General features: G+C 54.6%; 54 protein-coding genes (2 of these 54 only partly in view). 27 read left to right on the forward strand and 27 right to left on the reverse strand.

All coding sequences use genetic code 11. The annotated features are described in order from the left end of the window. Positions 1–14, forward strand: partial view of an AAA family ATPase gene (locus LAO76_10300; protein MBZ5491310.1) — the 3' end only. It extends 1,135 nt beyond the left edge of the window; the window shows 14 of its 1,149 coding nt (coding positions 1,136–1,149); its start codon lies off the left edge, out of view; it ends in the stop codon at positions 12–14. A gap of 5 nt (positions 15–19) precedes the next feature. Here the strand turns inward: LAO76_10300 and LAO76_10305 are convergent, their stop codons facing one another. After that, on the reverse strand, positions 20–1,558 hold the full coding sequence (locus LAO76_10305) for a radical SAM protein (protein ID MBZ5491311.1): 1,539 nt from the start codon (positions 1,556–1,558) through the stop codon (positions 20–22). Positions 1,559–1,722: 164 nt separating this feature from the next. Further along, positions 1,723–2,316, reverse strand: coding sequence for a hydrolase (locus LAO76_10310; GenBank protein ID MBZ5491312.1), 594 nt, complete (start codon positions 2,314–2,316; stop codon positions 1,723–1,725). Between the two features lie 347 nt (positions 2,317–2,663). Between LAO76_10310 and LAO76_10315 the strand changes: the two genes are divergently transcribed. After that, positions 2,664–3,065, forward strand: coding sequence for a hypothetical protein (locus LAO76_10315; GenBank protein MBZ5491313.1), 402 nt, complete (start codon positions 2,664–2,666; stop codon positions 3,063–3,065). Positions 3,066–3,303: 238 nt separating this feature from the next. Here LAO76_10315 and LAO76_10320 read toward each other — a convergent pair whose 3' ends face one another. Continuing rightward, positions 3,304–5,244: an alpha-amylase gene (locus tag LAO76_10320; GenBank protein ID MBZ5491314.1), complete on the reverse strand. Its 1,941-nt coding sequence runs from the start codon at positions 5,242–5,244 to the stop codon at positions 3,304–3,306. 259 nt (positions 5,245–5,503) lie between these two features. Here LAO76_10320 and LAO76_10325 point away from each other — a divergent pair, with 259 nt between their 5' ends. Next, positions 5,504–6,169 (forward strand): class I SAM-dependent methyltransferase, encoded by a 666-nt coding sequence (locus LAO76_10325; GenBank protein ID MBZ5491315.1) that lies wholly within the window; start codon positions 5,504–5,506, stop codon positions 6,167–6,169. Here LAO76_10325 and LAO76_10330 read toward each other — a convergent pair. Both LAO76_10330 and LAO76_10335 read right to left on the reverse strand, forming a co-directional pair. Then, positions 6,159–8,528, reverse strand: coding sequence for a metallophosphoesterase (locus tag LAO76_10330; GenBank protein MBZ5491316.1), 2,370 nt, complete (start codon positions 8,526–8,528; stop codon positions 6,159–6,161). The two genes, LAO76_10325 and LAO76_10330, sit on opposite strands and share 11 nt — an antisense overlap. Before the next feature lie 301 nt (positions 8,529–8,829). Continuing rightward, a complete protein-coding gene (locus tag LAO76_10335; GenBank protein MBZ5491317.1) occupies positions 8,830–9,966 on the reverse strand; it encodes a potassium channel family protein in 1,137 nt (378 codons plus the stop codon). A 92-nt stretch (positions 9,967–10,058) separates the two neighbouring features. Between LAO76_10335 and LAO76_10340 the strand changes: the two genes are divergently transcribed. Beyond that, positions 10,059–10,853 (forward strand): VTT domain-containing protein, encoded by a 795-nt coding sequence (locus tag LAO76_10340; GenBank protein MBZ5491318.1) that lies wholly within the window; start codon positions 10,059–10,061, stop codon positions 10,851–10,853. A gap of 173 nt (positions 10,854–11,026) precedes the next feature. On the opposite strand, the gene LAO76_10345 is transcribed toward LAO76_10340, so the two are convergent. The 3 genes from LAO76_10345 to LAO76_10355 form a co-directional block, all read right to left on the reverse strand. Further along, the gene (locus tag LAO76_10345) at positions 11,027–11,764 is read right to left on the reverse strand and encodes a nucleotidyltransferase family protein (GenBank protein ID MBZ5491319.1); all 738 of its coding nucleotides are present in this window, start codon (positions 11,762–11,764) and stop codon (positions 11,027–11,029) included. Further along, the gene (locus LAO76_10350) at positions 11,761–13,251 is read right to left on the reverse strand and encodes a phosphotransferase (GenBank protein MBZ5491320.1); all 1,491 of its coding nucleotides are present in this window, start codon (positions 13,249–13,251) and stop codon (positions 11,761–11,763) included. The genes LAO76_10345 and LAO76_10350 overlap by 4 nt, the downstream gene beginning before the upstream one ends. Positions 13,252–13,473: 222 nt before the next feature. Further along, on the reverse strand, positions 13,474–14,343 hold the full coding sequence (locus LAO76_10355; GenBank protein MBZ5491321.1) for a universal stress protein: 870 nt from the start codon (positions 14,341–14,343) through the stop codon (positions 13,474–13,476). 933 nt (positions 14,344–15,276) lie between these two features. On the opposite strand from LAO76_10355, the gene LAO76_10360 reads away from it, so the two are divergent. After that, the gene (locus LAO76_10360; GenBank protein MBZ5491322.1) at positions 15,277–15,735 is read left to right on the forward strand and encodes a UPF0158 family protein; all 459 of its coding nucleotides are present in this window, start codon (positions 15,277–15,279) and stop codon (positions 15,733–15,735) included. A 472-nt stretch (positions 15,736–16,207) separates the two neighbouring features. Here the strand turns inward: LAO76_10360 and LAO76_10365 are convergent, their stop codons facing one another. After that, positions 16,208–16,714, reverse strand: coding sequence for a DUF4440 domain-containing protein (locus LAO76_10365; GenBank protein ID MBZ5491323.1), 507 nt, complete (start codon positions 16,712–16,714; stop codon positions 16,208–16,210). Between the two features lie 515 nt (positions 16,715–17,229). On the opposite strand from LAO76_10365, the gene LAO76_10370 reads away from it, so the two are divergent. From LAO76_10370 to LAO76_10390, 5 genes are all read left to right on the forward strand, one after another. Continuing rightward, a complete protein-coding gene (locus LAO76_10370) occupies positions 17,230–17,697 on the forward strand; it encodes a hydrogenase (protein MBZ5491324.1) in 468 nt (155 codons plus the stop codon). Between the two features lie 169 nt (positions 17,698–17,866). After that, the gene (locus LAO76_10375) at positions 17,867–18,142 is read left to right on the forward strand and encodes a hypothetical protein (protein MBZ5491325.1); all 276 of its coding nucleotides are present in this window, start codon (positions 17,867–17,869) and stop codon (positions 18,140–18,142) included. A 256-nt stretch (positions 18,143–18,398) separates the two neighbouring features. Then, on the forward strand, positions 18,399–18,746 hold the full coding sequence (locus tag LAO76_10380; GenBank protein MBZ5491326.1) for a hypothetical protein: 348 nt from the start codon (positions 18,399–18,401) through the stop codon (positions 18,744–18,746). Next, positions 18,743–19,198: a hypothetical protein gene (locus LAO76_10385; protein ID MBZ5491327.1), complete on the forward strand. Its 456-nt coding sequence runs from the start codon at positions 18,743–18,745 to the stop codon at positions 19,196–19,198. Before LAO76_10380 ends, LAO76_10385 begins: the two co-directional genes overlap by 4 nt. Before the next feature lie 202 nt (positions 19,199–19,400). Next, positions 19,401–19,679: a hypothetical protein gene (locus tag LAO76_10390; protein ID MBZ5491328.1), complete on the forward strand. Its 279-nt coding sequence runs from the start codon at positions 19,401–19,403 to the stop codon at positions 19,677–19,679. A 42-nt stretch (positions 19,680–19,721) separates the two neighbouring features. Here LAO76_10390 and LAO76_10395 read toward each other — a convergent pair whose 3' ends face one another. Next, a complete protein-coding gene (locus tag LAO76_10395) occupies positions 19,722–21,320 on the reverse strand; it encodes a hypothetical protein (protein MBZ5491329.1) in 1,599 nt (532 codons plus the stop codon). A 184-nt stretch (positions 21,321–21,504) separates the two neighbouring features. Next, positions 21,505–22,686: an acyl-CoA dehydrogenase gene (locus tag LAO76_10400; protein ID MBZ5491330.1), complete on the reverse strand. Its 1,182-nt coding sequence runs from the start codon at positions 22,684–22,686 to the stop codon at positions 21,505–21,507. A gap of 264 nt (positions 22,687–22,950) precedes the next feature. Between LAO76_10400 and LAO76_10405 the strand changes: the two genes are divergently transcribed. From LAO76_10405 to LAO76_10415, 3 genes are all read left to right on the forward strand, one after another. After that, positions 22,951–24,810, forward strand: coding sequence for a hypothetical protein (locus LAO76_10405; GenBank protein MBZ5491331.1), 1,860 nt, complete (start codon positions 22,951–22,953; stop codon positions 24,808–24,810). Positions 24,811–24,926: 116 nt separating this feature from the next. Beyond that, positions 24,927–25,763: an NAD(P)-dependent oxidoreductase gene (locus tag LAO76_10410; protein ID MBZ5491332.1), complete on the forward strand. Its 837-nt coding sequence runs from the start codon at positions 24,927–24,929 to the stop codon at positions 25,761–25,763. Positions 25,764–25,956: 193 nt separating this feature from the next. After that, positions 25,957–26,100, forward strand: a complete 144-nt coding sequence (locus LAO76_10415) for a hypothetical protein (protein ID MBZ5491333.1) — start codon at positions 25,957–25,959, stop codon at positions 26,098–26,100. Between the two features lie 9 nt (positions 26,101–26,109). Here the strand turns inward: LAO76_10415 and LAO76_10420 are convergent, their stop codons facing one another. The 5 genes from LAO76_10420 to LAO76_10440 form a co-directional block, all read right to left on the reverse strand. Continuing rightward, on the reverse strand, positions 26,110–27,600 hold the full coding sequence (locus LAO76_10420; protein MBZ5491334.1) for a thiol oxidoreductase: 1,491 nt from the start codon (positions 27,598–27,600) through the stop codon (positions 26,110–26,112). A gap of 383 nt (positions 27,601–27,983) precedes the next feature. Continuing rightward, positions 27,984–28,265: a hypothetical protein gene (locus tag LAO76_10425; protein ID MBZ5491335.1), complete on the reverse strand. Its 282-nt coding sequence runs from the start codon at positions 28,263–28,265 to the stop codon at positions 27,984–27,986. 31 nt (positions 28,266–28,296) lie between these two features. Next, the gene (locus LAO76_10430) at positions 28,297–29,013 is read right to left on the reverse strand and encodes a response regulator transcription factor (protein ID MBZ5491336.1); all 717 of its coding nucleotides are present in this window, start codon (positions 29,011–29,013) and stop codon (positions 28,297–28,299) included. Then, positions 29,010–29,915, reverse strand: coding sequence for a HAMP domain-containing histidine kinase (locus tag LAO76_10435; protein ID MBZ5491337.1), 906 nt, complete (start codon positions 29,913–29,915; stop codon positions 29,010–29,012). The genes LAO76_10430 and LAO76_10435 overlap by 4 nt, the downstream gene beginning before the upstream one ends. A 170-nt stretch (positions 29,916–30,085) precedes the next feature. Further along, a complete protein-coding gene (locus LAO76_10440; GenBank protein MBZ5491338.1) occupies positions 30,086–30,919 on the reverse strand; it encodes a fatty acid desaturase in 834 nt (277 codons plus the stop codon). A gap of 484 nt (positions 30,920–31,403) precedes the next feature. On the opposite strand from LAO76_10440, the gene LAO76_10445 reads away from it, so the two are divergent. From LAO76_10445 to LAO76_10470, 6 genes are all read left to right on the forward strand, one after another. Further along, complete coding sequence (locus LAO76_10445) at positions 31,404–31,985, forward strand: redoxin domain-containing protein (protein ID MBZ5491339.1); 582 nt, start codon at positions 31,404–31,406, stop codon at positions 31,983–31,985. 17 nt (positions 31,986–32,002) lie between these two features. Then, positions 32,003–32,239, forward strand: coding sequence for a hypothetical protein (locus LAO76_10450; GenBank protein ID MBZ5491340.1), 237 nt, complete (start codon positions 32,003–32,005; stop codon positions 32,237–32,239). A 321-nt stretch (positions 32,240–32,560) separates the two neighbouring features. Further along, positions 32,561–32,797, forward strand: a complete 237-nt coding sequence (locus LAO76_10455; protein MBZ5491341.1) for a hypothetical protein — start codon at positions 32,561–32,563, stop codon at positions 32,795–32,797. 47 nt (positions 32,798–32,844) lie between these two features. After that, positions 32,845–33,069, forward strand: a complete 225-nt coding sequence (locus LAO76_10460; GenBank protein MBZ5491342.1) for a hypothetical protein — start codon at positions 32,845–32,847, stop codon at positions 33,067–33,069. Positions 33,070–33,881: 812 nt separating this feature from the next. Beyond that, positions 33,882–34,037, forward strand: coding sequence for a hypothetical protein (locus LAO76_10465; GenBank protein MBZ5491343.1), 156 nt, complete (start codon positions 33,882–33,884; stop codon positions 34,035–34,037). A 183-nt stretch (positions 34,038–34,220) separates the two neighbouring features. Beyond that, positions 34,221–34,460: a hypothetical protein gene (locus LAO76_10470; protein ID MBZ5491344.1), complete on the forward strand. Its 240-nt coding sequence runs from the start codon at positions 34,221–34,223 to the stop codon at positions 34,458–34,460. A gap of 399 nt (positions 34,461–34,859) precedes the next feature. On the opposite strand, the gene LAO76_10475 is transcribed toward LAO76_10470, so the two are convergent. The 4 genes from LAO76_10475 to LAO76_10490 form a co-directional block, all read right to left on the reverse strand. Continuing rightward, positions 34,860–35,531 carry a hypothetical protein gene (locus LAO76_10475; protein ID MBZ5491345.1) on the reverse strand — a complete coding sequence of 224 codons (672 nt, stop codon included), beginning with the start codon at positions 35,529–35,531 and terminating at the stop codon, positions 34,860–34,862. Between the two features lie 87 nt (positions 35,532–35,618). After that, the gene (locus LAO76_10480) at positions 35,619–36,407 is read right to left on the reverse strand and encodes an SDR family oxidoreductase (GenBank protein ID MBZ5491346.1); all 789 of its coding nucleotides are present in this window, start codon (positions 36,405–36,407) and stop codon (positions 35,619–35,621) included. Between the two features lie 191 nt (positions 36,408–36,598). Continuing rightward, positions 36,599–37,684 carry a DUF4157 domain-containing protein gene (locus LAO76_10485; GenBank protein MBZ5491347.1) on the reverse strand — a complete coding sequence of 362 codons (1,086 nt, stop codon included), beginning with the start codon at positions 37,682–37,684 and terminating at the stop codon, positions 36,599–36,601. Between the two features lie 55 nt (positions 37,685–37,739). Further along, a complete protein-coding gene (locus LAO76_10490) occupies positions 37,740–38,606 on the reverse strand; it encodes a mechanosensitive ion channel family protein (GenBank protein MBZ5491348.1) in 867 nt (288 codons plus the stop codon). A gap of 73 nt (positions 38,607–38,679) precedes the next feature. On the opposite strand from LAO76_10490, the gene LAO76_10495 reads away from it, so the two are divergent. Further along, the gene (locus LAO76_10495; GenBank protein ID MBZ5491349.1) at positions 38,680–39,042 is read left to right on the forward strand and encodes a hypothetical protein; all 363 of its coding nucleotides are present in this window, start codon (positions 38,680–38,682) and stop codon (positions 39,040–39,042) included. Between the two features lie 82 nt (positions 39,043–39,124). After that, on the forward strand, positions 39,125–39,511 hold the full coding sequence (locus LAO76_10500; GenBank protein ID MBZ5491350.1) for a hypothetical protein: 387 nt from the start codon (positions 39,125–39,127) through the stop codon (positions 39,509–39,511). Positions 39,512–39,576: 65 nt separating this feature from the next. Here LAO76_10500 and LAO76_10505 read toward each other — a convergent pair whose 3' ends face one another. After that, a complete protein-coding gene (locus tag LAO76_10505; protein ID MBZ5491351.1) occupies positions 39,577–42,060 on the reverse strand; it encodes a sodium-translocating pyrophosphatase in 2,484 nt (827 codons plus the stop codon). A 442-nt stretch (positions 42,061–42,502) separates the two neighbouring features. On the opposite strand from LAO76_10505, the gene LAO76_10510 reads away from it, so the two are divergent. Then, positions 42,503–43,888, forward strand: a complete 1,386-nt coding sequence (locus tag LAO76_10510; GenBank protein ID MBZ5491352.1) for a GGDEF domain-containing protein — start codon at positions 42,503–42,505, stop codon at positions 43,886–43,888. 81 nt (positions 43,889–43,969) lie between these two features. Here LAO76_10510 and LAO76_10515 read toward each other — a convergent pair whose 3' ends face one another. The 3 genes from LAO76_10515 to LAO76_10525 all read right to left on the reverse strand — a co-directional run bounded on the left by LAO76_10515 (position 43,970) and on the right by LAO76_10525 (position 47,782). Next, positions 43,970–44,932, reverse strand: coding sequence for a hypothetical protein (locus tag LAO76_10515; GenBank protein ID MBZ5491353.1), 963 nt, complete (start codon positions 44,930–44,932; stop codon positions 43,970–43,972). Between the two features lie 633 nt (positions 44,933–45,565). Then, on the reverse strand, positions 45,566–46,552 hold the full coding sequence (locus LAO76_10520; GenBank protein MBZ5491354.1) for a DUF4097 domain-containing protein: 987 nt from the start codon (positions 46,550–46,552) through the stop codon (positions 45,566–45,568). A gap of 27 nt (positions 46,553–46,579) precedes the next feature. Then, a complete protein-coding gene (locus LAO76_10525; protein MBZ5491355.1) occupies positions 46,580–47,782 on the reverse strand; it encodes an efflux RND transporter periplasmic adaptor subunit in 1,203 nt (400 codons plus the stop codon). Positions 47,783–48,182: 400 nt separating this feature from the next. Between LAO76_10525 and LAO76_10530 the strand changes: the two genes are divergently transcribed. After that, positions 48,183–49,544, forward strand: coding sequence for a hemolysin family protein (locus tag LAO76_10530; protein MBZ5491356.1), 1,362 nt, complete (start codon positions 48,183–48,185; stop codon positions 49,542–49,544). 288 nt (positions 49,545–49,832) lie between these two features. Here the strand turns inward: LAO76_10530 and LAO76_10535 are convergent, their stop codons facing one another. Then, positions 49,833–50,651 (reverse strand): hypothetical protein, encoded by an 819-nt coding sequence (locus LAO76_10535; protein MBZ5491357.1) that lies wholly within the window; start codon positions 50,649–50,651, stop codon positions 49,833–49,835. A gap of 626 nt (positions 50,652–51,277) precedes the next feature. Here LAO76_10535 and LAO76_10540 point away from each other — a divergent pair. From LAO76_10540 to LAO76_10555, 4 genes are all read left to right on the forward strand, one after another. Further along, the gene (locus tag LAO76_10540; GenBank protein ID MBZ5491358.1) at positions 51,278–52,387 is read left to right on the forward strand and encodes a DUF262 domain-containing protein; all 1,110 of its coding nucleotides are present in this window, start codon (positions 51,278–51,280) and stop codon (positions 52,385–52,387) included. Positions 52,388–52,676: 289 nt separating this feature from the next. Further along, positions 52,677–53,507: a DUF3696 domain-containing protein gene (locus LAO76_10545; protein MBZ5491359.1), complete on the forward strand. Its 831-nt coding sequence runs from the start codon at positions 52,677–52,679 to the stop codon at positions 53,505–53,507. 79 nt (positions 53,508–53,586) lie between these two features. Further along, complete coding sequence (locus LAO76_10550; protein MBZ5491360.1) at positions 53,587–54,462, forward strand: hypothetical protein; 876 nt, start codon at positions 53,587–53,589, stop codon at positions 54,460–54,462. 144 nt (positions 54,463–54,606) lie between these two features. Next, positions 54,607–55,524 carry an ABC transporter permease gene (locus LAO76_10555; GenBank protein ID MBZ5491361.1) on the forward strand — a complete coding sequence of 306 codons (918 nt, stop codon included), beginning with the start codon at positions 54,607–54,609 and terminating at the stop codon, positions 55,522–55,524. A 287-nt stretch (positions 55,525–55,811) separates the two neighbouring features. Here the strand turns inward: LAO76_10555 and LAO76_10560 are convergent, their stop codons facing one another. Together LAO76_10560 and LAO76_10565 are read right to left on the reverse strand one after the other, a co-directional pair. Continuing rightward, the gene (locus LAO76_10560; protein ID MBZ5491362.1) at positions 55,812–56,264 is read right to left on the reverse strand and encodes a metallophosphatase family protein; all 453 of its coding nucleotides are present in this window, start codon (positions 56,262–56,264) and stop codon (positions 55,812–55,814) included. A 330-nt stretch (positions 56,265–56,594) separates the two neighbouring features. Further along, a protein-coding gene (locus LAO76_10565; GenBank protein MBZ5491363.1) for an ABC transporter permease crosses the window boundary here: on the reverse strand, positions 56,595–57,214 show its 3' portion. The gene runs 244 nt beyond the window's last position; 620 of the gene's 864 nt are visible here — the last part of the coding sequence; its start codon lies beyond the right edge, outside the window — the gene reads right to left on this strand; it ends in the stop codon at positions 56,595–56,597.

A 57,214-nucleotide genomic window follows, 5' to 3' on the forward strand; every position in this document is an offset into this window, starting at 1 on the left:
AAGAGGCGGGATAGGCCTCTTACGCTATTGCCTCAACTTTTGGCAGTGACACCGCAGCCGGTGGAACCTGTAACTCCGGCATGGGCCTGGAACTGAAAAGCCTGCGACAAGGTTTTGCTAGCAATCGGGCACAGAAGCTTGACCTGTTGCGCCGCGCACTGTCCGTTGAGATGCCCGTTCCCGCATACATCTGCCGGTACAGCTTGGAAACAAAAACGAACGCCAGCCGTGATTTGAAGTTAGGCGTACAGCTGGACCTCTTCCAGATGGATTGGAAGCTGTAAAACCTGTCCCATACGCCCTGTGTCCGCGTGCGGATTTCATCGCAGCTCATCACTGGATGCTCCATGAACATTTTCGGGCGAAATTGGGAGGGAATTAGCCAGAACCGGCTGAGAGGGATGTCCAGCACACGCGCGCTGTCTGGCTGCGTTTTTTCCCATTTCTCAAAGTCCACCGTTCCGGGAAAAGGCGTGAGCATGACAAATTGCGCAAAAGTCACGCCTGCACGTTGCGCCAGATTCAGAGTGGCTTCAAATGTGATCTGCCGGTCAGAGGGAAGTCCAAAAATGAACGAGCCGAGAATATGTATGTTGTGGTTCTTGAACTCTTGCAGCCGTCGGACCAACTCTTCTCCGGAGAAGTTAAAATCTTTGTACACGTCTTTAAGGCCTTCCGGAGTCACAGCCTCCACGCCCACCAGAGCGCCTTTGATATGGGCGGCGTGCATCGCGTCAAGAAACTGCGGATCTTCGGCGGCTTCCATGGTGATCTGAGTAAAAAAGACCATGTCTTGGGGTAGCTGGGCCAGCCGTGACATCAACTCAAACCGCTCACTGCGGATTGCCTTGAGCTCAGCTACACGATGTTGGTTGTTCTGCCGTTCTGCCAGGCGGATATCCGTAAGCGATACCGGATAAAAATTGTCATCGGCCAGTGCGATGTAACGGTAGCCCAGCCGGCGCAGCTCCACGATTTCCTGAATCACTGTGTCAGAGGCGCGCTGCCGGGGCTTTTGCCCATCCGTGCGCCAGACGGAGCAGAAGGAGCAATGTTTGGGGCAGCCGCGCACCGTTTGCACGGAGGCCCACATGTAACGGCCCTGCGGCAGCAGGTCCCAGCGGGCAGATTTGAACTGTTCGGCTCCGACCCTTCCGCCTTCATAAATCTTTTTAAGAGCGTCGTTGTCGGAGTCCCTCAAAGCGTTTGGCCAGGCCTGATCACCATCGCCTTTTACCACCGCGTGAGCGCCCCCTCTTTCAAAGGGCTCTTCTGAGTAAAGCGTGGGATGGATGCCCCCGAAGATAACAGTAGCGCCGCGCTCACGGGCTATGCGCCCCAGTTCATAGCCACGCAAGGCGTTTCCTGTGTGAACGCCAATGCCAACCACGTCGCCGGGGGCGATGGTGAGAGGATCAAGCCGATCCAGTGTTTCGTCGCAAATGACCGGGTCACCGTAAGAAGATGGGGTAGCTGCTGCCAGGACGTACAGCCAGCGGGGGGTAATCACTGCTGTTCCGAACGAAGTATCGCTCGGATTCACTAAATGCACTCTCATTGCGCCTCATCTCGAAAATCATGTTGTCGATCCTGGTAGATATGCAAACTTGAGTATAGCTGTTTAAAGACGTACTTATGTTCGATATCGAGCGAGTGGCAGGGGTTGGATGTTCCGAGCCAACAGCCCGAAATGAAGGGGTTCCATCCGGCGCACTGAAAGCCTTACTTTAAGTGCTTCAGCATCTCTTTAAATGCGGGAGTGCCGGACTTGCCCAGCAATTCGTAGATCATCATCTCTGTCGACGACAGCACCGCGCCGGCGGCCTGCATGCGGTTCAGGCCCAGCTTCCAGTTCAATTCAGTGCGAGAACTCACCGCGTCTGCTGCGACATGAACGTTCAAGCCCTGGTTTAAGGCCCCAATCGCGGTCTGAGTGACGCAAATGTGCGATTCCATGCCGCACAGTAGCAGCGTGGTGCGGTTCCCCAGCTTGCCCACTTGCGAGCAGTATTCGCCATTGCCAAAGCAGCCGAACTCGAGCTTGTCGACAGGCCTCATGTCGGGCAGCAGCGAACTGATCTCGTCCACGGTCTTGCCCAAACCTTTTTCATACTGCGTACTCACCACGATGGGCAGAGACAGGATGTCCGCCAGACGGACGAGCAATTGCGCGTTGCGAACCAACCGTTCTTTTTCAAAGATGGGCGGCAGCAGCTTTTCCTGAATGTCGATGACGGCAAGCGCGCAATCTTCCGGCCGCAGCATGCGCCGCGCAGCCTCAGAGTATGGAGCGGTATCGATGGGAGCGGTGACCATGGAGAAATTGTATATCGATTGCCCTCGGATTTGCCGTGACCTTCTTTCGGGCGCCAGGAGTCAGTTTCCATGCGGCCGACTAATCACCCCGAGAGCCCAAGGATCGGCAGAAGTGTTCACCGGACATATATGCGTGTTCTGGGCAACTGTTAACCATCAACGACTTAAAGAATTTGTGTCGGGCGAAGTTTAAAGGAAGCTTTTTGTGGCTTTTTTATTAATAGTCAGCAGCGGAAAGTTCCTATAATTTGGCAGTATATGGCTGAGCAATGCGCGCTCGCGCTAGTACAGAAGGATGCCCGGTAGATTCCGAAACCGAAACAGATCATTCACTAGAGGTGGAACTCATGGACGAACAGGAACTGAGGAAACAAGGATACATTCGCATCGACCAATTCTGCCGCGCGATGGACACCTGGGCGCAAGTTTGTCAGCAGGAGTTGGAAAGCGACTACAACCTTCGCCGGAACTGGCGCAAAGAGTTCAGGGAACATTGGGCCTTCATCAGGCTGGCCATCGGCAAGAGCTGCCTGCTTGACCGGCTTATCTACGGTGGTGAGACACTTCGTGAAAGGATGTGTCCGGTTCACAAAGGGCACTGGAGCGGATGCAATCTTGAGGGCAAAAATTGTGATTGCGCGCACGACAGTTGCATCACCGGCTGGCTTCAGAATCCAGGCGACCCCAAGTCGGACGCGTCATTCAAAGTGATGCTGTTGAAGGATTTCGAACAAGACATCAAGGGCTAGGGGAGCATTGACCAAAAATCCCATTCGCCTGGGCTTGGCTGCGGACATTTCACCTATCTTGAACGCCCTGTGGCCGTTCGTGAACAGATTGACGCTTTCTTTGCCCCTAAGAAGAAGCCTGCTCGGGCCGCGGTGAGCAGCGCAGCCGCAGAAATAAAGTCGCGTAAAAAAACCGGCGGAGCTGCTTGCGGCAGCCCCTCGCCGGTCAGAGATAAAGATCAATGGATCGTTCTCTTGATCAGGATAATGTCCAGATTCGCCCGTAATTGCTGGGCAAAACCAACGTTTGCTCCGTACCTGCCTTCACGTTGTTTTTGTTGTCCTGGCCATGCAGTTCTTCCACATAATTTCCGTCTTTGGGGAACCAGAAAGGCACGTTCTGGTACTGGTCAGAGAAATTCAGCGCGATCAGGCTAAAGCTGTCTCCATTGGAGCGGGAAAACAGCATGAGCCCTTTCGACTGATACTTGTCCCAATCGTTATAGAAAAAATGGTCGCCTGACCGGAAGTGCTCGCTCTTGTTGCGTAGCGCCAGCACCTTGCGGAACAGCCTGATCAACGACTGGCCGTGATCGTCATAGAAGTAGTCCCAGCGAACGGGGCGGAAGAGCAGCACGCGGCCAACGCCGTCCGTGGGAATTTTGTGGTCTTCTCCAAACTCCTGTCCCTGCCAGAGCAGAGGTATGCCTTTGCACGCCGCCTGCCCAATAATGTAGGGCTGGAGCTTGTACCACAGTTCGCGATTTCCCTCAGCAAACAGGTCATCACCGTGGTTCGGGTCAAGGCCAAAGTTACAGATGAATCGTGAGTGATCATGGTTCTCAATGTGCTGGAAGGCCGTCTTCGGAATCGTGTCGCCGTTCACGGTCACACTTGTGGGAAATCCCTGCAGGCCCCACGCCATGCCCAGTCTTGTGATGTTGTCCCAGTTTGGCGGATTGGCTACGGAGCCCTTCGCCAGATCGCTGGCGGCGCCAAAGGTCCCGTCCTGCCATGTGCAAGTGCTGTATGACTGATTCAGTACCTCTACCGGCGCATCCAACTGCTCGGCACACTGGATGAGGTTGATGGAATCATTATTGGCGAATCGCTGCCAGTAACCTGGGCCCGCCGCGAGCTTTGCTTTAGCGCTTTGATATGTGAAGTAGGTCAGAGCGGCGTAACCGTTTCCCATTGGGCCGTCCCAGTAGTTGGGCACACAGTCATAGCGGAAGCCATCGGCGTGGTAGACATCCAGCCAGTGGTTGTTCACTGTGAAGAAGAAATCCTGCGTGATCTTGCGATTGAAATCCGTGCTGGCGCCGAACATGTCCTTGGCGAAAGGGCCCATGAACGGGTTCTCACGAAACTTGAGCTGGTCATAAAGATACTTGTATGGGAAATCGTCTCCGGTGTGGCCATAGACTGAATCCAGGATCACGGCGATTCCGTTCTGGTGCGCGACGTCTACCAGTTTCTGGAAATCTTTCCGGTTACCGAAGCGATCATCCACGCCGAAGTAGCCGATCGGCATGTATCCCCATTGCACCGTCTCCGCGACGTTGGCCACAGGCATGACCTCAATGCAGTTGACGCCCAGGTCCGCGAGGTAGCGCAGATGTGAAATAGCTCCATCAATGCTGCCTCCAAACTCGTTGATCATCAGTTCATAGACCACCAGGTCATTGAGCTTGGGCGTTTTCCATTTGGCTTCATCCGCGCTCCAGACATAGTCCTCATATCCAAGAGTAAAGGCGGACATCTTGCCCACTCCAAACTCACGAGCGTAGGGATCAATGATCCAATCGATGGGATTGGGATCGTTACCGCGGAAGATCTGGTAGCGATAAACGTAGGTTCCCTTGTTGCCCCAGGATGACTGAAAATGCGTTCTTCCGGATGGATCAATGGAGATCGGGGAGGGAGTTGACCAGAAATCTCCGTAATCAGGATCGAGAGAATGACTGAGCGTAAACTCTTTTGATCTTATGTCCTGAAGGAACTGATCATTCTCATGCAGGATTTTCAGGACCACTCGGTAGCCGTCGGCGGCGGAGACCCATGGCAGAAACATGCCAAATGTCATCATTCCGGGGGAAACTTCACGAGGTCCAAGTTTGCTAAGGGGTAGTAGCTGGGGAGCGTTGGCGGGTGCTGCTTCGTCCCGCCGCAGAACGGGTGCTGATACTGCTAACGACATTTCAAACTCCTTACATAAGCGGCCAATGGTATACGGACTTTGCGCCGTGGTTAATGATTGTGGTGACACCTCCAGGAGCAATTCTACTGCCGATCAGATACCGATTGATACTGGCGGGCTTAGTCAATGATAATGCGTGGCAAACGCGACAACGTACGGTCCAAGGAATCTATGCATTGATCGAAAAGATCCAGGACCGACAAATTTTTCCCGGTAACCAATCCGTTCACGCAACGTAGATAGTCTAGAGGAGACCACCATGGCCAGCAGAAGAACACGGGGGAATCAGTGTCAAAGGCCGGCAGGATTGCTGGGCAGATTCGTCTTGTGGAACATGAATTCTCGGCACTCCAAAGTAACGGACTGGGGCTTGTCTCACATTTCGATCGACAAGCACTCAACCATACTCGACGTGGGCTGCGGTGGAGGCAGAACGGTAAATAAGTTAGCCGCCATCGCATCTCAGGGAAAGGTCTATGGAGTCGATTTTTCCAAAGAGAGCGTCGCCTTTGCCAGCAGAATAAATAAACAGTGGATCGATTCAGGCCGTGTCGAGATTCGGGAAGCGTCTGTTTCTCAATTGCCCTTTTCAGCGGACGTGTTCAATGTGGTAACGGCGGTGGAAACGCACTTCTGGTGGCCTGACTTGGTGTCTGACATGCGCGAAGTTTTAAGAGTTCTGAAGACCGGTGGCGCGCTCATCATTATCGCGGAAGTCTACAAAGGAGCGAACACCGTGACGGCAAAGCTTGCCGAGAAATACGCTCTATTGTCAGGTATGAAACTGCTGACCGCGAATGAACATCGCGAACTCTTCACAAATGCCGGTTACTCAGACGTTCAGATCATTGAGGAACCTAACAAAGGATGGATTTGCGGGATTGGCAAAAAAACCTTCCGCCGGCAGCAGAATCCTAGCCCGTGAGAGTCCACATGTGCGAAGTGGCCCAATCTGCTCCAGGGGCTACATCAAGGGTTCGCCACTCCACTCGTAAAAAATCAGCTCCCCGGACTCTTGGCACATTAACTAATTCGAGTACTTCGTATTGATTTGGAACATTGTGTTCCAGTTCGCGAGACTCGACGCCACAACTGCCTCCTCCTAGAACAATTAAAGGACGGGTGGCCATAGAGAAACTTGGATCCCTAACGAGGGTTTCTCTAAGCTGAGGCTTGTGCTTATGACCGTGGAGGACAATGTCAAATCCATGCTTCTCAAGGTATTTTTCTACCAAGGCGGAATCGCGAATCGTAGATTGATCTTGCCAGTGTTCCCCCGATACTTCAAGCTTCACGGGTTCCGGGAATGGATGGAGGTGGTGATGCACAACCGCAATGCGCACTAAGTTGTTATCGATGTCTTCTCGTTCCAGTAGTTCCTCGAAGTTTCGTAGTTGCCGCCCGCTGACATAACCGTAATGGTGTTCCTCGGTCTCATAGACGCAAGAGTTAAGTGACAAGATGAGGAGGTGATCTTTGGGTAAAACTTGAAGAGAAAGCAAATCTGTAGCTCGCGGGCGTGCGCCATCGACAGTAAGGTCCCATTTTATTAAGGGATAGCGGGTTCTGAACGTATCCCCATAGAACTTGGCCAAAAAAGAGATGTACTGATCGAAGCGATGTGTCTTGTCTATTTTTGAATGGGCCCAATTTACGTCGTGATTGCCAGGACACACTATCACTCGATCTTTCGATATCGACAACCCGGAACACAATTTTTCCAAGAATTGCAGAGCTTCCGTAAACTCACCCGATGTGGCGGTATATGTGAAGTCACCCGAGACGACGAGGACGGCAGGTCGGCCATCCAGGAAGAAATGACGTTTTGTGGATTTGAACTCACGCAGCAGATGGTCTTCGAGGGTCTGGGAATCGTCTCCATCAAAAAACCGGTGCATTCTTATTGGCTTACCATCCATACCTGGCTTCGATCCAAAATGCACGTCTGTCAGATGAATGATTACAGGACTGGAAGGTGACACTGACGTTTTCGCTGTTGGATTGACTTGAGGGGGTAGCGGCGGAACAAGCGACTCTTTGATGAGCGACCGAACCCACGAAGAAAGCTGTTTAGCGGACTCAGTTCTGAAACCGTGTGCACCGAATAGCTCAATCTGATCGGCAGGAGATCGCAAAACCGTAGGTGAACCGGCGGTTCGCGCTGCAGCCTCAAAGTGGCGGCGTGACGCCTCATCGTCTCCGAGTACAAAGTATGCCTCAGCGCACAAGACTTCAGTCCACGCATCTCTTTCATCTGGTGCTACAGTCAACAATTCTTGGAGCATGGAGCGGTACAAAGAGTCTGCCCCTTTTGGCGACTGCGGATTAGCCAGAAGTTCCATCGCAGCGCCATTTATTTTCATGTAATGGTTAGCCGGTGCTAGCAACGCGCCTTGCCGGTACAGTTCGGAAGCCTCGGCAAATCTTCCTTGCCGCTTAAGAAGGCCTGCAAGCATTCCGATGGTTTCCGGGTCTGACGCGTTAAGCCGTAGCGCTTCCCGAAACGCTGCCTCGGCTTCCGCATAATAGGCTTCGCCAAGATTCCGCAAATACCACCCGTGGTAACGATGCAGCTCAAAATCCGTAGGCCTTACTTTGAGTGCGTGCCGGATCACGTCTTTCGCTATCGCCCACTCTTTTTCGTCGGCTAAGCGGTTTGCAAGGAATGTGAGCGTGAATGCTGGCAGAGATTTATATTGTTGAGCCCAACTCCAAACAGCGATGAGTTGATTCGCATTTCGCGCTCGCTCGATCCGGCCACGGAAATCTTGGTCAAACGCTGCCTTGTCCTCCGCAGGATTTGTAGAGGCCCCGATTGAATAAAGAAATCGTTGAATCGGATTCTTGCCAGTGCTCTCAGTTGCTTCTCGGAGTACTCTGGAGAGATCCGCGCGAACCCGTAGCAACTTCGTTGGTGCCGTGAGGTTGTAGAAGAGAACTCGTTGCTCCCGAATGTCAAATGGCAAGTTATGTGGTCTGTCGGCTATCAAAACAGTCGGACCTGTCCCCATGGCTTGACGAATTCCAAGCTCGTAGAAAACGTTCGGGTTTGGAAGAGATACGTCGGCAACTACGACATCCGCCGTGAACAGTTCTTGCAGATACTGGTCGCTGATCCTTCCGGGGGTTGCCACCTCGTCAATGCGGAGAACAGAAAAATCTGCGGCGAGACCAGCCGGTTTGATTACCGTTTCATAGACAGCATCAAAATCGATTGGCGATCGGTCTGGGTCCGACACGTCAGAGTGTATTCCGAAGGGCATGATAACAAACAGTTTTCGCATGTTTATACCTGTCCGGCCAACGTTCTATCCTACGGTGCTCGATGTTGCAAGCAAAAAGCACTTTGCCAATTAAGGCACCGACACTTCAATAGAACTGCCCACAATCGAAAGCGCAGCCAGCGACCGCGCATCGACGAATGACTCAAGACTTACCACAACGGTTCCAGTTCTTTACAGGCAAGCTGCGCGGTTATGCCTGCGAAGGCACCTTTCAGGTAGTGCTGTAGTCTGTTGGGCCTTTCCGAGTCTCGTCGAACCACGGCTATTAAGAAAAACCTGCAACTGAGCCGCCTTCTGCTCTTCACGTATGCTCATCGTGCGCCGGAATTGCCTCCTGTTTTGTCTGGCTCAACTGCCATGCCGTGGTCTGCCAGTTGTCTTTGGCGACGACGCCCTTGATCCAGGGCGGCAGATCAAGCCGCAAATAATTAGCAAGGGAAAGAGCATAAGGCTCATACAGGCGGCGCAGGCGGCGCAGCTCTTCCATCGCGTGGTCGCCATCGGCCAGAACAAAACCTTCGGCGTGCAGTCGCTTGCGGAGTTCATCCAGGGCTTCCGCGGGAAGGCGGTTGATTTTTTCTTCTTTTGCCGGGGGAGCGCTGAAGACCTGGCTCAGATCGACGAGCGCATGCCGAGCAATGGCGAAAGTCATCCGCGCTTGGTACTGGCACATGCCTTCAAGGCCGACCATGGCCAGAGAGCAAACGTCGAGAATGGCGGTGAGCGAAGCGATCCATGACTGGTTGTCATGCTGGGAGCGGAAGTACGCCAGCACAGGATAAGAAAGATGGCTTTCCATCAGATCGGCTGACCACATTTCCCAGTCTTGCAGTAATTCGGTAAGCGCTTCCATGCCGTGGACGCCGCTTTGCCGGCGCAGCAGTTCATACGCTGTGGGTGGCGAGCCGGCACGCGCATCGAGCAATGAGATGGTGACTTCGCGACGGGAAAACGCCTGATACAGCACCGGCAAATATCCGATGACGAGAGCCAAGTATCCGAAGCCGATTCCGGCCTCAAGAACGGTAATAAAACGTCCTAAACCAGAAGCGGGCAACACGTCGCCGAGGCCGAGGGTGAACAGGGTGGTGCCGCTCAGGTACATGGCATTGCCGAGATCGCTGGCGAAGAGCGCGCCAGAAAGCTTATCGTGAAGGCCATAATGCAGCAGCCCAAATCCCGCAACGAGCGTAAGCGCCCACAGAGCGAGCAGCAGAAGCAGGGAAAGCGGTCCATAATAGCTGAGCAGGGAATCGTGCTTCTTTTTGTTGCTGCGCAGGGAGGCAAGCCAAGTCCAGGGACGCCACGTGCTGCGATAGAAAAACCGGGTGAGCCGGAACTGGCGCGTGACGCGGCGCGGCAGCACGATGGTCTCAAAGGTCTCCCACAGGACCACGAGGATGAGCACAAGACCGAGAATGACGGCAAAAATTTTCACGAACCGGAATCTCCGCAGGCATTAGAGTATCTAAAATGCAGAAAGAACTCAGCTTTTAGTAACCAAGGCAAACTCAAAGGACTCCATTCTAAGTGAAATCGTTCATGCAACTGGTGGTTGGCCATCCTTATCTTGTGCTGCTGGCGTCCGGACTGCTGGAGCGTGTGGGCGCACCGCTGCTGTTTTCTCCCGTGCTGGTGGCCGCAGGAGCGCTGGCTGCGGGCGGCCATCTGCGCTTTGATGTTGCCGTCTGGATCGCGCTGGCCACCTGCGTTCTTGGCGACACGCTATGGTACGAGATTGGCAAGAAAAAAGGCGATCGCGTTTTGTCCATGCTTTGCCGCATTTCGCTGGAGCCGGATAGCTGCGTGCGCCGCTCAAAAGTGTTTTTTGAAAAAGGCTCCAACCGGACGCTGATTTTCTCCAAATGGCTGCCCGGCGTTTCCCACGTAGTACCCGCGGTCGCCGGACTTTCCGGCATCGAGCGCCAGCATTTCTTTATTACCAACACGGGCGGGTCAGCCCTGTGGATTGTGGTGCTGATGCTCGCCGGATATCTTCCTGTGGAGCGCATGCATGTAGCCTCTGCTGTAGGGCCGATCCTGTTTGAAGCAAGTCTGGCTGTGCTGGCGCTGAACGTTGGTATTAAGTACATGCAGCGCCGGCAGTTTTTAAAAGAACTCTATAAGTCGCGTATCACGCCGGAAGAGGTTCGCCAGATGCTGGATGCGGGCGAGAAATTCGTGATCCTCGATCTCCGCCATCCGCTTGATTCAATTGCCGACCCGCGAACTCTGCCGGGAGCCATCCGCGTGCTGCCCGCTGAAGTTACCAGCCGCGCAGACACGCTGCCAAAAAATCAGGAGATCATTCTCTACTGTACTTGACCGAACGAAGCCACGAGTGCCCGTGTGGCACAGCAACTTCAAAAACTTGGCATCATGCGCGTGCGCCCATTGCAGGGCGGCTTTGGCAGCTGGAAGGATCTTGGCTATCCCCTTGCCGATCCTACCGATGTTGCGTGGGCAGCGACCTTGCGCTGAACTTTACCTGACCTTGTTCATCTAACCATGTTTGCTTTTATGTCCTGCTCCGCCTGTTGGATGTTTTCCGGCTTGCCCAGGTCGCGCCAGTAATATTCGTCGGCGCGGAAGGCTTGAATCTTTTCACCCTGTGCTGCCAGCCGCAGATATGCCGGAACAATGGAGAAAATGCCATCTTCCGTGAGCAAAGGAAAAATCCGCGGCGAGATCACGTGGACGCCGGCGAATGCCCGTTCGGTCATTTGTGCTGACGCCCGAACGATCTCAGTCCTTTCTTCTTTCACCAACCGGCGGCCGCAAAGATTAACCTGCTCGTCAAACAGCAGGTAGCGCGACGTTTTACGCTCCTGGACGGCAAGAGTCGCCAGCGCTGCGCTTTGCTTGTGGACTTCAACCATGCGTTGAAGGTCGATAGTGCTGATGACATCAACGTTGTGAAGGATAAACGGCTCGTCCGTACCTTCGCCAAGGAACCATGCGGCTTTTTTCAGGCCGCCACCGGTATCAAGCAAAACATCTTCGCGGGAAAACTCAATGTGCATGCCGAAATTACCGGCGGCTTTTACGCGATCAATGACCATGTCAGCATAGTGATGCACGTTGATGATCACGTCGTGAATGCCGAAATCGCGCAACCGCGCGAGCGTGATTTCCAGCAGCGTGCGTCGGCAGACTTCAACCAATGCTTTAGGGCGATCGTTGGTCAGCGGACGCAGCCGCGTGCCCAGGCCGGCGGCCAGCACCATGGCTTTCATCGGCCCATTTTCTCCAACTCGATATGGCGCAGCACTACTTCCACTCCATCATTGGCGCGCAGATGTTTGGCCAGTTGCTCTGCCAGATACACGGAGCGATGTTGCCCGCCAGTGCAGCCGAAAGATGCTGTGAGGCTCTTGAAGCCGCGGCTCTGGTAATTGCTGATGCTCCCGTCGACCAGCGCCTCGGCATTTTTCAGGTACTCATCCACGCTTTTGTGTTGACGCAAATAATCGATCACCGGAGCGTCTTTGCCGGTGAGCATCTTGAATCGTTCTTCGCGTCCTGGATTGGGCAGGCTGCGCGCATCGAAAACAAATCCTCCACCGTGGCCAGTTTCGTCTTTTGGCGGGCCGCCGCGATGGAAAGAAAAACTAAAAATCCTTGCCACAAGTTTGTCTGTCGCGGGAGCAGGCAGCGGCGGCTTGTCAGCGACAGGACGGCCGCGACGATCACCTTCCGCCACCTGCGCCAGTAATTTCTGTGAAGCCACAATCCCCTGGAACGCGCTGGTCAACGCGGGCAAAGGAATCGGCAGCGTCGCATTTTCAAGCAGCCAGCGCAGATTCTTTATCGCATATGGCACGCTTTGCAAAAAGTGCGGTTTGCGTTCATAGAATCCGCGAAAGCCGTACGCGCCCAGCGCCTGCATGATGCGGACATAAACGAATGCATAATAATGATGCATGAAAGCGTCGCGCTCAATGCCAATCATGCCGCGCAGCGCGTCAGTGTAATGGTCCAGCAATTTCTGCCGCAACGCCGGAGGCAAGTCCGCCTTGGCGTCATAGAGCAGGGAAGCAATGTCATAGTGCAGAGCGCCTTTGCGTCCGCCCTGATAGTCCAGGAAAAACGGTTCGCCATTGAGCAGCATCACGTTGCGAGACTGGTAGTCGCGATAGAGAAAATAATCGCGCGGCGCGGTCAGCAGAAACTTGGTCAAGCGGCTGAAATCGTTTTCCAGCGCCTGCTCATTAAACGCGATCCCGGCCAGCCGCAGAAAGTAATACTTGAAATAATTCAGGTCCCAGGCAATCGACTGCCGATCAAAGCTCCCGCGCGGGTAGCAGACTTTGTAATTCAGGTCGCGACCAGCTTCCACCTGGAAGCGCGGCAGCGTCCGCACTACCTTTATATAGGCGTCCACCACCGCAGGGGCAATGTTCTCTCCCGCGCGATTCGCCACCAGAAACTCAAACAGCGTGGTGTCGCCCAGGTCCTGCTCCAGGTAAGCGCCGTGCCGCAGATCTTCGGCGTATATCTCCGGGACAGGCAGGCCGTGCCGCCGGAAATGCCGCGAGAATTCAATGAACGCGACATTCTCTTCCCGCACGTCATACAAAATACCGATCGCGCTCTGGCTCCCCGCCGAAAGCCGGATGATGACGCGACCTGAGCCTCCAAGCTGGCCCTGCAACGGCTGCACACGATCGGGCGGCGCGTGGAAGCGCTGCTCAAAGAGGCCTTTAAGAATGTCAATCGACATGGTTTCAGCGGGTCCCGGAGCGAATTTGGTGCAGGGTTAAAGATAACATCGCCGATGAATATTGTTTATGTTGCTCCGCCCCATCGTCTCCACCCCCAGCATGCCAAAACCGTGTCTAGTGTCGGCACATCCTTTACAGTTTGTATCGGGACATCCTTTACACTCTTAAAGTTTGGGAAACCGGGCTTGCTGGGGATCCCCGGGACTGCCGCATAAGGACGTTTACCGCACCGTCAGCACCGGGCACTGCGCTCCGGCAATGATGCGATACGCGGTCCGTTCCCGCAGGATTCCCGGCCTAAAGGCGTTGCGAATTCCCATGGCGATCAGGCCGGCTTTCTTTTCACGGGCCACGCGCAGCACGGTTTCAGCCGTATCGCCCATGGCCACAACAAACTCCGGGTTCAGGCCAGCCAGCGCGGAAAACTTTCTGGTCATGTTTTTGCGGACCGATTCAGTAAGCGCGTTTTCATCGGACGTGGTCGCTTCATCGCCAGGGAGCACGTGCAGCACCGTAATGGACGCGGCAAACTGCTGCGCCAGCATGGCAATGTAAGGCACCGCTTTCAGGCTAAGCTCTGAAAGGTTGGTAGGGAACAGGATCGGCTGAAACGGCGCGCCTGTGCTAGACGCCGCTTCCGGGCCCACCGTCAGAATCGGGCACATCACGCCGCGGCAAATCTCTTCCGTCACGGAGCCAAGCAGCATTTTCCGTAGTCCGGTGCGTCCACGCGTGCCGGCCACCACCAGATCAATGTCGGCCGTGCTCACCACTTTCAGCAGTTCGATCTTAAATTCGCCTTCCGCCAGCACCAGCGCGGGCTGCAGTCCTTTGAGTTCAGGCAAATCACGGAGAGCGGCCAGCCGCTGGGCAGCGTCCTTGCCGGCCGTTTCGTAAAGGTGCAAGTCGGCCAGCCCTGTTGCCAGCGGCGCTGTCGGCTCAATGTGGCACAGATGCAGGTTCGCTCCAAACGCGCGCGCAATCCTGGAGGCGTACGGCAGTGCCGCCAGTGATCCGGTGGAAAAATCCGTGGTAAACAGCACGTTCTTCAGCTTAGGACGGGTGGGTGTGATCAGAAGCGGCGCGGCCATAATTCACCTCGGCAAGAACGTTACTTCCTGCGCTATAGCGAAGCAGTGATGCAGATCACTCCCCGTGTCTTCTCGATCGTCCGTTTATTCCCGACCTTTCGATCTTGGCTGCTCTCCGCGTCTTCGTGCCTCGTGGCAGGTTTTGGTTTTCCGATTACGGCGATGACGGCGGATGACGTGCGATCACGGCGATTCCTCGTTTTCAATTTCGGCGATTTTTGGCAATCATGGCAATTTTGGCAATCTGGTGCCCCTCCCCCCATGCCTCAATTAGGATTGCAAAGGGTTTGCGCGATTCAACCCCGGGGATACCTCCGGATTGAACTGCACCTCTGAAGCGTTCCGACCTTTTGACCTTGGCTGTTCTCCGCGTCTCCGCGCCTCCTTGGTGAAGGTTCTCGGTTTTCCGATCACGCGCGATGTCGGCGATGACGCGCGATCACGGCGATTTTCCACCCCACCCCCCTATTTTCAAGGTCGTGTTGCAAACAAAGCACTTCCGCTATTCGACCCTTGGGTGGCCCTTGCGTGGCCCTTGCGTGGCCCTTGGGTGGCCCAAGGGTGACCCAAGCGTCACCCAATCCCAATCCCAGTCAGGCAGAGGGTCGCAACCCTTTCACCCAGTACCAAATACCAAGCACCAGCCTTCCGGCTAATTGCCAATTGCCAATTGCTATCTGCTAGTTTTCAATGATCAGACCCACTTCTACCCCTGAGGGCACTCGTATCCTAGCGGGTTTCGATGAGCGAATCAATTACGAATTAGGACAATATGAAACCCGCCCAGTGGACCCATCCCACGCTCCGCAATCCCTGGCCGTTGTCTGCAAACGGCCGGAAAAACTGTGCGTCAATTTCATGCCATTCCAGCAGAAATTCGGCTTGATTCGTCCTATAATGCCACCGATTTAGCTCCAATTCAGTGGGTGATCCATGGGCGTTATCCTTTCCCTGCGTGACATCGCCGATGCCATCGAATCCCAAAGCAATGAAGGCGCGGCCTATGTGAACCCAGAAACCGGGGAAATTGTTCAGGTGAGTGAAGACGAACTTGCTTTGGTGGAAGATGAAGTCGCAGACGAAGACCTTCCGCAGTGGCAACGCGAGGCGATGCCCAAGATACGCGAGGCCCTGGAGAGTGACCGCTTTCTGGCCTTGCCGGACCGCTTTGAAGTCCACGAGTGGGCCATCATGGAACGTTTCTCCCTCGAGCAGAATGAGAGCGCCCGCAAAGTTCTGGTCAGCGCTATTCACGGCTCCGGAGCTTTTCGCCACTTCCGCGGCGCCGTTGAACGGCTCGGACTGCTGGATGCCTGGTATCGCTATCGTCAGGAAGCGATTGAGCAAATCGCCCGCGACTGGCTGGAAGAACACAAGCTTGTGTACAAGTGATGGGACAATCGGCCATACGCCTGCGCTCAAAACTAAAATCCGGCAACGCCGGCCCAAGGCTTTGCTTGATCCTATTGCATTCTGGGGGCGCCCGCTCTCTCATTTCTTTCTCGTCCTGAGCGATGCGCGCGTGAATGCGCGCGCGAGTCGAAGGATCCCGGTGCAGCCTGTTGTAACCATGCAACTTCAGGGCGTTCTACCGAAACATTTTCCTGCGAACGCCTCTTTATGATGCTGCATGGGAGACGACGCACCTTCGGGCTTCTTGGACTGCGCCGTTCGCAGGCATTCCCTGGGGACCAATTTATACCGTCCAGTCATTGTGGGTGAATCTTAAGGGCGGGCATGATCTTACGCCAGAGGCAGCAACGGCTCTTCAGCTTCCTATCGACAAGAGCACGCTCTATCCCGAAGCGCGCAGGGCTGCGGGGGCGTAAAAGCGCGCAGGTCGACAACCCTTCGCAGCGAACACTCACTTTGCGGTTGTGGGGGGCGGCGGCTCCTCATTGGAGATATCAACCACGCAACGCCATTGGCCGTCCGCATCATGCCGCCAGATTGAGACACCGCGATAATGCATGGTCATCAGCGCCGCGCCCTTTGGGCTGGGCACGGTCACTTCATCGGTGCCGGGCATGTAGGCCATCTTGCCGTCCGGCGAGAACACCGGTTTGTCCGACTTCCAGTGGATCTTAAAGCCGGGCGTCTTCACGCTTTCCGTAACGTAGGCTCGCAGCGCAGCCTTGCCTTTGATAATGGGCTGTCCGGGAAATATGAGCGAGGCGTCATCGCTCCAGTAGGAGATGATCTTCTCCACGTCTTTTCCGTCGCTGGCCAGGTCGGCCCATTCCGCGTCCATCTTCAGTAGCTTCGCGCCTTCGGCATCAGCGTCAAAGGGGCGCGGTGAACAAGCTGACAGTGAGAGCACCAGGGCAAGCAGAGCCACGAGAGGAAAGACGGGAAATCGGTTGTTAGGCATGGTGCGGAGTATACATGGAAGAGGATGGTTTCGATTTCCCATGTGCCGGCGGCCCTAAGTTCCTGCATTAGGGAAATTAATTTCTTAGAATGAATGTAGTACTCCTATGTCCCGTTTGCAGAATCTCATAGGCCTCATTACCTAAGAAAAGCCTTATTCACATACAAGCGCATCCAGATGCCGCAACTATGGCGCTGGGGAATATTGGTTTGAGTAGTTTCGTATACAGCAGGCAGATGATTTCATTTCTTTGTCAGGAGTTTTCAAGCCCTCGCTTTTTCGCTTGATGGCTGTCCGGAAGACGGTTTTTCACGAAGCCACCCCAACCTCGACACCCGGCGTTTCGCCGGGTGTCTTTTTTGTTTTTTGTGCAGAGGCGACGCGGTACGGAAGCCCGCGAGGGCTTTCGCGCGTCGGGTCTGCACGGTAGCATTCCCGCCCTGACTAACTAAGTCGCGATCGCAACGGTATACAATCCTCCCACTTCCCGCATGCACAGAATTGGAGCCACCACCGTGGACGACAGCAGACGCAGATTGATTTGGCACGGCATGTTCCTGTTTTTGCTGGGACTGCTGACGGGTTTCATGGAGACGAAGTTTGCCAATCCTCGCATGGGACTGGCCGCGCACTTGGAAGGCGTAATGAACGGAACGTTTCTCATCGCGCTGGGCGCGGTGTGGATGGAAGTGCGGCTCAGTGCAAAACTCAAGGCTGCGGCGTATTGGACCGCGCTTTATGGAGCTTACGTAAACTGGGCGGCCACAGCGCTGGGAGCGGCATTGGGTGCGGCTGCGCTCTCTCCCATTACCGGCGCGGGACACAACGCGCTGCCCTGGCAGGAGACGCTGATGACCGCATTGTTTATGTCAGTAGGGCTGGCGATTGTCGGGTCGGCGGTGCTGGTGCTTTTGGGATTGCGGCGCGGGGCTGCCGCGGTAGTTCCCGCCGCAGTGCCGCGTTACGGACACATTCCTGACTAACATCCGCATAGACCGCATGTACACGCCCTCTGGTCTTGCTTTCCATCAGGCTGGCAGCAGACTGCGACTGGGCGTGCGCGACCAGCGCAACACATGCGGTGAACATCGTAAGTGGTAGGAATCGGTATCTCATGGCGGCCCGGCAGCTCCTCCCCGGGGCGTTTTCGGAATGTGCAAAGGCATCACCGCCCTGCGAAGTGTGCTCTTCTATACAGCTACTCTCAATACCGTGTGTTCTAATCAAGCAATGGATACAAAGACCCAAAATCCCCAGATGTGGATCAACCCTAAATCGAATTTCACTGGCGGGGCGCATGCAGCTGAGTACGGTGAAGGGCAAAGTACGCACAACTCACGGTTCCTGGAACTGGCTGATGTGGTTTTATCCAAAGATAAGCCAGCCAAAGCCAAGGCAGCCGCCGCCGGTCAAGATTCCAAAAAGTAGCGCTCATACCCTTCCGCCAAACTCAAAACAGACCAATGGGCCTTCCAGCGGGCATTTTCCACTTGAAGGTGGCCATTCCAGTTCCATTTCAGAGCTAATGCAGAGTCAGAATGAGAATCGCCCTTGCTAAAGTTCAAAATGCTCCCTTTTTACAGGAATTTTAACTTTGGCCCCTTTTACTTATGGATTTTAAAGATATTCCAGTGGTAATATCTGCTTCGCTTTCACCCCGAATTTCATAAGAAAGGACTCCTGCATGGCGCTGGTTCTGTGCACTGGCGTCGATCCCTCGGTCGTACGCACCAGGCAACTTATTCTGGAACGAGCAGGCCATGTTGTGGTCTCTGCGCTGGACGAATCCACTTTGATCCAGGCATGCCGGCAGCATAAATTTGATGTTGCTGTTGTGGGCCAGACAGTCTCTCCCAAAATCAAGCGGCGCATTGCGGGGCTGATCCGCGAGAGCTGCCGCGGCGCCAAGTTGCTGGAGCTTTATACCGTCTCCAGCGGCAGAGTGCTGGATGACGCCGATTCATGGCTGGAGGTTCTTGCTGACGTGCCGCAGGAACTTGCTACAAGGGTTGGGGCGCTTGCGGGTCGATGATCGCAACCCCGAGCCTGAAGCGGCACAGGCCTAAATCGATTGTAGTTATCGCAACATTCCTCTTCGCCGCCACAATCATTGCTCTTATTACCGGCGGTAGTTTGCTTTTTCCTGGTCCTCTGCTGGATCGCCTATGGAAATTCAACCCGCAGGGCGCGGCGCTATTTCGCTCCATCGGCAGAGTTTCCGGCGTGTTCCTGGTGGCGCTCGGTGTTGGCACGTTCTTTGCTGCACTTGGATTATTGCGCGGTCGGCGCTGGGCGTGGTGGTTTGGCGTCTGCCTTTTCGCCGTCGATGCCAGTGGCAATCTTGTCAGCTATTTTCTTACCCATGACGCGCTGCGTTCATCCACCGGCGCAATCATCTCCGCGTCATTTTTATTTTTTCTGTGTCGCTATCCCGTTCGCGATTATTTCCGTCGCCAGGCGCTCACGCCAAACCATAAGCCATAGAACGCCAGCAGCAGAAGTCCGGCGATTGCGCCCGCCGGGGGAGGCACCGGGGTTCGCTTACCGGCGCCTTTGCCGGTTCCATTATGGAATTGGATGCGTCGTACTTAACCCGTACGGCTTAAACAAGACCGCGCGAAACGCGCGAAAAATTAGCTTTTTTCATTGAAAAGGGCCTGAAAACTGGAGATAATCAGTGCACCACATGCCCAAAAAATCTGATAAACAAACAGAGGTCTCCAAAGACCTTTGGATAGCACCGCGTTATAGCTTGAAGGGACCGGCTGGCGAACGCGCCTGGGAAAACCGTCCCGGTGGCGCGCCCAACAGCAGCCGTTTTCTTGAACTGGCGGATATCGCGCTTGGCGTCAAAAAGCCCGCAGCCAAGAAAAAACGCACAGCAGGCGCCAGCGCCCATCAGACTGCCAAGACTGAACCCTACTCTGGCATGGATTACGGTGCGAAAGACAATCCCAGAAGATAATCAGGGCGAGCGTAATACGCTCAAAGCCATCAGAGAAGAAAACTATTGCGGATGATTTGCTGACTGCAAAGTCTGCGAAACTGTCTTGCCATAGTCGCGCAGCTTATCAAGCGAGGCCGCGAGGCTGTCAGCCTTTTCCGTAAGGCCACGTGCGCGGGCCACGGAGATCACCTGTTCGGCCTCCATACTCAGCCGCTCCAGCGTGCTCACTAGATATCCCAGCGCGTCCGCGTGCGGCTTCCACAAATAAGCTGAACTCGCTTTATGGTTGTATTCATCCACTTCAATGACCATGCGCGCAAGATAGGCCACAATTGTCATCATCACGTTGGCGTAATCGGCCCGAAAACTTTTTTCCGTTTGATAGTCGGCTCTGAACGATTCCACCTCGGCCGTTGACAGCGTGATCTTTGAGTTCTTTACCGGAAAAACGTGGGCGACCTTCGGGTCTGACGAGCGCACGTGCTCGCGGATGATCTGGCGCGCGCTTTGAAGTTTCCCTTCCTGGACGGCATTGTGTACGGCTTGCGACGGCGCAACCGCCAACACTTCAGTGGTTAGATTCTTACCGGAGTTTCCCGATGGCCCCGTTGCTGTAGGAGCGGATGAGTTAAAAGTTGTGGCGGGTGGACCGGTCCTCTGCGTTACGGTGTTTGCCTGCGGAATTGTGGGGCGCGGCGGCTGTGCCGTTTCCTGCGCCGCACGGGCCGGCTGCCGTGGGCTTCCTGCCGCGGACATTCTGACCGGACGCCTGCTGTCCACGGCCTTTTTATAGCGGGATACCTTGCGGAATTCGTCCTGGGCTGACTGATAATCTTCTTTCAGGATCTCACTGGTTTCCACTTCACTAAGATTTTTTACGGTAATGTCGCCTTCAACTTTTGAGAGCAGGCTGCCGCCTTCTTTTTGTACGGTCTCGGCAAATGTCTTGATCTGCATGGCCGCGTCGTGGAATAGCTCGTCGAACTTGCGCCCAAAAATGTCGTTCCAAACAGCCAGCGTGGCCAAAGAATCGGGATGATAAAACGATTTTCCCAGTGACAGCTTCAGTTCGCGCACGCGCTGCACGATTCCTGAATCAATGATCTGGTCAAAGTGGCGGAACTCTTCCAGCTCCTGGTAGAGATATTCAAATTCCTGCAACAGCGCAACGTGCTCCGGCGGCATGGCTTCTGAAGGCACGTCAACCAGGGCGCGGTACAGATCAGCCTCAAAGGCCAGCGCCGACTGTGAGATAAAAGCGTAGGAACTATCAACTTCCGGCCGATGCCACGCCGGCGGAGTATCACCCTGAGCGGGCATGCGAAAAAGATGCGTGATGATGCAATCGGTCTTGTCGCGATCACCGGAGCGCTGTGATGCTTTAACCGTGAAATAACGCAGCAACGCGTGCGCGGTTTCTAATCCGGGCAAGGTTTTGAGAGCGTCGCGCACCAGCGGCGGCGTGAGCGCCAGATCCAGCAGATTGAGCCACAGCTTGAATTCAGGGATCAGATCGGAGGCATTTTCCGTCGCGTCTGAGATGTTCTTGATCTCAAGCGGAACGGGCACACTGTGTCCCAGGCTTTTTTCGAGCAACCCCAGATAAAAGGTGTGAACGACTTTTAAATCTTGCAGTTCCTTAAGGGAATCCTGGACCAACGTATACTCCTGCCCCTTTCTCGATTTCGTATCATTGCCGTGGGGGTGAGCAGCCGGAAATTGCCGCTAGTTTAAACCAGCTCAATCCCTGGAAACAATCGGGTACTCCCCAAAGCCAACAGTGATCGAGCCGTAACTAATTAAGTTACAAGTACTTAGCCTTTTGTGACTATGGACTTAAGGTCTATTTCCCGCCCAGCAGCATCTTGGCGATGGTCTGCAACTGCATGTTGGACGTGCCTTCATAGATCTTGCCGATCTTCGCGTCGCGATAATATTTTTCGACGGGATAATCCTTGGTGAATCCATAGCCGCCATAAATTTCCACCGCCAGAGAAGCCACGCGCTCCGCCACCTGCGAAGCAAACAACTTGGTCATGGCGGCTTCCTTCACAAAATTCATTCCTGCGTCCTTCATGCGCGCCGCGTTATAAACCAGCATCTTCACGGCCTCAATTTCTGTGGCCATCTGCGCCAGTTGGAACTGGATACCCTGGAAGTCTGAAATACTCTTGCCGAATTGCTTGCGTTCCTGCGAATACTTGAGTGCGCTTTCCCATGCTCCGCGGGCCAGTCCCAGCATCTGCGCGCCAATGCCGATGCGCCCTTCATTCAGCGTCTCAATGGCAATCTTGTATCCCTTGCCGACTTCGCCCAGAACGTTCTCCTTCGGCACGCGGCAATCTTCCAGAATCAACTCGCAGGTGCTGGAAGCGCGGATTCCGAGCTTATCTTCTTTCTTGCCGACGGTGAATCCAGGAAAATCTTTTTCCACGATGAAGGCTGTGATGCCCTTGTAACCAGCGGCGGGATCAAGCGTGGCAAACAGGATGAATACGCCAGCTTCCTTGCTGTTCGTGATCCAGAGCTTGCGGCCATTCAGGACATACTCGCTACCCTTCAGTTGCGCTCGCGTCTGCATGGCGAAGGCGTCTGAACCGGACGAAGCTTCACTCAGGGCGTAAGCGCCCACGGTGTTGTTCGTCATCTTTGGGAGATAGCGGCGCTTCTGTTCTTCTGTGGTCCAGCGCAGCAGCGCGTTATTGCACAGCGTGTTCTGCACGTCAACAATCACGCCCGCGGAAGCATCCACGCGCGAAATTTCTTCCACTGCAAGAATCGCCTCAAAGAATTTTCCGCCTGCTCCGCCGTATTGCTCTGGAACTTCAATGCCCATCAGCCCTAGCTGAAAGAATTGGTCTATCAACTCGCGATCAAAAACGCCCTTCTCATCCATCTCGCGGACTTTGGGGCGGAGCGCCTGATCGGCGAACTGGCGCACATTGTCACGAAAGAGAATTTCATCATCGGTAAGCGCGACCAACGGCTGAGGTGGAGGAGCGATCTGGGTCGAAGTCTGGGACATAAGATGATCCTTTTGAGAGACTCAGGGAAACCTAAAATTGTATCAGGTTAGCCTACGAGGTATTTATTTGGAGAGGCCCATTGAAGGGCTGCTATCGGCCACTTTAAAAATTTTCTGATCCTCAGGGTGGCCCTGTCTTTTTCTCTTTCAAGCCAGAGACGTTAAGAAGCTTAGGGGAAAAATTCCTTATTGTTTCTGCTGGATTTGTGTCACACTGCGTAAAATCTGCAATTTTCCATCAATCAATTAAAGGACGATTCGACTATGTCTGCCACACCTGAAGCCGGACAAGCCCATGAAATAGCCCGCCTCAAGTCTTTGTATCGCACCGCTAACGCCCGCAAATACCTGAGTCCGGAAACCCAGAACGCTGAGTCTGACAATGAAGACCAGAAACGCGCGAAGGCTGCGTTGCGGGCAAAACAGCGTGAAAACGAGGCCTTCAAGGAACGTCTTCGGGCGCGGTTAAAAGATCTCGGCATCGGCAAGGACGAAATCGACCAGCCCGACGCTGGCGTTGCCTTGATGGTGCCCACCCCGAGCAAGAAGCTGGCAAAAGCTCGTACCGCCATTCTGGTTGTTCACGGAATCGGCGAACAGAATCCTTATGAAACCCTTGATCAGTTTGGTCGCAATCTGATGCGGTATTTGTCTTTTGAGGGCGGAATCAACGATTTGCAAATCGCGGCGGACCGTTATGACCACAATGATTCAACCGAGGCCCGAATACGATTAAAGACCCAGGCTTTTGGCCCTGACCCGAATACCGAGGGTTTGATTGATATTTATGAGTACTACTGGGCGCCGCAGACGGAAGACAAAATCAGCTATCGTGAAACTCTGGCGTGGCTGATCAAGACAACGCTTACGCCTATACGTCTTTTCAATGAAAACCTGCGCGAAATGAGCAATGGGAGCGAATCCCGCCACACCAGTGACCAGCTTGACGAAAGCGATGAGCCGCTCACTGGGGCCACAGTTTTTATGCGTGAAATCCGGCGCATAGTCCTGATCCATGTCCCTTTGTTATTTGTGCTTGGCGGTCTTCTATATCTGGTGCCGCAAACCATCAAGTTGCCGGACGCCGTAAAGGGCATTCTTGAAAGCTGGACCGCAAAGCACATGTTCGCTAAGGGTGTCATGACGTTCTGCTTTGTCTGTGGCCTGGCGCTGAACCTTGTTGTAATGAAACAAGCCTGGCAAGCCTGGTTACGGCGCAAGCGGCAACAACCCGTGATGGTGGTGCGGAGCTGGATTTGGCAGACTTTCGTGCTCGGTCTGCTTTTTGTAGCTGCCGGCATCGCTGTTGGCTACATGTGGTCTGTCAGCCTTCGCGATTATTTTTCTCCCCTGCTGAATGTGAACGTTCTGCTCTTTGTAGTGGCGGCTGGTTTTGCCCGGCTGGTGCAGTTCTTTTTTGCCAGCTTTATCGGCGATGTGGCCGTTTATACCAATGCAGACGCCAAGGCCAAAAATTTCCTGATTCGCAAGGCAATCCTCGCGGGTTCCACAAACGCTGTGATTCGGCTGTTGCAGGAAAAAAATGTGGCACAGGCGAACGATCCCTATGATCAGGTCATCGTCGCTGGCCACTCGCTGGGCAGCGTAATTGCCTATGACACGCTCAATCAGCTCTTGAACAAGCGCTACTCGCGCGAAGACCAGATCGTGGGATGCGTGCCTCCAAAAACAAGAGTTACCCAGGACGAACTCAACAAGATTCTTGGATTAGTTACCTTCGGATGTCCGCTGGATAAAGTCCACTACTTCTTCCGGGAAAACGTCCCCGCGCATCAGGCAATCCGAGCACAACTACTTCAGTTCCTGCAATCCTTCAGAAAGCGGCCGTCCAACTATGACTATGGTCTCTATAGATTGCAACGGTATGACGCCAGTGGTTTGAATTCCGTGTTGTGGCTCAATGCCTGGTCCAAGCAGGACCCGGTAAGCGGAGCATTGCATTTCTACTCGGGCCTCACGCGCCGCCATTTCAAGTACAAAATCCCCATCTACGCACATCTCAGTTACTGGGAAGACCTGCGCTTTTACGAGTTTTTTGCTGAACCCATGCTGTTGGGAAATCAGGCAGCTCTGAAACAGAAAGCGATGCGAGCAGCAGTGTAAGCTCAAGGCGGTCTGTAAAGTTTATAACGGGCCGCACTTGACGCGCTCCGCTCTTACCAAGTTTAATGCCAAGCATGCGCGTAGCCTTTTTAGGTCTTGGAATTATGGGGCGGCCCATGGCCGCCAACCTGGTGAAAGCCGGACATGAAGTGACGGTCTGGAACCGCACGCCCCGTGACGTTGAGGGGGCCAAAACCGCTGCCACGCCCGCTGAAGCAGCCAAAGACAAAGACGCCGTGTGGGTTTGCGTCTCTGATACCAAGGCAGTACAGGCTGTCTTGTTTGGTCCGGGCGGCGCGATTGAAGGCCTTACCAGCGGCACGGTTGTTGTTGACTCCAGCACCATCTCGCCTTCCGCCAGCCTGTTGTTCATGGAAGGCTTGCAGGAAAAGGGCTGCGAATTTCTTGATGCTCCAGTAACTGGGTCGAAGGTGGCGGCGGAGAGCGGCCAGCTGATTTTTATGATTGGCGGCGCGCCGCACAACATTGAGCGTGTTGAGCCATGTCTCCGCGCCATGGGCAAGAAAGTGATTCACATGGGCGACAACGGCAAAGGCCTTTCCGCCAAGCTGGCGCAGAACATGAACATCGTCTTTATCTATGAAGGCCTGTGCGAGAGCCTGACGCTGGCCAAGAAGCTGGGCGTGCCGGCGGAAAAGATGTTTGAGTTGATCGAGTCGTCAATGATCCGCTCCGGCGTGGCCGAATACAAAAAGCCGTTTATCCTCAACCAGGATTACTCGCCCAACTTCCCGCTCAAGCTGATGCATAAAGACATGCACCTGATGATGGACGCCGCAAAAGAAAACGGCGTGGAGCTGCCTGGACTCACCAAGATCGATGAAATCTACGAAGAGGCCAGCAAGGATGGCCACGACGACCTGGACTATGCCGCGACGATCATGTTGCTGGAAGAGCGCGCAGGATTACGGCTGAAAGGGAAGCAGTCGTAACAGCTCACATTTGCGGCGTCGGCGAGAAGCGTCCTTCCATTGGGCTCATCTTCAACATCTTTCGCGCTAATTTGCCAAGCGCGGATAGTCTGCCCACTCGCCGCGTCCTGCCCTTGATGGCGTAGATAATCGCAATTATCAGCGTACCTACCCACATTGCCATAAAACCTGGCCAAACACGGGAATAATAAAAATGCTGGAGGAAAATCAGGCGGTTTTCCGCTGCTTGGTGGAAAACCGTGGTAAGGATCGTGGTAAACCAGAACACTATCTTTTGCCACAAAAGACAAAAATTCGCCGGCTGAGTCTTGGCGGAGAAGACCAAGCCGGCGAGTGATGCTGAGACCTACAGCGAGCGAAGGAAGTTCACTAGATCCTGCTGCTGTTGTTGGGTCAGGCTATTGAAAGTATTGATGACCTGGGTAGCCTCAGAGCAAACCTGCCCTGTGGCGCAAGGTCCGGCATGCAATTCAATGGCAGCCACAATGTCACTGGTGCTGCCGTTATGCAGGAAGAAGATCCGCTGGCCTGCGCCCCAAAGCGGCGCGGTGCGAAATTCGTCGCTTCCCGCCACGCCCTGGCTTATGCCGTCAGCCAGTCCCGGCCCCATGTGATGCAACGCGAAATCCGAGAATGGATGGAACTCCACCTGGTTCAGAGGAGCCAGATTTGACTTGGCAGTGTGGAGCGAATCGGTATGGCATAACACGCAGCCGATGCCAGTGTTCGCCGTTCCGGTAGAACCGGGAACAACTGTACCAAACAGTGCCTGGCCACGCAGCGCGGAGGCGCCGAGCGCCTGGCAGCTGTTTTGGCTGGTGAAGAAATCACACGGCTGTGCCGGCGCATTCAGCCGCATGAAGATGGTGAAGTTTTCAATCAAAGAAGAGATCTCGCTGGCATCGTCACCTGCGTTGCCCCCTGGGGGGATGATGACGTGCGTGTTATCTTCCGGAGTAGCGTTGGTTGCGCAGCCACTGTTGGTTCTTTCGTTGGTGAAAAGCTCGTTGGTGATGCCCATTTCCACGTTGGAAGCTTCACCGGAAAACATCAGCATGGATTTGTTCTGCGCCTTCCAGCCAAACTTGGTGATGGTGCCGTCATTGCCGCTGGTGTTGAAACGCCCTTTTATGCCCAAAGAGCTTTTGATCGTGCCCAGGGCAGCAAGATTTTTTGTCAGGATGTCCTCTGACGCGTTCTCGACAAAGCCTTCGCCGAAGGTCGGAATGGGAATGCGGAAGGAGACGTTTCCGTTCTGGAGCTGGGTGGCAAAGTCCGGCTGTTTCAGGTTGCAGCCAATCGGCGCATCCGTGCGGCCGGTAATGGTAAACAGATCGTGCACGCCGCCGTCGGGGGTGCCGTCAGCGTTGCGCACAAAGCGCGCTTCCAGAGCGGGAGCGTTCACCGTGAGGAAGCTAGGGATGATGTTGCTTGCATTGTCCAGATTGGCGATGGCTCGCTGCGGATTCGGAGTTGGACTGCTGCCGCCGATCACCGGCTGCGAATGGCAGAGAAGACAGCTGTTGCCATTGAAAGCGGGCCCAAGTCCGAGCAACGGCTCGCCGGTGAGCGTGCCTTTTACCGAAACTGTGTCACCAAAAAGGACTAGCCCATCAAACCAAAACGTGTTCTGGTCAGGGGGAAGTCCGAAAATCGGGTTTCCTGCTCCGTTAGGGGGTTGCGGGCCTTGACGCACACCGGGATCGACCGCCGCGGGTGTGCTTTGCGCCCGTGCGGTTTTCAGGTTGAGCGAAAGCAGCATTGCCGCCGTTAGACAATACAACAGCACTCGAAGCAGTGGATTTTGCAAAGCTCCGTGAATGTGGGGAACCTTCATAACGTTTCGTCCTTTCAATCTATGTTCCGTTAGGGCCGTTGCAGAAACTCTCTGCAAGTTTGGGTGAGTTGGTGTTGTGCGCACTTTCCAGCGGAGCTGTTTGGCAACAGCGAAATCGGCCAAACCAGCAACTCACATTGTGAGTTGGATTTTTGAATGAAGGTTGAAAGGCACTAAGAAAAAGTTTGCCGGAATTCCAAAACGGCACGGGTCGCGAGTATCAGATTGGGAATGTGGAATGTTTCAAATTGAAATCGATTGCCTCTGCGTAGATTTACGCGCGCAGATAGCGCAGATAGATAACAAACCTGCGGGGTGGAAGCGAGTGGACAACAATGAAAGAAATCGCCGCACACCCCGTAGCGCGGCTGTATGCAGTGAAGTCAGGGCTTGGCCGGCGCCGGCGACGGATTCGCGCTGCTGCTCTCCTCGGGAATTGTGAGAGAAGCGTTAGCTGTTCCAATCAGCCCGGTTACGTTGTCTCGCACGCCCACCCGCAAAAGATAATCTCCGGGCTGTAGCGCGAGGGCATCGCGGCAAGGAAAAAAGCCCTTCATGATCTTGGCGTATGCATCAGCATTCAATGCTCCGCCCATCTTCTGTGCTTCCGTGGCGACCGGCTTATCAGGATTCTTCCTGGCGAACGCGCGGACGGCGCACTCCATATTCACTGCCCGCAGACCACTGGTAGGCAGGCTAGTCCGGTTTCGCCACAAACTGATACCCCAGCCCTCGGACCGTTATCAGGTGCTTCGGTTTGGTGGGATCATCTTCAATATAGCGGCGCAAGCGCACGATGAAATTATCAATCGCGCGCGTATCGGTGTCCTCTTTCAGGTCCCAGACCCGCTCCAGGATTTCTTTACGCGCCACTGGACGCCCGCCATTGCGGATGAGATAGCGGAGCAGCTCCGTTTCCATCAGCGTGAGCTGAAAGACTTGTTTGCCATTGTGCAGCTGCAATTTCTGGAAATCAACTTTCTTTCCGGCAAAACTGAACTCGTCCGCCGCTGCGGGCGTGGCTTCTTTCGCGGCTTGCAGCCAGTTCTTCCGTCGCAACAGCCCGCCGATGCGGGCCACAAGAATATCCAGATTAAAGGGCTTGGGCAGATAGTCGTCCGCGCCGGATTCAAATCCTTTCAGTATGTCTTCTGGGCGTCCGCGGGCCGTGAGCATCAGGATAGGCGCAAAATTTTGCCGCTGGCGCAGTTCATGGGCCACGGCAAATCCGTCCTTGCCCGGCAGCATCACGTCCAGCAATACCAGATCATAAGACTGGTTCCGGGCCAGCATGCGGTCCAGAGCATCTTCACCGTCCTCCGCAATTTCCACCTGATGGCCCTCTGCCTCCAGGTTGAAGCGCAGTCCTTCAGCAATGTGCGATTCGTCTTCGACAACCAGAATGCGGCTCATACGTGATAAACCCTCGGCAGGCGAAGCGTGAACGTGCTGCCGCGTCCTTCGCCTTCGCTTTCAGCAAACGCTTCACCGCCGTGGCGTCGCGCAATGGAACGCACAATGAACAGTCCAAGCCCCGTCCCTTTTACTTGTCCCGTGGCTTGGCTGTGCACGCGATAAAAGCGTTTGAAAATGCGCTTGAGTTCGCGGCGCGGTATACCCACGCCATTGTCATGGACGCGCAGTATCACCGTGTCAATGTTTGGTGTTGCCACCTCTACGGTGATCGAAGGCTGCTGGCCGGAATATTTCACGGCATTCTCAATCAGATTGGCTACCGCTGTTCGCAACTCTTCAGGATTGCCCAGCAGCGTGATCGGCTCCGGCGGTGCGGCGCCAAAGCGCAACGTCTCAGCGGAAAGATGATGGCGTAGCCGCGCCAGTTCCAGACTTTCTTCAACAATGGCAGTGAAATCGACGTCCTTCCAGCGGTCGCGCGATCGACGTTGGCGGATTTCTCCGGCGCGCAACACCTGTTCCACCGTGCTCATGAGACGATCAGTGTCATCGAGCATCAGGCGATAAAAATCGCGGCGCTGATCGTCGGTCAACGTTCGGCGCTCCAGCGTTTGCAGATAGAGACGGATGGAAGTGATGGGTGTCTTCAGTTCGTGGGTAACGGCGTTCAGAAAGCTGTCTTGCTGTTCACTGCGGCGGATTTCGCGGACAAGAAAGATCGTATAGAGCACCAGTCCGGCAATAATCAGGCTGAAGAAGATGATGCCCAGCACCATCGGCACCACATTGCGCCAGTTATGTACCAGCCAGACGATGTTGAGATAAATGGCCAGCCCCACCAGGCAGGAACCCAGCGTGATAAAGAATGCGATTGTCTTGGCGCTGCTTCGGATGCGCATGGTCGCTGTGCAAATTGTAAAGGAAGGGGAAGGGTTTCAGGCGCAGATTTCCACGGCAGCTATGAACGCAGATCAGCAGGGAAGTCTTGCCACGAAAAAAAGTTTAGGGCGATACGTAGCCGCATCGCCCTTAAAACTTCGTGTTCCTTTGTGTCCTTCGTGGTTAAGTTCTAATCATCCCCTGAAGCGGTCGCAGAAAATGTTTCCAGCGGCACCTTGGCTGGCTTGATTTTTACGGCTTCCTTCAGCTTGGGCGCTTTTACGTCCCAGATAAGGCCCATGGCGCGCAGCGCGCAGATACCGTACCAGTTCAGGTCAATTTCATACCATGCCAGACCGTGGCGGGCCGCCTGAGGATGAGCGTGGTGGTTGTTGTGCCAGCCTTCGCCAAATGTCAGCAGCGCAACCCAGAAGCTGTTCTTGGACGTGTCCCCGGTCAGGAAGCGCTGTGAGCCCCACATATGCGTGGCGGAATTTACCAGCCAGGTAAAGTGAAGACCCATCACCGTGCGGAAGAAGATTCCCCAGAGCATCACAGACCAGCCGCCCACGGCCAGTAGCACAAGACCCAGGACGGTGATCGGTACCCAATGCCATTTGCTGATGAACGTATGGAATTTGTCTTTGCGAAGATCGGGGATATAGGGCAACAGCGCGGCGGAATGATTGTGCAGCGTGCGCCCGGTGATGATCCAGCCCATATGCGACCAGAAGCCGCCATCGCGAGGAGAGTGCGGATCGCCTTCCACGTCAGTATTCTGGTGATGGACGCGGTGTGTCGCCACCCAGAAAAACGGACCGCCTTCCAGCGCCAGCGTGGCGCAGAAGGTAATGAAGTATTCGAACCACTTATAGGTCTTGAATCCACGGTGCGTGAGCAGCCGGTGATACGCAATGCCAATCCCAAGGCTCCCGGCAACCCACCACAAAAACAGCGAGATGAAAAACGCCTTCCACGTAAACATAAAGAGCGCTGCGACCGCGCCTATGTGGAATGCAACCATGAAAAAAGTGGTGAGCTTCCCGATTGGTTCCCGAAACGTTCTATCCCGCTTGAAAAAATTCACGAGTGTGAGTCTCCTTGGTGGTTCGTGCGTGCCTATTTGATTCAAGCCTACCAGCAGGGAAGCGGACGGATTGTAATACTTCTGTAATCGTGGGGCCGGAAGGATAAGTCCAAAGGAATTGGGCGCGGTACTAAAGTGCACACATCACCTGGAAACGCGGTCTATCCTTGGGAAGCCGCCTTTCAAATGCAAGGTGCGGAATATTTTTCGCGCCGCACACCAAGCAGCAGTCCAGTCCCTGATTATTCGGCAGAAAAATGACCGATCACGCACTCCCTTGTCGATGCTCGGCTGTGCCAAATCGGAACAGAGCTTCTCGATTTTGCTGCCGCATTTGCTTGGATGCCGCTGAAATTTTGCTAACATGCGAAATGTATTTGGCGGACCAACGTCTTCTCATTTTTCCGCGAGGAAACAGCCGATGAAATGGACTGTTGCACTTTCTGCCTGCTGCGTTGTGCTGCTTGCGGCAAACATCGCTCTGATTCACCAGAACAGCCAATTGAAAGCGCAGCTCTCACTGCCGCCGCCGGTTATGGAAGCCGCTGCTGGAACGCAAGTGCCTGACCTGCGAGGGGTTGACGTGGAGGGCAAGCCGGTCGAAGTGCTCTACGGAAAAGATTCGCGCAAGGTGCTGGTGATGGTTTTTTCTCCAACCTGCCCTTTTTGCGATCAAAACTGGCCCAAGTGGCAGCAGGTAATTTCCTCGCTGAACCGCTCGGCCGTTCGCCCAGTGCTGGTGGACGTGACCTCAACCACGACCGCGAGTTTTGTTTCGCAGCACCAGCTCTCCAGTTTGCCGGTCATCCTAAAGGCAGATCCACGGGCCACGGTGGACTACCATATGCATCTCACGCCGCAAACAATCCTGGTGGATCCCAATGGAAAAGTGGAAAAGGTCTGGACGGGAGTGCTGAATGACTCTTACCTGGCTGACCTGAAACAGCACCTTGCCGATAGCAAAACTACTGTGAATGCCCAGGGCCATCAGCCGGCCCTCTAATTCTGAAAGGAGCAATCATGAGGAAGGGAATCATCAAGTCAGGGTTGCTGGTAACGATCGTCACCGCCGTTCTCTTTGCAGGAACAGTTTCCGCGCGGCAGTTGCGGAGCAACGCAAAAGGCTTTGCCGCGTGCCGTGGTACCTGCACCAGTTCAACTCAGTGCTCCACCGGCTGCGTCTGCGCCTTTGCACTGGATGCAACTACAGGGACTTGTTTGTCGCATCCCACGGGAGCCCAACCCCTGGCGAAGTAGCGGCCCGGTGCTGCCGGTCTTGTAAAGGAAAGAGAGTCAATCATGAGGAAGACCACGCAAAACTTCTTATTCGGGGCCATCGTCATTGCTGTCTTTAGCGCGGGGACAGTTTCCGCCCGGCAGTTTCGGAGCGAGCCCAGGGGCTTTGCCTGCAGCGGCACTTGCAGCGCCATCCAGCCTTGCCCTAACAGTTGCTTCTGCTCCTTTACTACGCCCACCACCGCATTTTGCACGACGCGTCCGGCCGGGCTTGCGCCTCAAGGGAAATAGGCACCCGTGAAGATCCCACATGAAGCTTATGACCGAAAAGGAGAATGAATCATGACCAGGAATGTAGCCAAGAACACATTGCTTGCGGCGATGATGACAGCCGTTCTCTGCGCGGGAACGGTTTCCGCACGCCAGTTGTCTCTGAATGTTCAAGACACAACTTGCCAGCACCATTTCTGCAGCAGGACACAACCCTGCCCTAACGTTCTGGGCTGCGGATGCGTCTTCAACAGCCCCACCGCCACCACAGGTGTATGCGGGTTCATTGCAGCCAAGCCGGCACAATAGCCAGACCACATTCATCCTCTTCTCTTGCAAAAAGGAAAAGGTGAATCATGGGTAAGACAATCAAGAACTCGGTCCTTACGGCGATGGCCGCCGCTGTTCTTTGTGCGGGAACGATTTCCGCGCGCCAGTTGCGTCAAGCTTCCACCGTCGCTGTCTGCAACAGTTCCTGCACCAAGAAAGTGCCTTGCAGCAACGTTTCCTGCACGTGCTTCATTTCTTCCGGAGAAAGGATAGGTACGTGCCTCTTGGTGGCAGCCAAGCCGGCAAAATAGTCGGACCTTGTTCATTTCTGGGCTTGTTATAGAAAGGAAGAGAATCATGAGCAACACAATCAAAAACACATTCCTGGCAGCAATGGCCACGGCTGTTCTCTGTGCGGGAACGGTTTCCGCGCGGCAACTTCGGACGCCGACTAACCTGCTTCCTGTGTGCAAAGGCACTTGCAGCGCCACCATGCCTTGCAGCGGCGCATGCATCTGCCAGATACTTACTGGAACCACCGGTGGGTGCGTTAGAGACCCAGGGCCTCTCAGACCGCCGAAAAAATAGTTTGGAAGCGGAGCCTCGGCATCCGCTGCTCTTTTGCTCGAAAGGAGAGCGATCATGGGTCGGAAAATCAAAGGAACACTCTTTGCTGCCCTTGTTATTACCGTCCTAAGCGCCGGGACCGTCTCAGCCCGGCAATTGCAGAGGCAGCCAGGAGCTATTGGCGTTTGCAGCGGACGTTGCAGCGCCACCCAACCATGCAGCGGCGCATGCTCCTGTGTGCATATAAACGGAGCAAGCCTCGGATCTTGCGTTTCCGATCCGCCGTAGACACCGGAGACCTGAAAATGGTTTGTCGCCCGTCAGCACTCAGGGCATCTCGACCTGGGCGAAGCGCGGACGCGGCAAGTGAGCGCCCGTGGCCTCACGGCTGAAGAAGCTGATTGCATCAGCGGAGGAATACAGACCAAAGCCCCGAAGAATGGTAGTAAAGGAGACAGCGGCAGACCGGAGAAAGTGATGAGTTAAATGCATAAGTCTCTGATTTCGCTGATTGCTGAACGTCGGTTGCCGATGGCTCAGAAAAGGAAGAACCGATATGAACGATATGAACGACGAGAACAGAGTATTGATATACCGCGGCGCCCGCGACATCACGGCCGAAGAGGCTGATCGCATCACTGGCGGGCTTCAAGCCGGTACGATCTGCACGATCACATTCCATCCGCACAGCAGGGACGGAGATTGTGCTTAGTCTGCCGGCAAGAAGGTCCAAGCGGGCAAGAAGGTCGAAGCGGCGCTGTTAGCCCCTGGTCATGAGTAATCTATGTGCGGGGGCAGTCTTGACGCGACAGTTGCGGACTGAGACGCGCGCTCGTGGTTGCTCAAGCCCGAACACGGCACTCATTCGGCTTTTAACGAAAGGAGCCTCGAACCCATGGTCAGAAAGATTGGCAAAACCACATTGTTTGCGACTATTGTGGCGACCGTTCTGCTGGCGGGAACTGTTTCCGCCCGGCAGTTGAAAACGGGCGTCCATGCCTTCCCTGGCGCTTGCGGTACTACATGCAGTGCCACCGTGCACTGCGGCGGCCTCTGCACATGCTGGATTGACAGCGGCCAAACCACCGGCTTTTGTGCGCAGGACCCGCCGGCAGCCAAACCTAAGACGAAATAACCGGGACCAACCTCTCGGTTGGCCGAATCAAAGAGGAATTTGGGTAATCGGGTAATTTGGTAAGTGAGTAATTTAAGAACCGGGAGCCGCGAGCCCATGGGGAGTACGCGAATCATCACAACTTGATTCGTATAACTTCGCGTTGGTTCGCGGCTCGTTTTTTTGGCTGGTTGCAATTCCGTAGTTTTTTGGGATTTCCAGAGGTCTTGTAGATCGAAGCGACGCGAAGCCGATCACGTGCTGAGCGGCGTTGCAACAGGAGCGGTAGTGCCGAAGTCAGGCGAAGCTCTCAAGCGGTTTTCCGGAAAAAATGAGACGACGCGAAGCCGATTTGCGCGCTGAGCGGCGTTGCATCAGGTGCGCGGTACTAAATGCTTGTCGACGATCTCAAGCGGTTTTCTAGTAAAATGCCGCGCTGCCGGCCATTTCTCGCATCGCATCCAGCAGGTACGTGCGTGCCGGTGCGCCCGGAGCCAGCGACTCCAACGGAAGTGTGGCGGAAAAGTGTGGAGAACTGCGCTGGAAGCTGACTTCCATAAACTCGCCGTTGTCTCCTCTGCTTAGCGACGTCATGGTGCCGGCAATTTCTTTTTGGCTTTCCGGCCTCGTGGTAATCATTACAGAGGGCAAACGTTCAAACTGCCATCCTGAGTTCTCAATTGCACTTTTAGGGCTGCTGCGCGCGAACCAGCGGAAATTCTGCATTTGCAATGAGAACATAGGAGGAGCATCCAGGTCTGCCTGGAAAGTAATTACCTCTTGCTGGCTGTTGATTTTGTGTACCAGCCAATGCACGGGAGTTTCCTGCGTTCGCATTTCCACCAGGACCCAGGCGCGTCGAAAGACGCCGCAGGTCAGCCGAAGGGGAACGCGAAAGCGGGAAGATGCCGTCCATGAAATGCCCACCACATGGCCGCGCCCGGCCAGCGACGCTTGAATCCAGCGCAGGATCTCCCGGGCCTTCGCCCGCTTGCGGCGCAAAGAGACTGCGTACCACGTGATGCACAGCGCGATCAACGCGACCGCTGCTATAAATAGAATGGCCATTCCCGGAGTAAGATGCTTTTGCACAGGCCCTCAGATGCCAAAAAGAGCACTTTGCAGCCGATTTTGAGCAGTGGCAGTTCTGTTTTGGGAACAGCGGGGCGCTGTACAGAACTACAATCCGCGGTAGATTCCACCGTCCGCTAAGATGGTCTGCCCTGTGACGTAGGAAGCTCGCTCCGAGGCTAGCCACACGATAACGTCTGCAATTTCTTTTGGATTGCCCAGGCGCCTGACTGGCGTTTCAGCAGCCCACAAGTCGCAAATCTCTTGGGGGGACTTGCCCGCCGCCAAGGCGCGGACCTGCGCCAGTTCCTGTAGCCGCTCGGTCGCCGTATAGCCGGGCGCAACGTTGTTGACCAGAATCCCGTCTTTGCCGAACTCATTGGAAAGGCTCTTTACCAATCCCACTACGGCTGCCCGCACGGAATTTGAAAGGACCAGATCGGCGATCGGCTGCTTTACGGAAATCGATGTAATAGTGATGATCCGGCCCCAGCGATGGCGCTGCATATATGGAATTACAGCCTTGGCCAAATGGACCGTGCTCATCAGGTTCAGATCCACGGCCTTGCGCCATTCCTCGGCAGGGATGGAAAGGAAATTTTTGGCTGGCGGCCCTCCTGCATTGGCCACACATACATCGATGCGGCCAAACCGCTTTGCCACCTGCTCAGTAAAGTGCTGTACTGCTTTGTCGTCGGTCACGTCCAGGGCTTCGGCATAAATTTCCGCGCCGGTTTGGCTGCGAAGCTTGTCAGCGGCCTCGTTGAGAATCTTCTCTGTGCGAGCGCACATCGCTACTTGAGCGCCTTCGCGCGCAAATGCTTCTGCCGTCGCCAGACCGATTCCTTGACTGGATGCGGCTACGATTACGCCTCGGCCTTTGAGTCCAAGATCCATGGTTTATCCTCGTGGCACGTGCAACTTATGCGCTCGTTACCATGTTTTCAAAAACAAACTTCTTAGTAGTTTACTTCCTCGCAGTCTGCTCTTTCATGCAGGCAAGGATTTCAGTTTTGTACGTTCAAAAATGTGCCGATATATTTCTGGAGGCACTTCCAATCAATCCCAGCAGAGAACATAAAGCACTTTCACCAAGATACATCGGCCGTCACGTTGTAAAAATCTGTACCGGTATCTGTGTGCAGAATCCCTCCCACGAGCCAACTGCCAACTTTTTTTGCATCAACTGTGCAGGCGGACGTGCACGGCACAGTTAAGACCTGACCATTGTTTCGGTTCAAAACATGATAAGTGGAGACGCGAATCGGAACGGGGCAACTGTTGGTGATTTCAAAATAATTACCCGGGTAGGGGGTCTGTCGCGTAGTAGTCCGGGTACTCATACAGTTGAGGGGCGCGATGACTTGACGCGCATAGTTCATATACTGCTGAACGGCAATGGGTTTGCTTGTCTTCCATGCCGGGGTGGCAGCCCAGTATTGAACCTGCGGCTGCGCTGGCCTTAAACTCTGAGCCTGCAATGACCGTGCTACGAATTGGTCAAACTCTCGTGCTTGCTGTTCAAGAGCATCAAAAGCAACCACATACAATGCAGCGAAGCCTTCGACGCCAAGACTGCGGTATTGCAGCACGTGGGTTAGTTCGTGCGACCAAAGTACGGCATCGTTAAAACCTGTCTGACTGTCTTGAAAGACGATCACGTCTTCTAAGGTGATAGCAGCCATGTTGAAATCGTGAATGGCCCAACTATCAAGGGAGTTCCCAGTACCGACAACAGCCCAACACACTGCGTCAAACAGTTCCGGTGGAAAGAACGGAGACAGAGTTGTTCTTATGTTGTTCGGAACGGGCACGAATACCTTTTTTGCTGATTCCTTCGCTTCCCGTATCTTGTATGCGAGAGCCCCTCCAGCAAGAGGGTTTAAAAGATAAATAGCGAGGTCTTTGGGAAGGTTCTGGAGCATCAAAGGTATACGGTCGGGTCGAGGCATTCCCAAAGTTATCTTGCTCGCTGGAACATTGATATCCACGCCAGTGATGTCACTCAACCAGCTTGCACTGGCAATGGAAGACAGAGCAATGATCAATAGGAGCGAGATGATATAGCGAACTCTCGAGTTACGCATCGTTCCCCCAAGAGGTGTAATTTGGTCCAGTATCTTTTCACTATTGATTTTGGTCGCGTGTTCCTTTGTGAGTGTGAAAAATTGCAAAGTTAGAACGTTTTCACAGCTCTAGCAACTTTACGATCGCAATGCGGCGAGAAAGTTATTTTGGTAACTGCCCAATGACCACCTGTGCTGGCGCGCCCGCTTTGATTTTGTTTTTCTCGAAGCAGACTTTGATCCGGCGGCGCAGCTCGCGCGCCACGTTGTATTGCTTTCCCGGACGCACCTTCACCAGCATCAGATAGTCCACCTCATTGCCGCGTACCCGCTCAATGCCGGGGACTTGCGGCTCCGCGACCAAGTCAGCCTTGAAAGCAGGATCGTTATAGAACTCTTGTGCCACTTCCTCCAGCACCTCTACCACGTGATCGCTGTTCTCGCCGTAGTCGGCTGCCACGTGGAGAGTCACCTGCGACCAATCACGAGTCATATTGCTAACGATCTGAATCGATCCGTTGGGCACGATGTGCAGAGTCCCATCGCTATCGCGCAGAGTAGTGCGGCGCATCGTGATCTCTTCCACCACTCCGGTCACGCCGGCCGCGCGGATGGTATCGCCCACCTCGAACTGGTCTTCAATCAGGATGAAGAATCCGTTAATCACATCTTTGACCAGAGTCTGCGCGCCAAAGCCGATAGCCAGTCCGGCGATGCCCGCGCTCGCCAATAGCGGTTCGATATTGATGTTGAATGCGTCTTTAAGAGCCGACATTCCCGTGAAGAACACGATCAAAAAGACGCCCACGCTGCGCACAACACCAGTGATCGTCCGTACCTGCTGTGCCCGAACCGGCCCGTGAGAGCTTTTCTCGGCGAGCGCTACCAGCTTGCGGGTGATCAATCCCAGCAGGCGCACAAAGATAAACGCCAGCACCAGGATCACGACTAATTTGGGCGCTTTGTCGCGCGTCCACGCAACCAGGTAGTTGTGCCACTCGTGCCAAATGTTGCTGAATTTTTCTTCCATTCGATTAATTCTGGATTATAGCCGAGCGGGAATATGGCCTATAATGCCGCCACAGTTTTTGCGTGGGGGCATTATGGGGGTTAAACCTGCTGTATTCGTGGGCCTGAGTTTGTGTTTTTTCGTGACGGCCGTTGAAGCTGGAGGTTCAGGAGCCGCGCCCGGCGCCCAGATCAATATTCCCAATATCAATCCGAGTGTGGAGCGGCGATTCGAACTGCTGCGCCAGAAAGAAGCAAACGAACGGATGCAGCGGGAAAACACCGAGGACACGCGGAAGATGGTCTCTCTGGCCGCAGAGCTGAAGCAATATGCCGACGCCGCGGATGGATCGGCATTGCCGCCGGACGCTGTGCGGAAGGCAAATGAACTGGAAAAACTGGCCAGAAGAGTTCGCAATCGGCTGAATGACAAAATGCTTATGATCAGGGCTCATTGACTATCTGCATTCCAAGGAAGCACCAGTCTTGGAATAACTTTTATAATCGCTGCACGTCTAAAATCCTGAAAGAGGTCATTTTGTGTTTGGAAAAATTATCACGGCCTTTAGCTTTGGCCTGGTCATGTGCGGCACACTTTTAGCGGCTGCACCGGCGCCCGCCGCCAGTGCGCAGGTGGAAACACGGCAGGATCCGGCGCAGAAAGAAATGCAGGACCGCATGGCGCGCGAAGCCAATAAGAAAAGGCAACAGGACATTCGCGAACAGACCGACAAGTTATTTCAACTTGCCACAGAACTCAAGGCCGCGGTGGACAAGAGCAATGAGAACCTCTTGTCACTCGATGTGGTTCGCAAAGCCGACGAAGTTGAGAAGCTGGCCAAAAAAGTGAAAGAAAAGATGAAAGAATCAGTGGGCCCGCCGGCAAGGCAGGAGCTGCCTACCCCTGTTCCGGCCTATCCGCACTGATATTGACTATTGAGCAATAACAAGCCCGCCGATTTTGCCGGCGGGCTTCTTATGTGTGAAACGCGTTAACTTGCGCTCTTGGCTTTGGCAGCCTGAGCGTCTTTTTCCGTGCCAATCCGCATTCCGTAGAACGAACGCCACACAAAGAACACAGACACCAGGAAGAACACCACTGCAAGAATCGTGGTTGGTCCGCCTTCCTTGCTCATCTTTACCGCGAGTGATACCGCAAGGAGTCCGAAAAGTGTGGTGAATTTGATGATCGGGTTCATGGCCACTGAAGAAGTGTCCTTGAACGGATCCCCCACGGTATCGCCGACCACGGTCGCGTCGTGCAGCGGCGTGCCCTTCTGCTTCAGCACCACTTCCACCACTTTCTTGGCGTTGTCCCATGCGCCGCCGGCGTTGGCCATGAAGATGGCCTGATACAAGCCGAAGATCGCAATGGAAATCAGGTAGCCGATAAAGAAATAGGGTTCGGCGAAAGCGAAGGCCAGCGTGGCAAAGAACACGGTCAGGAATATGTTGAACATTCCTTTTTGCGCGTACTTGGTGCAGATCTCAACCACTTTCTTGCTGTCTTCTACTGAGGCTTTTGTAGCGCCTTCCAGTTTGATGTTGCGTTTAATGAATTCCACAGCGCGGTAAGCGCCGGTGGTCACCGCCTGGATGGAAGCGCCCGTGAACCAGTAGATGATGGCGCCGCCGGTGATCAGTCCAAGAACAAAGGGAGCGTGCAATAGCGAGAGCTTGTCCGTGTTCTCTTTCAATCCGTTGGTCAGGCTCATCATGATGGAGAAAATCATGGTCGTGGCACCGACGACAGCGGTGCCGATCAGCACCGGCTTGGCTGTGGCTTTGAACGTATTGCCCGCGCCGTCATTTTCTTCCAGCAGATCTTTGGCGCGTTCAAACCTTACGTCAAAACCGAAGTCTTTTTTCAGCTCTGACGCAATGTTGGGCACTTGCTCAATCAATGAGAGTTCGTACACAGATTGCGCATTGTCCGTGACCGGCCCATAGGAGTCCACGGCAATCGTCACCGGACCCATGCCGAGGAAGCCGAACGCCACCAGGCCGAAAGCGAAGACCGCAGGCGCCAGCATAGTGGCACCCAGTCCCATGGTGCTGACGTAGAACGCCACGGCCATCAGGATGACCATGCTCAGGCCCAGCCAATAACCGGAGAAGTTTCCGGCTACCAGGCCGGAGAGGATGTTGAGTGACGGGCCGCCTTCTTCTGAGGACGTCACGATTTCTTTCACGTGGCTGGAACTCATCAAGGTGAATACCTTGACCAGTTCAGGGATGATGGCTCCGGCCAGCGTGCCGCACGAGATGATTGAGGCCAGCTTCCACCACAGCGTGGCATCGCCACCAAGCGCGGGAATCATCATCTTGGATACGACGAAAGTCAGGATAATGGACACGATTGAGGTAAGCCACACCAGCGAAGTCAGCGGCGCTTCAAAGTTCATGTGGTCGGAGTTCGCGTAGCGGGCCTTGGCCACGGCTTCATTGATGAAATACGAACCCGCGCTGGAGACCAGCATCATGATGCGCATGACAAAGATCCACACCAGCAATTGCACCTGGACTACAGGATCGTGTACGGCCGCCAGAATGAACGCGATGAGCGCCACGCCCGTCACGCCATAGGTTTCAAAGCCGTCAGCGCTCGGACCAACGGAGTCGCCTGCGTTGTCGCCGGTGCAATCTGCGATCACTCCCGGGTTACGGGCATCGTCTTCCTTGATTTTGAAGACGATCTTCATCAAGTCAGATCCGATGTCGGCAATCTTGGTGAAGATGCCGCCGGCAATACGCAGCGCTGCCGCGCCCAGGGACTCGCCGATGGCGAATCCGATGAAGCATGCCCCTGCGAGGCTACCCGGAATAAAGAGCAGAATGCAGAGCATGATCAGCAATTCAACGCTGATCAGCATCATTCCGATACTCATGCCGGCCTTGAGCGGGATGGCATAAATCGGATACGGCTTGCCGCGCAGACCGGCAAATGCCGTCCGCGAGTTGGCAAAGGTGTTTACTCGAATGCCGAACCATGCTACGCCGTAGCTGCCGATGATGCCTACCAGGCTGAATGCCAGAATGATGATTACCTTGGCGGCGCCGTATTCGTGGTGAAGGATGCCGAAATACAGCACGATGACCACGGCGATGAAGGCTTCCAGGATCAAAATGAACTTGCCCTGCGTAATCAAATAGGTTTTGCAGGTTTCATAGATCAGCTCGGAAATTTCACGCATCGAGCGATGGACCGGCAGATTCTTAAGTTGAACATAGATCATCAAGCCAAAGAGCAGGCCAAGCGCGCAGAAGATCAGTCCAAAGGTCAGTAGCTTGGAGCCGCTGATGCCGTTCAGGAACGAAACCTGGCTCATGTCCGGCAGCTTCAAATTGGCTTCACCGCCGGCTTCTGACACCGGCGCATCTGGAGCCGTCTGGGTTGCGGCGCTAGTCTGCGGGTTCGTGACGGCAGCAACCTGTGACGCGGGTGGAGCGGCCTGCCCCTGCTGAGCAAATGCCACGGGAACGGCGAATGTTAGAACGGCCAACACGGCCACCAGCGCCAGGGTCCGGCGCGAGCGGATTACGCGGCCCATCAGGCCCGTTGCGAGCCAGGTGTGCATATGTAAATCCTCCAAAGAGTCTAAATGTGGACTTTTATCGATTAACGTTTTACCGGCAATTCCCGAATCGCGCTTCCACATCAAGAACAAGTGGTTTGAGGCTTGGCCGCGTTGGAATCATTAGCTGGCCCTTGCAGAAGCTCCTGCTTCCGTTGTCCTGGCCAGTCCAGTAAAACTCGCTTTTATAACATGTTAGGGAAAGAAGATCAATTCGGCAAGAGGCCATCTTAGAGTCGGGTTCTTCCCAACGTCCGGTATGTGACATAGCACACATTCTTTAGGGTCATGTTGTGCTAATTATGAGTAAGCTGGGAGAGTTCTGTCAGCTTGGGGGAGTCTGGTGTTTTCCAAAGCAACGCCGCATAAGGTGGTGCCTCGCACGGCGGTGTACGCGGCCGGAGCCATGGCTGGAATAGCGATGGCAGGCTGGGTGCTCCACCTTCACGTGCTCACCAGTGTGCTTCCCGGCCATGTTTCCATGAAGGCCAATACGGCCATCGCTTTCCTGCTTCTGGTTGGCGCGCTCCAGTGCGCCGCGCTGCGCCGGAACTTCAGATGGCAGCAAGGCCTCGCCCTGGGCGCGATGTTGCTGGGTTTCCTGACTCTTCTGGAATATGCGCTGGGCATCAATTTCGGCATGGACGAAGTTTTGTTTCGCGATCCCATCCGCTCCCTCTTTCCCGGACGGATGGCCCCGATTACCGCCACCAACTTTTTCCTGCTGGGCGCAGCGATGCTGCTTCCCACGTTCAAGTGGAGTGACCATGTGAAAGAATCGCTGGCCCTGGTGGTCGCTCTGACCTCAACTTTTGCTATTGTTGGATACCTGTACGGAGTTCCCGCGCTGTATGGTGCGGTCAGTAGCAGCTCCTACGCCATGGCGCTGCACACTGGGGTGAATTTCCTGCTGCTTGCCATTGGCTTCCTGTTTGTGGAAAGAGAGACCGGTTTTGTCCGGGTGTTTCACGGCTCCTCCATCGCCTCCATGGTTGCCCGTTACCTGGTGCCGATAGCTTTCCTGGTGCCGGTGGTCCTGGGAGCTATATTCATTCGCACCCGCTGGAGCCTCGGCCATCCCCACCTGGTGATGGCGCTTACCGTGGTTTCCAATATCGTCCTGCTGGTGGGACTGATCTGGCTGCTGGCCTCGATGATCCAACGCATCGAGGCGGAAAGAGCGGCGGTCCAGCAACAGGCAGAGACAGACAAGCTTACCGGAATCTATAACCGCCGCCATTTTGAGGACAGCCTGGAGCTTGAGATACAGCGTGCACGGCGTTATGGTGCGCCCCTGGCATTGTTGATGATCGATGTTGACAATTTCAAGTTGCTGAACGATCGCCATGGCCACCTGATGGGAGACCGTATGCTTTGCCGGCTGGCGCGCGAATGCGAGTCTTGTCTTCGTATCTCTGACGTTTTCTGCCGTTACGGCGGCGATGAATTTGTAATCATCGCTCCCGAAACTTCAGCGCAAGCGGCCATGACCATGGCGCGAAGGATGCGCCAGAATATCGAAGCCGTTGGCACAGATCAATCTTTTGGGGCTCTCGGTATCAGCATCGGAATTGCCGTGTGGGAAGACAACTTCAAGACGAATGACGACTTCATTGCTGCCGCTGACAGCGCTCTTTATCAGGCCAAGAGCGCCGGCCGCAATCGCGAATGCCTCTATACGCCCAAGAGCCTGCTAGCTGACATGAATGCCGATCCGTTCGCGTCGTAACAGTTTGCCGGCAGCAACGATTCAAGAGCCTCGCACTGCTCAGCAACATGTCATTGGGGCCAATCCGGCCCACTATTCGCCTTACCTCAAAGAAAGCAGTGGATGTCCCAGCGCCGCTTGCACAAACGTCGCTCCTACGGCGATGCTTACAGCCAACGCCAAAACCCCGGCCGAAATTCTGCGGTGCTTAACCGGCAGAACGGGAGCCATCTGCGCCAGGATATAAGCGAACAGCGGCACAATCTGAATAGCGTGAATGGCGATGAAGTGCGCAATGCGCAGATCGCCGCCAATGACGCTCCAGTTTACGAACGGAAGCCCTGGGCCGCCATCGGCAACGCCAACTGTGTGCGAACCGCGCGCCAGCATGTATCCGCCGATAGCATTGCCGGCCAGAAAAATCACGATGCTGTATCGAATCGCCGAGACCATGGGCCGATCGATCTTGTCCGTGTGCACGCGATTGGCGCAGAACAGCGCCAACATCCAACATACGACCGCTGTGTTGACCATGACCATGCTGTTGGTCATCTGGGCAAGGGAAGTGTCCAAGAGTGATTGTCCGGTAAGATGATGGGCGCTGCGCCATGCCTGCGCCGCCAGGCTCATGATTTCCAGGGCAACGCTGGCGGCAATTGCGCGACGAGCAACCGTGAGTTGCCATTTCGGTATTCGCAACGCCAGCAACAGCACACTTATGGTAGAGGCGAAGGTCGAAAAGGACATTGAGAACTTGATGGGCTTGATCCAGGGATTCACGGCCGCCGCTCCCGCCGGAACAAACATAGCCAGCGCCGCGAAAACCGGAACCACCAGCAGAAGCGCCCATCCCAGGCGTGAAAGCACAGGATCAGTGGCATCCAGTTCACTGAAGAAGCCGCGGACGGACGAAGGCGAAAGCGTTTGTGCAACTGCGCGCGCGAAACCAGAAAGATAATCGCGTGCGCCAGGAGCCTCAATGTTCAATGCGGGCGCTTCTGACCATTCGCCGATTCGTCTCGCTACTGTTTGCTGCGTGAATCTGTTTTCCCGGAGTTCTTTCATCGTCCTTGTCCTTTCCTTCTATGCTGAGATCAGGCGGGATTTTGGACGAACGTCTCCTCGCGCGTCCGCAAGGTGATTTGCGGCGCGAAAAGCCGGCCCTGTATCCACGTGCTACATGGCGGCTGCAAATGTTGATGGGGTAGAAAGAGCGCGGTTTATCGGTGGCGGCGGCAAGAGCGGTGGCCTGCTCTCTCCTCGCACACGATTCCTGTACTCCTGAGTGCCCTATACAACCAGCCCGCGTAGCCTGATTGCCCGGAACGGGAACTTTGAGTCAAATAGGCTCGCCCTATGGATTAAGACAGGGCGCGCGTGTTACTAAAGTAATCCGCCGAACGTAGCCAGAATGAGGCCGCAGGATTAGAGGAGAGTTGGAAGAAAATTAGAACTTCTCAGAATCAGTGATTTTTTTGATGTAAGCCATAGCTTTGAACTATGAACGCCGATCTTGAGTTTTAAATGGCAGCCATAGGAAGAAGAGATGGCCACTCTACCTTCGCGACAATACCACTAATAGCTTTCGATTATGGCAATACTAAGCAGTTTGGCTTTCGATTGCACCGCCATGAATAGCTGTTCAGCCTTCAGAATCTTGCTGAGTAAGCTACACGGCGGTGCAAACATAAAGTTTCTTTATTGCAGCTCAATATCGCCTGACCCGGTGTGAATATCCAGCAGGACGCCGCCATTTCCCACTTTGCCTTGAATATGGTTCTTGGCCAGGGTGCCCTGTGTTGTTACCTGATGGCTATTGAGCTTCAGCGTTCCTGAAGAAGTTCGGGCGTCAATGTTGAACGAGGCCTGCGTCGGGACTTTAAGGGTAATATTGCCGGAGCCGGCGCCCAGCCGCCAGTCAGAGGTGGGTTCGCCTTGAGCCTGGATATTACCGCTGCCTGCATCGGCGCGCAGTCCGCCTTTAACGCCATCCAGTCTGATGTTGCCCGATCCTGTCTGGGCCTTCGCGCTGCCACCCCCGCTTTGCCGCACTTCAATGTCGCCACTGCCAGTGTTTACGAATACATCGCCAGCGATATCGTTGGCGCGAATGTTGCCGCTGCCGGTGTTCGCATACAAAACGCCCTTGATTGAATTGATCTTCAGATCTCCGGAACCTGAACTGACTCGCGTTTCACCGGAAATGCGATCCACCGTCACGTTGCCGGACCCGGTTTTCGCTGTCATCGGCAATTGCAGGCCGCTGATGGTCTGGTCGCCGGAGCCAGTGTGCGAAGTAAGCCGCGTTTGCGCTGGAACGGTAACGTCGTAATCAATGGAAATATTTCTGCTCAGGTCACGCTCCTCAAACCTGCCAATATGGATGATATTGCCGGTCTGCACGATGGGCGGATTCTGTTCAATCTTGTGAATTCGCTCGTCGATGTTGCCGCTGCCAAACAGCCATGAAGTGCCGTTATTGCCATGGATTTTGGCCGTCACTGAAACTGTTCCCGGCCCGCCCTGGTGAACGTTGATGTTGCCCGAGCCGGAAGTTACTTCCAGTTCCACCGTCCCGCTCACCTGCAGGGTACGTTCAAAATGCCCGGTCGTGGCGGCGTTCAGCGGAAGCACAGCCAGTACGGACGCACAAATCCCCAGCGTCAGAAATTTCACTGATTTCATGTTTGCCTCCAAATTTCAAAATCAGGGTTATTGCAGGATGACCTGCTGGCCTTCATTCAGGCCGGAAAGCAACTCGGTCTTGGATCCGTTGGAAATCCCTACAGTCACAGGCAATTTCTTGCGTCCATCCTTTGCGCTTGGTTCGGGCACCTCAACGGAAGCCTTGCGATCTTTGTCGTAAATCAGCGCGCCTTCGGGAACCATAAGAATTCCCTTATGTTCTTCCAGCAGGATTTCGGCATTGGCCGTCATTTGCGACTTCAACTCGCCCTTGGAGTTATCAATGGAAACACGCACTTCAAACGTGGTGACATTGTCTTTTTCCACGCCCATGGGGGATATTTTGGTAACTTTGCCGTAAAATGTGCGGTCTTTGTAGGACTCAACCTTGATACGTGCGGCCTGTCCGATATAAACCTTGCCGATATCGGACTCGTCCACTTTGCCTTTAACGTAAACTTCGCGGGTATCGCCCAGCGTCATTACCAGCGTGGCGGAAGATCCCAGAACCAGGATTGAACTCACGGCCGTGCCGACCTCTACGTCACGCGAGAGCACCACGCCGTCAATCGGTGAAACGATGGTTGAGTTCTGGTACTCCCTTTCTATCTGGGCAAGCTGTGCCCGTGATTGCGCCACCTGGGCTTCAGCCTGTTTTACCTTCGATGTGGCGGTAACCACGTTCGCTTTACCTAACTGCTGCTTGTTGGTCGCCAATTCATAGTTTTTCTGCGCGTCGTCCAGCGCGGATTCAGACACCACACCATCCTTGGCCATGCGCTGTGCGCGCTCATAAGCGCGCTTCAGCATGGGGATGTCCGGGCCTTCCGCGTCCACCTTCGCGCGTTCAAGATCGGCTTCTGCCGCGCGGGCAGCGGCTTCAGATGCTTGCAGAGACGCTTTCTGCTGGTTTACCTGGGCCAGGATCTCTTCTTTATCCAATTCGGCTAATACCTGGTCTTTTTTGACCCTTTCTCCGTAATCGACAAGCAGCTTTTGCACGATACCGCTTGCTTTGGACTTTACCTCGACCTTGGTTATGGGCTCAATTTTCCCAGTGGCAACGACACTCTTAGCCAGGTCTCCGCGCTCAACCTTGGCTAGCTTGGAAGGGTCAATCTTTGTGCTGCCGCGCGTTGCCGCTACCAGTACCACCACAATAACGACGAGAAGCGCGAATGCGCTCAATATATAAATGGCGCGTTTGCTCTTTTTTTTGCCGTTTGCCATAAAAACAGACCCTCTCTAAAATGTGCCACTTCTAAATACGCTGGATAAAGGAAAGAAGTTCCCGGAAAGACACACTTATTCCGTGACAGCTAATAACCATTAGACCGGAAATCGGACTAAAAGATAGCAGTGCTTCTGCCCAGCCCGCCCTTGCGGACTAAGGCTCCATCCGTAATTTCACGCCCACCGATGGTCAATCCTTTAGTTAGTCCGCTAACCTTCCCCTCGCGCCTGCGGCTCTTCGATCACTAACTTTCTGCTCCCCTCCACCAGAACGCCAATCTAAAAAATCCTTGCTTACCGATTTTTGGGGTTCACTCCAAACGCGGCCAAACGCGGCTCGCGCCCTGTACTTTTGCTCTTTCTGCTCTAAGGCCTCGGCAGTATATGATTAAAGGCCATGGTCACCCTGGTCCTCCTGAGGATCATCCTGGTGGTTCTTCTTGTGGCAGCGAACGCCTTTTTCGTTGCCGCTGAATTCGCCATGGTCAGCGTGCGCGACACGCGCATTCAGCAACTGATTGACCAGCGTCGCATCGGCGCGCGTACTGTCCGCAAGATCCAGCAGCACCTCGACGAATTTCTCCCTGCCGTGCAATTTGGCGTCACTCTGGCCAGCCTTGGCCTGGGCTGGATAGGTGAAGGCACTCTTGCCGCGATCATCGCTCCATGGCTGGGCAACATTCCTTATGCCCGCATTTATGCCCACGGACTGTCCGCCACGCTGGCGTTTCTTGTCATTACTTATTTGCTCGTCATCCTGGGAGAACTTGTTCCCAAATCGCTGGCTCTTGAGCGCGCGGAGCGGGTCGCTCTTGCCGTCGCCGGCCCCATGGACGCCTTCATGACCATCTCTCATCCTTTCCTGATGCTCATGAACCGCTCTGCCAACCTTGTTCTGCGCGGCTTTGGCTCACGGCTCCGTCGAGAAGGCGGCGCTCACTCTCCTGACGAGCTAAAGCTCATCGTTACCGCCAGCCGCCGTCTCGGCCTGCTTCCCGATGCCGAAGAAGAAATGATTCACAACGCGCTCGAGCTCGGGAACCTCACCGTGCGCGAGATCATGGTTCCTCGGCACAAAATCTTTTCTCTTCCCGCTGACATGCCGCTCGATGAAGCCATGGCCAAAGTCGTCGACGAGCAGCACTCCCGCGTTCCGGTTTACGACTCGGAAAAAGGTCGTGAAAACATCGTTGGCCTGCTTTATTCCAAAGACCTTTCCCGCATCATGCAGATGCGCCTTTCCGCCCGCGACGTTTTTGCCCAGCGCTCCGGCGACCTCAAAGTCCGCCACATCATGCGTGAAGTGCTCTTCGTTCCGGAAAGCAAAACTGTCGACGATCTTCTGATCGAATTTCAAAAACGCAAGCGCCACCTCGCCGTTGTGGTCGATGAATTTGGCTCCATCAGTGGCCTTGTCACCGTTGAAGACGTGCTGGAGCAAATCGTCGGCGAGCTTGAAGACGAATTTGATGTCGCTCAGCGACCCGCCGTCGCTCTCGCCTCCGGCGCCGTGGTGCTCGACGGTGGCTTCAACCTGCGCGACCTGGAAACCCAATATGACATCGCTCTGCCGCGTGAAGAAGGCTTTGAAACTCTCGCCGGCTTCGTGATGTCGCAACTCGGCAAGATCCCCAAAGGCGGCGAGCGCTTTGACTTCGACAACCGCCGCTACACCGTCCTCCAGATGGAAGGCCACCGCATCGCCCGCGTAAAAATCGAAAGCCTCAACCCGCCCGCTCCGTTGGAACAGGCTATTTAGCCTTTTTTCTAAAATCCCGACCCTGAGCTTGCCGAAGGGGAGGGATCCCTATTCCCTTAAATGCAGCGTCCTTGAGTCCCCAGTTCGCCTGGGTTAGCTGTCCTTCAATCCCCGTTGTTTCTCCTCCGTGTTCCTTCGTGTCCTCTGTGGTTAAAGGTTTGGCTTTTTCCGCCTTCCTGATTCGCGCCTATTCGCGTTAATTCGCGGCCAATCGGTTTTCTGATGACGGCGATGTCGGCGATGACGTGCGATCATGGCGATCTCCGTGTTCCTTCGTGTCCTTTGTGGTTAAAGGTTTTTCATCGCGCTGCTCAACTCAATCACCTCCAGCGGGCACTCTGCCCAGTTATGTTTCCAGCACACAATCAGGTGGCATTTATCTGGCTTGTGCCCATGCATCAGAAAATTTCTGCTCTCGTATTCCAATTCAATCCTTATTAGCTGCCACAGGCCCGGCTCCATCTCTCGCAGCGCCTCGCAATCCGGATATCCCGGCTGTATCCTCAGCACCACAAAGCCCAGCTTCCGCGCTACCGCCCCAAACAGAAATACCACGCCCTGCTCATTGGTCGGAGCTAGCATCAGGTCGGCATCCACCGTCGGAGGCCCATATACTGGCTCGCCCTTGATCAGCCCTGGCAGCAAAATCGGCGTTGAAGGTCTCATCAAATACCCGGCCCCGCCTGGCCTGCCTTCAAGGTGTCTCTCCACTACTTCCAGTACATCCTTCGCGCTATCTTCCAAACCATTCTCGCGGGCAAACTTTGCCATGCCCGCCGGCAGCCGCGTCCAGCCTCCGCCAAAGTGCCGGGTCAGTGGCTTCACGCTGTACCGCCCATGGAGCGAGTACTCCGCCAGTGTCGGCACTCTGCCCAGCAGCCGTGTCACCTGGCTCCAGTCTTCAAAAATCTTCTCCGGACTCAGTTCGTATCCTGAGCCGCCTCGCTCCAGCCCGCATGCCTGCAATGCCTCCGCATACACTCCAAAGTTTCTTCGTATGTCATAGGCCCCCACGCCGGTCTTTAAGTTCAATTCCTTTAGCGTCGGGACGTGCCCCAGTTCTTCTTTTGTCTGCCTGATTGCTCCAATCACCTCGTCACGGCTCATTTCTCTTCCTCCTCAATTATGTGGTTACAGCCAGGGTTCTGTTGTCACACCGCTTTGGGGTCTGGCACGCACGGACGACAAGGATTTACAAACCGAAAAGCGGCCCAATTGAGCTTTTTTGATCGGCGTAAATCAGTGCGATCAGCGTTATCAGCGGTAAGGGTTTATCTGGAAGGGTTTGAACACACGTAGGCCCGCAACTTTAAGGGGCTGATTCAAACCGCATGAGGCCGCGGTAACTGTGGACCCAACGGTGGCCCGCAGACTGCAGGGTTGCTGGCCTTTCCGGGCGTTTCAAAAGTTTTTCCCGCCGATGCCGCTCTCGGTCTTTCGCCTCTCATTATCGGCGAAACAAATACGGCAGTCAATAGGATTTTCGGCCAGTAATGTCTCGGAAATTAGTACATCTTGACAAACAAAGACCCAGAAACCATTCACATTTTCGCGCGTGATTTTCGCCTCTCGATGAGCAGCGCCGTTAGGCGCGTTACTTAAAGATAGCCCAGTGCGTCCCAGAGGCGCGCGCCTCGCGCCGAGGGATAAGCGCTGGGTAAGGATCTTTCCCGTCCGGTTCCAAACAGAAGGGCTGTCTTTGCAAATATTGGTTGGGTATACTCGCAAGCGACATGAGCGCTCACGATCTTGGAAAGATTGAATCCGAACCGATCGAAGGCGTCGACCAGCCGGACGGTAGTGGTTGGGGCGACTACCCAATCGACACCGTTTTGATCCGGACGGAGACACGAACTATTTTCGACGTGATTCGCCGCATTGCTGGAGATTCATTTGTCATGGATCCGGATTTCCAGCGAGACTTCATTTGGCCCGAGGACAAGCAGAGCAAATTGATCGAATCTGTGCTTATGCGTATTCCACTGCCAGTGTTCTATCTTGCCGAGGATGGGCGTGGTCGAATGATTGTAGTGGATGGACTGCAGAGGCTCTCCACGTTTCAAAGGTTCCTAAATAACGAACTCCGTTTAAGGCTTCCGGAACAAAGCGAACTCGACAAGAAGTATTTCAAAGATCTTCCTCCCAAGCTCCAGAACCGTGTCGAAGACTGTAATTTGGTCCTATACATTATCGACGCGAAGGTTCCGGAGCGTGCTCGCCTCGACATTTTCGAGCGAGTAAACGGTGGTGTCCCTCTTACGCGTCAACAGATGCGCAACTGCCTCTATATGGGCCCTGCAACCCGTTTCCTGAAGGAGGAAGCGAACACCGCAGTTTTCTTGGAATCGACCGGGCACAGCCTAACTACTACAACGATGCGAGATCGAGAGTTCGTCAACCGTTTTTGCGCATTCCAAATGCTGCCCATAGAGGACTACAGAGACATGGACGAATTCCTCGCCACCGCTCTGACGAAGATGAATGGGTTTGCGCCGGGTCAGTTGACGCGGTTGTCCGCGGAGTTTCGGAGTGGGCTGGTGAACAACTACGCTGTTTTCGAGAAGCATTCGTTTCGAAAGCACTCAGTGGGCCAAACTTCTCGGAGCGTGCTAAACGCGTCCCTTTGGGATGTCATGTCAACCGGACTCTCAAAGTATCCCCTCGAGGTGGTTGAGACGAAAGCCGACTTACTTCGGTCAGCATTTAACATGCGGCTGGCGGATCCGGTATTTACGCACGCCATTACTTACAGTACTAACAGCACCAAAAACGTTCGGACCCGATTTCAAATGGCTTGGCAGATGTTCGAGGAGGTGTTTGGTGCTAACCCGACTCGACCTTGAGCACTTCAAGTGTTTCGACCTTCTTAAATTACCGATAGGACGGCTGACGTTCCTCTCGGGCTCAAACGCTTCTGGCAAGTCTTCGGTCCTCCAATCCCTTGTTCTCCTTCATCAAACAATTCGGGAACAAGAGTGGTCTACTCGACTGCTACTGAACGGGGGTGAGCTTCGCCTAGGAACGATAACAGACGTCGTCGACAAGCTGACCGGGCGCCGAACATTCGGCATAGGACTGATCGACTCTAACTGCGAAACGCGATGGACTTTTGAGGGTGCGGACAGAAGAGATATGTCAGCAGTTGTTACAGCCGTTCGCGTAGGCAATACCGAACAGCTTGCGCCAGCGGCACTTCGCTTTCTATTGCCTCCGTCCCCCCCTCCGGAACAAGAAGACCTAGCCACTCGACTCCTGCGGCTTTGCTTTCTCACCGCCGAACGAATCGGCCCCCGGGAGGTATATCCTCTCGAAGATCCGAACGCCACGCAGGTAGTTGGCCCTCGCGGCGAAAACGCGGCTAGTCTCTTGCACTGGGGGAGGGATCAAGCGGTCTTGGACACCCTGGCGATCAATGACAGACCTCCTACGTTATTCCACCAAGTCGAGGCCTATATGCAGGAATTTTTCCCTGGGTGCTCGCTGGAAGTACAACAAGTACCTCAGTCAAACGGGGTCACACTCGGCCTGAGAACTTCCAGCGCGACCGATTTTCACCGGCCCGTGCATGTGGGCTTCGGCCTGACCCAAGTTTTCCCTATAATCGTCGCGGCGCTGTCTAGGAAAGCGAACGATTTGCTTTTGATAGAAAATCCTGAAGTTCATCTTCACCCAGCCGGCCAAGCAAGAATGGGGGAATTCCTGTCGAAGATTGCGGCAGCTGGCATTCAGGTTCTAATCGAAACTCACAGCGATCACGTCTTAAACGGAATTCGACGATCTGTTAAGGGCGGCGTGACCAAACATGAGGAAGTCGCGATACATTTCTTCAAAGACCGAGAGACAAAGGGGGATCAGATTATCAGCCCGCTCATTGATGCCAACGGAAACATCGACGTTTGGCCCTCCGGCTTCTTTGACCAGTTCGACAAGGACATGAATTACTTCGCAGGGTGGGGTAGTTAGAGTGGATTTCCTCGCGAATGATCTATCCCTCCATGGTCAATTTCACGATTTTCGAGACTTTGGAGACGCTGTCCGCAGAATGATGGAGATCCGCCAGGAAATACGGAGGTTCGGATCATCTCTATATTGCTGCCGCAGCATGGCTCAGGCTCGCATTACAGCTCAAGTCCCAATGCAGCAAGCTGTTCAGGGCCTTTCCAATGAACAGCGTCGCGCGTTGATGCAATGGCTGACCCAGCATGGTCCACACTGGGAGGACGTGCGCTTGCACATCGCTGACGATTGGATAGAAACGCGAGGCGAGATCGTCACTGACACCGCAATCGGAGAGGCGGCATTCGGCCGGTTGAATGGGATCGCTCGTGACCTAGTTAGCTTCGCGCCATCAGATTGGAACTTCACACCGGTTGAGGCAACGTGGCGGCAGGAAGACAACCAAAGTGCCGACGTCGCGGTTCCCAATCACTGGAATATCGCTTCGCTAACTGCGTGGCTGGCGTCTAACCCTGAGATTGTAGATTCGTGGGCGAGTCTAGAGGCTCAGATGAGGCGAGTGAACACGCGACTTACCCTCGCCGATGGCGTTTTTAAGTCGCTCGGCGGACATCCGTTCGTCCCGTCGGCGGCTGAGCGAATTCGTGTTTTGCTCCATACGCTGGATAGGTTTAAGGGATGCTTCAACGATCAAGGTCAGCGTAATGCAGAAGGGCATGCGCTTTACGCGAACCATTTTTCTGTCCAAAAGGGTTGGTTTTCAGATTCATCTGAGGCAGAAAAGAATGAATTTCACGCAGAGTTGACTTTCCCACACCCACAAAGACCGGGTGAAACGCTCTTCTGCCCGTGGCACGGTAAAGTCAAAACCCCGCAGATCCGCATCCACTTTTCCTGGCCTGTTAGGGCTGACGAGCCACTCTATGTCGTGTACGTGGGACCAAAGAGAACAAAGCGCTGAACTGGCTCCGTCTTAAGGCAGGATAGGAAACATCTGCTCACTCTATTTTTGGGGTGGCTCTCTCCGCGCCTCCGTGGTAGGTTTTTGCATTTTCCGATCACGGCGATCCTACGATAACTCTTTTGCTACCATACTCTCGACCCCATGCTTCGCTACATCGCAACCCGCCTGCTGTACATGGTTCCTGTCATCTGGCTCGTCGTCTCGGTGGTTTTCCTTCTGATCCATCTTGTTCCTGGCGATCCCATTCAGCAGATGCTGGGAGAAGGCGCAGCTAGCGCCGACGTTCAAGCCGCCCGCCACGCCTATGGACTCGATGTCCCCCTCCCGCAGCAATACATGAATTACTGGAAAGGTGTCCTGCGCGGAGATCTCGGCCGCTCTCTTCGTTTCGATCAACCCGTCACCGGCGTAATCCTCCAGCGTTATCCCAAGACGCTTCTATTGACCGTCGCGTCCATGATTGTCGCTTTGCTCATCTCCATTCCTGCTGGCGTGCGCTCTGCCCGTCGCCGCAATCGCTGGGACGACCGCCTGCTAAGCATCGTGAGTCTGTGGGGATTGTCGTTTCCTAACTTCGCGCTCGGGCCTATCCTGATTTTATTTTTCGCTATTCGCCTGGGACTGTTGCCGGTCTCTGGCTACGGCACATTCGCTCACCTTATTTTGCCATCAATCACCATGGGCGGCGCTCTCGCCGCGATTCTTACCCGCATGGTCCGCACGGCGATGCTTGAGGAACTGGGGCAGGATTACATCCGAACCGCTCGCGCAAAAGGATTGTCAGAAAACGTGGTCGTTTATAAGCACGCGCTGCGCAATGCGCTGGTGCCTGTGCTGACCGTGGTGGGACTTCAGTTCGGCGCGCTGCTCGCGGGCGCCATTGTTACGGAAACAATCTTCTCCTGGCCCGGCATCGGACGCCTTACCATCAGTGCCATCAGCAGCCGCGACTACTATCTCGTCCAGGGCTGCATCCTCATGATCGGCCTGACGTATGTGGCCGTGAATTTCCTGACCGATTTCTTCTATTCACTCGCCAATCCGCGTATTCGGCAGTAGTTCTTTCTGAAATCCCGAGCGGAGCGAGGGAACCCTATCGCCAAAAGCAATCTTCAGGCGCAAGGAGTCACACCACCTGAGCAAATTAGGACGCTAAATTAATTTTTAGCCTGGAGGTAATGGCGGCCCCTCGAAGGAGTGTGTCTCTATTGGCTGTGCAGCGGACCGTTGATCTTGGATCATGGATGGAGTTGCCCGCAGTGTGCGCTGACAAATGGAGGTAAGACCTCGCAAGAAAGTTTTTGCTTTCAGGTTTTCTCCGCGTCTCCGCGCCTCCGCGGTGAAAATTAAACCTCCAGAATCTCCGCACTCACCTTCCCCTCAGTAATCACCAGCCTGCCCACGCTGATCGGCAGCTTGAATCTTCTTGGCCCTGCGCTACCCGGATTGAAATACAGCACGGCGTCCTTCACTTCCTGTTTCGGCTTATGTGAGTGCCCGCTGATTACCGCTGCAAATCCGGCCGCCTTTGGATTCAGATCAATTGCGTTTACATCATGAATGACATAGAGAAAGACTCCGTCCAGCTCGACCACTTCCGTCTCCGCAAACCGTCGCGCCCACGCCTGTGTATCCACATTCCCGCGGATCGCCGTCACCGGCGCAATCTTTTCTAGTTCAGGAATAATTTCCGCCGCGCCAATATCGCCCGCATGAATGATGTGCTCCGACCCACGCAGCAACTCCACCGCTTCAGGACGAAGCAGCCCATGCGTATCCGAGATGATCCCAATTCTCATCAGCGTTAATCTGCACTGCTAGCAATCAGATTCGTGCCATGCCACGAAGAATTTTTCCTTTATTCCTGCACTCCGTTTTTTTTCTTCAATTCCCCGCGCACTCCAAAGTCTCTCTGTGTTTTCTGGGTTGAGGTTTTGACTTTGACTGTTGGCTGTTGCTTTTGAGTTGTCTCCGTGCCTCCGTGGTAGATGTTTCTTTTGGTTGCGACTCTGCTGCGCTGCGTAAATCTGCGGCGAAGGGGAATTCAGAATTGCTTTTCCTTTGCGGCCTTCGCGTCCTTTGCGGTGAACAGGTTTGGCTAATTGCCGATTGCTAACTGCTAATTGCTCCTACAACCCTGCTTCAATCCGCGACCTCGGATCCATATAATCCCGCAGCGCATCGCCAATAAAATTGAACGACAGCACGGCCAGCATCACTGCCAGGGCAGGGAAGAGCACAAGGTGCGGCGCATCAAAGAGATGTGCGCGTCCGTCGTTCAGCATTGATCCCCAGCTTGCCGTCGGCGGGGGAACTCCCAATCCCAAAAAGCTCATCGTAGCTTCCGCCAGCACAGCTCCGGCCATTCCTATCGCTGCCTGGACAATCACCGGCTGGATAATGTTGGGCAGAATGTGCCGCGTGACAATGCGCCAGTCGCTCGCGCCCAGCGCCCGCGCCGCCTCCACAAATTCTTTTTCTTTCACCGCCAGCACCTGCGCGCGCACCAGCCGGGCGTAGCCCACCCATCCACCAATGCAGAGCGCCAGGATCAGGTTGAAAATTCCCGGCCCCAGAAAAGCCACAAAGGCAATCGCCAGCAGGATTCCGGGGAAAGAGAGAAACGCATTCATCACAACGACATTGAAAAACTTGTCAGCCCAGCCGGCATAATAACCGGCAATCGAGCCCAGAATCAGCCCCAGCAGCAGCGATCCGGCCACCACGCTGCTTCCCACCAGCATGGAGA

The sequence above is a fragment of the Terriglobia bacterium genome (assembly GCA_020072645.1).
Lineage (GTDB): Bacteria > Acidobacteriota > Terriglobia > Terriglobales > Acidobacteriaceae > Angelobacter.

Coding starts and splice junctions, on each gene's coding strand:
- LAO76_10345 (MBZ5491319.1), bottom strand. CDS start 11,764: ATGAAAGCCATGGTGCTGGCCGCCGGCCTGGGCACGCGGCTGCGTCCG.
- LAO76_10470 (MBZ5491344.1), top strand. CDS start 34,221: ATGGTCAGAAAGATTGGCAAAACCACATTGTTTGCGACTATTGTGGCG.
- LAO76_10550 (MBZ5491360.1), top strand. CDS start 53,587: ATGATGGAGATCCGCCAGGAAATACGGAGGTTCGGATCATCTCTATAT.
- LAO76_10455 (MBZ5491341.1), top strand. CDS start 32,561: ATGACCAGGAATGTAGCCAAGAACACATTGCTTGCGGCGATGATGACA.
- LAO76_10410 (MBZ5491332.1), top strand. CDS start 24,927: ATGGCCGCCAACCTGGTGAAAGCCGGACATGAAGTGACGGTCTGGAAC.
- LAO76_10385 (MBZ5491327.1), top strand. CDS start 18,743: ATGATCGCAACCCCGAGCCTGAAGCGGCACAGGCCTAAATCGATTGTA.
- LAO76_10355 (MBZ5491321.1), bottom strand. CDS start 14,343: ATGGCCGCGCCGCTTCTGATCACACCCACCCGTCCTAAGCTGAAGAAC.
- LAO76_10390 (MBZ5491328.1), top strand. CDS start 19,401: ATGCCCAAAAAATCTGATAAACAAACAGAGGTCTCCAAAGACCTTTGG.
- LAO76_10465 (MBZ5491343.1), top strand. CDS start 33,882: ATGAACGATATGAACGACGAGAACAGAGTATTGATATACCGCGGCGCC.
- LAO76_10445 (MBZ5491339.1), top strand. CDS start 31,404: ATGAAATGGACTGTTGCACTTTCTGCCTGCTGCGTTGTGCTGCTTGCG.
- LAO76_10310 (MBZ5491312.1), bottom strand. CDS start 2,316: ATGGTCACCGCTCCCATCGATACCGCTCCATACTCTGAGGCTGCGCGG.
- LAO76_10315 (MBZ5491313.1), top strand. CDS start 2,664: ATGGACGAACAGGAACTGAGGAAACAAGGATACATTCGCATCGACCAA.
- LAO76_10325 (MBZ5491315.1), top strand. CDS start 5,504: ATGGCCAGCAGAAGAACACGGGGGAATCAGTGTCAAAGGCCGGCAGGA.
- LAO76_10530 (MBZ5491356.1), top strand. CDS start 48,183: ATGGTCACCCTGGTCCTCCTGAGGATCATCCTGGTGGTTCTTCTTGTG.
- LAO76_10440 (MBZ5491338.1), bottom strand. CDS start 30,919: ATGGTTGCATTCCACATAGGCGCGGTCGCAGCGCTCTTTATGTTTACG.
- LAO76_10515 (MBZ5491353.1), bottom strand. CDS start 44,932: ATGAAAGAACTCCGGGAAAACAGATTCACGCAGCAAACAGTAGCGAGA.
- LAO76_10535 (MBZ5491357.1), bottom strand. CDS start 50,651: ATGAGCCGTGACGAGGTGATTGGAGCAATCAGGCAGACAAAAGAAGAA.
- LAO76_10360 (MBZ5491322.1), top strand. CDS start 15,277: ATGGGCGTTATCCTTTCCCTGCGTGACATCGCCGATGCCATCGAATCC.
- LAO76_10400 (MBZ5491330.1), bottom strand. CDS start 22,686: ATGTCCCAGACTTCGACCCAGATCGCTCCTCCACCTCAGCCGTTGGTC.
- LAO76_10495 (MBZ5491349.1), top strand. CDS start 38,680: ATGGGGGTTAAACCTGCTGTATTCGTGGGCCTGAGTTTGTGTTTTTTC.
- LAO76_10415 (MBZ5491333.1), top strand. CDS start 25,957: ATGCTGGAGGAAAATCAGGCGGTTTTCCGCTGCTTGGTGGAAAACCGT.
- LAO76_10525 (MBZ5491355.1), bottom strand. CDS start 47,782: ATGGCAAACGGCAAAAAAAAGAGCAAACGCGCCATTTATATATTGAGC.
- LAO76_10330 (MBZ5491316.1), bottom strand. CDS start 8,528: ATGCGAAAACTGTTTGTTATCATGCCCTTCGGAATACACTCTGACGTG.
- LAO76_10435 (MBZ5491337.1), bottom strand. CDS start 29,915: ATGCGCATCCGAAGCAGCGCCAAGACAATCGCATTCTTTATCACGCTG.
- LAO76_10420 (MBZ5491334.1), bottom strand. CDS start 27,600: ATGAAGGTTCCCCACATTCACGGAGCTTTGCAAAATCCACTGCTTCGA.
- LAO76_10460 (MBZ5491342.1), top strand. CDS start 32,845: ATGGGTAAGACAATCAAGAACTCGGTCCTTACGGCGATGGCCGCCGCT.
- LAO76_10425 (MBZ5491335.1), bottom strand. CDS start 28,265: ATGGAGTGCGCCGTCCGCGCGTTCGCCAGGAAGAATCCTGATAAGCCG.
- LAO76_10365 (MBZ5491323.1), bottom strand. CDS start 16,714: ATGCCTAACAACCGATTTCCCGTCTTTCCTCTCGTGGCTCTGCTTGCC.
- LAO76_10490 (MBZ5491348.1), bottom strand. CDS start 38,606: ATGGAAGAAAAATTCAGCAACATTTGGCACGAGTGGCACAACTACCTG.
- LAO76_10405 (MBZ5491331.1), top strand. CDS start 22,951: ATGTCTGCCACACCTGAAGCCGGACAAGCCCATGAAATAGCCCGCCTC.
- LAO76_10555 (MBZ5491361.1), top strand. CDS start 54,607: ATGCTTCGCTACATCGCAACCCGCCTGCTGTACATGGTTCCTGTCATC.
- LAO76_10540 (MBZ5491358.1), top strand. CDS start 51,278: ATGAGCGCTCACGATCTTGGAAAGATTGAATCCGAACCGATCGAAGGC.
- LAO76_10545 (MBZ5491359.1), top strand. CDS start 52,677: ATGTCAGCAGTTGTTACAGCCGTTCGCGTAGGCAATACCGAACAGCTT.
- LAO76_10520 (MBZ5491354.1), bottom strand. CDS start 46,552: ATGAAATCAGTGAAATTTCTGACGCTGGGGATTTGTGCGTCCGTACTG.
- LAO76_10350 (MBZ5491320.1), bottom strand. CDS start 13,251: ATGTCGATTGACATTCTTAAAGGCCTCTTTGAGCAGCGCTTCCACGCG.
- LAO76_10320 (MBZ5491314.1), bottom strand. CDS start 5,244: ATGTCGTTAGCAGTATCAGCACCCGTTCTGCGGCGGGACGAAGCAGCA.
- LAO76_10305 (MBZ5491311.1), bottom strand. CDS start 1,558: ATGAGAGTGCATTTAGTGAATCCGAGCGATACTTCGTTCGGAACAGCA.
- LAO76_10480 (MBZ5491346.1), bottom strand. CDS start 36,407: ATGGATCTTGGACTCAAAGGCCGAGGCGTAATCGTAGCCGCATCCAGT.
- LAO76_10560 (MBZ5491362.1), bottom strand. CDS start 56,264: ATGAGAATTGGGATCATCTCGGATACGCATGGGCTGCTTCGTCCTGAA.
- LAO76_10380 (MBZ5491326.1), top strand. CDS start 18,399: ATGGCGCTGGTTCTGTGCACTGGCGTCGATCCCTCGGTCGTACGCACC.
- LAO76_10450 (MBZ5491340.1), top strand. CDS start 32,003: ATGAGGAAGGGAATCATCAAGTCAGGGTTGCTGGTAACGATCGTCACC.
- LAO76_10430 (MBZ5491336.1), bottom strand. CDS start 29,013: ATGAGCCGCATTCTGGTTGTCGAAGACGAATCGCACATTGCTGAAGGA.
- LAO76_10375 (MBZ5491325.1), top strand. CDS start 17,867: ATGTGCAAAGGCATCACCGCCCTGCGAAGTGTGCTCTTCTATACAGCT.